The organism is Winogradskyella bathintestinalis, assembly GCF_030407435.1.
Taxonomy (GTDB): Bacteria; Bacteroidota; Bacteroidia; order Flavobacteriales; family Flavobacteriaceae; genus Winogradskyella; species Winogradskyella bathintestinalis.
Genome location: NZ_JASDDK010000001.1, coordinates 1,038,086 through 1,095,756, shown reverse-complemented (window position 1 = coordinate 1,095,756; position 57,671 = coordinate 1,038,086). Strand labels below are relative to the sequence as shown.

The window sequence follows — 57,671 nt, the reverse complement described above, 5'->3', positions numbered from 1 at the left end:
GAGCTGGAGGCACCACCATTAACCCCGAAGAGTCGGGATCGATTCATCTGAATTGGGTTTTTTGGTTTTAATAATGCCCCTATGCATAGTTTATACATCTTATACTCAGAATCCATTGACAAATATTATGTAGGAGAATCGAAAAATGCCGACATTAGACGCAACCTCCATAATAACCATCATTTCAAAAAAGGATTTACCACAGCTGCATCAGACTGGGTGATTGTTCTCAATTTTGAATGTACCTCTAAAGTGGACGCATTGTATCTTGAAAATTTTATTAAAAGAATGAAAAGCACCAAATTTATCAAAAAGATAATTGCAGATCGAGAAATATTAACCGACATCCTCGGCAACCGCAATTAAGTCCATGGTTCCTCCGACGCTTCGGAGCTGGAGGCACCACCATCAACCCCGAAGAGTCGGGACGATTCATCTGAATTGGGTTTTTTGGTTTTAATAATGTCCCTATGCATAGTTTATACATCTTATACTCCGAATCCATTGACAAATATTATGTAGGAGAATCGAAAAATGCCGACATTAGACGCAACCTCCATAATAACCATCATTTCAAAAATGATTTACCAAAGCTGCATCAGACTGGGTGACTGTTCTCAATTTTGAATGTACCTCTAAAGTGGACGCATTGTATCTTGAAAATTTTATTAAGAATGAAAAGCACCAAATTTATCAAAAAGATAATCGCAGATCGAGAAATATTAACCGACATCCTCAGCAACCGCAATTAAGTCCATGGTTCCTCCGACGCTTCGGAGCTGGAGGCACCACCATCAACCCCGAAGAGTCGGGACGATTCATCTGAATTGGGTTTTTTGGTTTTAATAATGTCCCTATGCAGAGTTTATACATCTTATACTCAGAATCCATTGACAAATATTATGTAGGAGAATCGAAAAATGCCGACATTAGACGCAACCTCCATAATAACCATCATTTCATAAAAGGATTAATCGAAAGAACCATTCTGTTATAGCATGTATCAAATGTTTTACAATAGTCCACACTTTACCGTGTGCAGCTATTCAGCCTATTATCAGAACTTCATTCGACATGTAAAAAATTACGAATTCCAATTCAAAAAAAACGTTTTAGTTTTCGTAATTTGCAGGCTGTTCTTTTTAGCACCCTCAAAACTCATTTTTCTATAATAATTTTAAAATGAGTTAAACGGTTATACATGATATAGTAATAAGATAACTGTAATTATGCTCAATATATTAGAACTATTCAAAATATAAATTTTTCCGATGTCAGATCAAAAACGTTTATTTTTAGTTGATGCCTACGCCCTTATTTTCCGTGGGTATTATGCCTTTATAAAAAACCCAAGAATCAATTCTAAGGGTGAAGACACTTCAGCCATTATGGGATTTATGAATTCACTCTTAGATGTTATTAAACGAGAACGCCCAGATCATTTAGCAGTTTGCTTTGATAAAGGCGGAAGTGCAGATCGTGTAGAAATGTTCGAGGCCTATAAAGCCAACAGAGACGAAACACCAGAAGGCATAAAAACAGCAATTCCGCATATTTGTAGCATTTTAGAAGCCATGCACATTCCTATTATGGTCAAAGAAGGATACGAAGCCGATGATGTTATTGGCACACTTTCACGACAGGCTGAAAAGGAAGGTTACAAAACCTATATGGTTACTCCAGACAAGGATTTTGCCCAACTGGTAACCGAAAACATTTTTATGTATAAACCTGTATTTGGCGGCGGTTATGAAACTTGGGGTATACCAGAAGTCCTAAAGAAATTTGAAGTTACAGATCCTTTACAAGTCATTGACTTTTTAGGTATGATGGGAGATGCCAGTGATAACATTCCTGGTTTGCCTGGCGTAGGTGAAAAAACCGCCAAAAAGTTCTTAGCAGCTTATGGTAGTATGGAAAATTTGTTTGCAAATACCCATGAGCTAAAGGGCAAAATGAAAGAAAAAGTAGAGGCTAATAAGGAATTAGGATTATTATCCAAACAATTGGCCACCATTATGCTCGATGTTCCAGTGGAATTTAATGCTGAAGATTTTGAAATGTCTGAACCAGATATTCCAAAAGTAACTGAAATATTCCAAGAGTTAGAATTCAGACGACTAACTGATAATTTCATGAAGACTTTTGCTGCTCAAAATGAAGTGGTATCAACGTCAACGAGTCAACAGAATTCGACATCAGCCTCCTCGTCAAGTTCAAGTTCAACTTCGAATTCAGGTACTTCTGCAGGGGCTGGTCAGTTTTCACTTTTTGGCGCTTCAACTAATGCAACCGGTGCTGAAATAAGTTCAGTATCGTCGAGAAAATCAGCCGAAACAACTTCACATTTTTATCAAAGTGTAGCTTCGGGTATGGCAACCAAATTGTTTGTAAAAAATCTAATGTCTCAGACCTCTGTGTGTTTTGACACAGAAACAACCGGATTAAATCCCTTAACCGCAGAACTAGTTGGTATTGCCTTTTCATGGGAAGTTGGGAAAGGATTTTACGTCCCATTTCCAGAAGACAAAACCGAAGCACAAGAACTTATTGAAACCTTCAGACTGTTTTTCGAAAACGAAAACATCGAAAAAATTGGTCAGAATTTAAAGTATGATATTAAAGTTTTGGCCAAATATAATATTGACGTCAAAGGCAAATTGTTCGACACCATGTTAGCGCATTATTTAATAAATCCAGATATGCGTCATAATATGGAGGTTTTAGCCGAGACCTATCTCAACTACACACCGATTTCCATTACAGAATTGATTGGTAAAAAAGGAAAGAACCAATTATCCATGCGCGATGTGCCGTTAGAGAAACAAACCGAATATGCTGTTGAAGATGCCGATATTACACTTCAGCTAAAAGAACATTTCACCACAGAATTAGGCGAAGCCAATACGCAGAAGTTGTTTGATGATATTGAAATTCCGTTATTACGTGTGTTAGCCGCTATGGAATTAGAAGGTGTTAATCTCGATACTGATTTCTTAAACTCACTTTCTGAGGCACTTAATAATGACATTGCAGACCTTGAACAAAAAATTTATACGACCGCAGATGAAGAATTTAATATTGCATCTCCAAAACAATTAGGTATCATATTATTCGAAAAACTAAAATTAGTCGATAAGCCTAAAAAAACTAAAACGGGACAATACAAAACTGGTGAAGATATTTTATCTTATTTAGCCAAAGACCACGACATTGTTCAACATGTTTTAGACTATAGAGGGCTTTCTAAATTAAAAAGCACCTACGTGGATGCCTTACCGATACAAGTGGAGCCATCAACAGGACGCGTACATACCGATTATATGCAAACCGTTGCCGCTACAGGGCGTTTAAGTAGTAATAATCCGAACTTACAGAATATCCCAATTCGTACTGAACGCGGTCGCCAAGTGCGAAAAGCATTCATTCCAAGAAATGAAGATTACACCTTACTAGCAGCCGATTACTCGCAAATAGAATTACGAATCATTGCCGCTTTAAGTGAAGAAGAAACCATGATTGAAGCCTTTAAGAACGGTGAAGATATTCACGCGTCAACCGCTTCAAAAGTATTTGGTGTGCCATTAGAAGACGTCACAAGAGCACAACGTAGCAATGCCAAAACCGTTAATTTCGGGATTATTTATGGTGTTTCTGCCTTTGGATTGAGCAACCAAACCGATTTATCGCGTGGTGAAGCCAAAGAACTCATTGATACCTATTACGAAACCTATCCAAAATTAAAAGCCTACATGAGCAAGCAAGTCGATTTTGCAAGAGATCATGGGTATGTCTCAACCGTTTTGGGTCGTCGTCGTTATTTAAAAGATATCAACTCGCGTAACGCTGTAGTCCGTGGCGCAGCAGAACGTAATGCCGTAAACGCACCAATACAAGGAAGCGCAGCCGATATCATTAAAATCGCCATGATTAATATTTTCAACAAACTAGAAGCAGGCAACTACAAATCTAAAATGCTTTTACAAGTACATGATGAATTGGTATTTGATATCTACAAACCAGAACTCGAAGAACTAACGACCTTAATTAAGACTGAAATGGAAAGTGCTTTTAAACTGGAAGTGCCTTTAGATGTTGAAGTGGATACGGGTTTGAATTGGTTGGAGGCGCATTAAATTATAAAACGTATTTTAAAAATTATGGCAAATAAATATTTAAGTTATATCTCAGATGAGCATCTTTTATCTTGTATTGAAAATCTACATAAATCGTATTTAAAAGCTAAAGCAAATGTTAGCAAGAAGAAATTCTATTCAAATAAAATTGACACAATAAAACTCACTTTTGATGCTAGTTTTAATGAGCTTGATGAAGTGACGCTAATAAAAACAGAAATAAACAGGCAGATTGATAAATCAATTAATAATTCAATCGGTACTTTTCATGAACAAATTTTGGGAGGAATTAAAGGCTATAAAGTTGGCAATTTTAGTGGATTTGATATAAAAGCTACTGATAATACTTTATTTGCTGATATAAAAAATAAACACAACACAATGAATAGTAGTTCTGCTGAAAGTTTATTTCAAAAATTAGCTAATTATGCTGATACGTATAAAAAAGCTGAATGCTATTGGGTTCAAATTTTAGCTAAAAATAGTTTTAACGAAAAGTGGTTTGGGGAAATTAATGGGAAAGAGTATAGTCACAGTAGAGTAAATAAAATTTCTGGAGATCAATTTTACAAATTACTTTCTGGCAGAGATAATGCGCTTTTTGAATTGTATAATATTTTACCAAAAGCTATTTCAGATTACCTTAAAAATTTTAAAACTGAAAAATCTCAAAATAATTCTGCATTAGAAGAAATTCAAACAAGCTCAAAAGAATCTAAAAGAAGTATTTTAGATGAAATTACTTTTGAGAATTACAGCTATTACTTAGGGTTTGACAAACTAGAGTAATAATCATTCAAAAATTTAACAATAGAATATCCTATTTCCTTTCCTAAGTTACAAGGTACAGCATTCCCAATTTGCTTATACTGTTGAGATACTGAACCCATAAATTTCCATTCATCAGGAAACGTCTGAATTCTAGCATATTCACGTACGGTAAAAGGTCGTGTTTCATCTGGGTGACACCTTTCTGTCTGTTTTTGAGCAGGACTACAAGTTAATGTTAAACTTGGTTCATCCCAACCGATACGTCTAGCCATTCCTGTTTTACCTCCACCCAAATAAAAGCTTTTACCCATATATTCTTTCTGTATATCTATAGGCAAATCTCTCCAATATCCTTTTGGTGGTATTAAATCTAGAACTTCTTTTTTATGTTGTGGATATTTTGAACCTTCAGATTTAGGAACATTAGAATCATATAATACTCCTTTCTTTAAGGCATCAGATAAATTGTAAATAGCCTGATAAGGCTTTGGATATTCATATTTTATATCAATATCCTTTCTAATACCTACTAAAATTAGGCGTTCTCGCTTTTGTGGCACTTTATAATTAATAGCTTTTAAGACTTGTACAGGAACAACATTATAACCGATTTCGTCTAGAATTGATAACATTCCTTTTAATGTTTCTCCTTTTTCATGTGAGCGCAAACCTTTTACATTTTCTCCAATACAAATTGGAGGATTCACTTCTTTAACTGTTCGCGCGAATTCATAAAACAAAGTACCCCTTGCATCTTCTAATCCTAATCTTTTTCCTGCATAGCTAAAAGCTTGACAAGGAAAACCACCAGTTACAATGTCAACCTCTCCTTTATACTTTTCAAAATTAAAAGTTTTGATATCACCTTCTAAAACATTCCAATTTGGACGATTTTCTCTTAAAGTTTGGCAAGCCCATTTATCTATTTCATTTAAAGCTGCACATTTTATACCTGCTTTCTCAAGCCCAATAGCTAATCCACCTGCACCAGCAAATAATTCAAGAACTTTATATTCTTTTAACGGTTTTTCAAAATTATCTACTTCTTCTATAATGTTATCAAATAAAGGTTTCAATAAATTATTTATATCTTCTTTTTTATAAATTCTATATTCACTTATAGGTTCTCTCAATGCAGGAAATTTACCTTCCTTATCCCATCTTCGTAAAGTTTCTTTACTTTTACCTAGAATTTCCGCAGCTTCTGAAAGCGAATAACAATCTTTTATAACCATATTATACAACATTACACAATGGTTACAAATTTAATAAAGTAAATTTAAATAATCAATTAAGAATTGAGTAATTTTATTGATAAAATAATTAGTCATTTATTAAACAGAGCTTCGCAATAGGAAATCATTGCTTCAAAACTTACGAAATTGCAAAAGGTGTCGAATTCGACACAATAAAACGAACCACTTTCAGAATATATAAAAGGTAAAAAATTAATTCCAGATGAAACTTAGATTATAGTTGGGTTTTATAACAACCAATTACAGTATGATTGGATTTCTAAAAAAGGAATGTACAATTTTAGAATGGGTTCAGTTAACGGATCTTTGGTTTTAGATAAAGAAACTGTGTCTGCTAAGTATTTATTATTACATACCCATGGAGAAAAATCATCTGGTGATTTATGGAAAATCGTAAGTAAAGGACCAAGGGTATTTTCCAGACTAAATTTAGAAAAAATAAAAAAAAAAGGATACCCAAAAGCAACAGAAGAATCTGATTACAAAAAACATTATCTGATAATCGAAATAGAAAAAGTTGATTTATCTGAAATCGGAAATAATAATTGGGACTTTAGAAAACTAAAAAATTATAATTCCGGAAATGCTTCTACAAAACCTTTTACTACTACTCTAACTCAGTTAATGGATTTTATTATTAAATAATATTACTTATGAATCTCTATCTTTACACCCCTAAAGTCCCCTCAAGGGGACATTTGATAAAGGAAAATAGAATATTCACAGGGTTTACCGTTTGGGTATTGGTAAAATAAATTTAATTTTTTACACTTGTCTTTTTTGGCTTAGAATGTCCCCTTGAGGATTATTGAAATGAAAATATATGTTCATTGAAGATACCGAGCGTAGCTCTTAGGGGTGTCTTCAAACCTACTCAGTTAATTCCTTTACCTTCTCCTCAATAACCAACAACACACTAAACATATTCTTTTTAACATCATCGTTAGAAAACCTCAAAAAAGTAACACTATAAGCCTCTAATTCACTTTGTCATTTAGCATCATACAAAAAAACTGTGGTCGTGGCTATCTCCATCAATTTCAATCACCAATCCTATTTCATGACAATAAAAATCTACAATATAATTTAACATAGGAACCTGTCTATGAAACTGAACACCATAAGCACGCTGTTTTATATGTTGTCACAACAAGACTTCTGGCAACGTGCAATGTTTTCTTAGCTGTCTAGCCAGTTCTCTTAATTCTGGGTTGTATGGAATTATTTTGTTTTTCATTTTATTAATTTATCACTTATCTATTTACACCCCTAAAGTCCCCTCAAGAGGACATTTGATAAAGGAAAATAGAATATTCATAGGATATCAGATTGGGTAATGGTAAAATCAATTTTAATTTTTTATCACTTATGCTCGTTGGTTTGGAATGTCCCCATGAGGATATTGAAATGAAAATATATGTTCATTGAAGATGCCGAGCGTAGCGCTTAGGGGTGTTTTTCGTTAGAACTTATTCTGTCAATTCTTTTACCTTCTCTTCAATAACCAACAACACACTACATCACAGTAATTTACAAAATTATCAAACAAAAAAGCCCTGATTATATAATAATCAAGGCTACTAAATAAAGACGTTGTTTTATTTTACTTCTTCAAAAGCTTTTCTGTATGCGTTTTACCATCATTGGTAACCACGTTTAACATATAAACTCCAGTAACTAGATTACTTACATCTAGTGCATCAACAGAAGTACTTTCTATTAATTGCTGTCCATTTAAATTATAAACAGATAACTGTGCAATCTGTTCGTTCTGAATGCCTTTAATTTGTAATTCATCAGCAACCGGATTTGGATAAATATGCAACGCTGATGCATTCGCAAAATCATTAACACCTAAGGTACCGTTTTCATAACTAAAATTATCGTAAAAGGCATCACCGCCATAATTGTTATGCAACATATTAAAGCCAACAATATCTACTGATGTAAAATTGCTTCGGGTGTGGGCTAATACATCATTTAAATAGTATTTAAGTTCTGTTGCTGTTACTTCAATTTTAATGTTTAACCAGGTGTTTGGCGTCCACGTGGCATCTTCAATATAAGCAGCCGTATAACCAATGTCATCTATGGTATAAATCAATCCTTGATATTCCATAGCAATACCTGCCACAGGAACAAAATTATCATCGGCATCAATACCAAAAAGTGTCATTTCAAAATCGGCACCGTTAATTTCTGTAACCAAAACATCGTACGAAAATGTAAAATCTTCAAATGGTTTTGGACTATCAAAGTTTTTTGCAGCACCAAAGATTGGGGCAAATTGAGCACCAAAACTTGACTCATAAGAATTTTTAAAGGAATAAGTGCCATCAGTAGCTTCCTCATCTGAAATAACCTGATTTTGTATAAAACCGTCATCACCCTCTGTTACTTCCCAGCCATTTTGGTTGTTTAGCGTTCCTAAAGTATAAGATTCACTGGTTTCAAAGGAAATTGTTTCCTGACTAAAAACGCCTCCTGTAAGCAATAACATGAGGCCAATTGCGTAATTTTTTATCATATTTTTTTATTGTTTAGAGCCATAAAATTAATATAATCACAACACAAATACGAAACAATTAACACTTGAAAAACACCGGAATCAGTAGTTAATTGAGTTACTGACACCTATAATAATTATATATTTTAAAAAATTATAATTATTATCATATTCATGAAAATGATCGAACATTCCTAACGACGCTTCTTCTTTTTGCGCTTCTTTCGCTTACTAAATCTTACCTTGTCTTCACTATTACGTTGGTTAAAAGGTACGGCATCATTAAACGTGTTTTTAGCATCACCTTTGGGCTTATTTTTACGCCATTTTTCGGTCTTTGCAGGAAGTAATACATCTAATAAATCTTGACGCCCAAGTTTGTTAAGTGTGTTTTTAATCCACGCTTTATTTTCGTCTTTATACCAGAAGAAAAAACGGTGCTGTTCGTCCTTTTCTTTTTTGGTTATGGGTGTGTTTACTTTTTTAAGTGTATAGGGATGATACCCACTATAATAAATAACCGTCGCCACAGTCATAGGCGTTGGAGTAAACCCTTGTACCTGCTCTAACTGGAAACCCATATCTTTGGTCTCTGCAGCAAGATTGGCCATATCCTCAACTTCACAAGCGGGATGATTCGATATAAAATAAGGAATCAACTGTAGTTTCAATCCTTTCTTAATATTTATCTTATCAAAACGTTCCTTAAACTTATGGAAGTATTTAAATGACGGCTTTCGCATCAATTTTAAAACAGGATCACTAGTATGTTCTGGCGCTACTTTAAGCCGACCAGAAACATGTTTAGTCATCACTTCTTCTGTATAATCATCTAATTCTTTTGGATCCGCATTCTTGTTAAATTCTGGCACTAACATATCATGTCTTATCCCCGAACCTATAAATGATTTCTTTACCTTTGGATGCTTATCAACGGCTTGATACAATTCCGTTAACGGTTTATGCGACGTATCTAAATTACTACAGATTACAGGTGAAATACAACTTGGTGCTACACACTTGTCGCAGATCGATTGTACTTTCCCTTTCATTTGATACATGTTGGCGCTTGGCCCACCAATATCGGACAAATAGCCTTTAAAATCTGGCATATTTGCCACGGTATCCACTTCTTTTAAAATCGATTCTTGACTACGAGAGGCGATAAATTTGCCTTGATGTGCCGAAATAGTACAAAAGCTACAACCACCAAAACACCCGCGATGTATGTTGATGGAAAATTTGATCATCTCAAACGCCGGAATAGGTCCTCGCTTATCATATTTAGGGTGTGGTAATCGTGTATAAGGCAAATCGAATGAAGCATCAATTTCTGCCTCAGTCATGGTTGGGTAAGGCGGATTAATCATTAACGTCTTATCTCCTACCTTCTGAAAAATACGCCTTGCCGCTAATTTATTAGACTCTTGCTCAATGATCTTAAAATTAGAGGCATATTGTTTTTTGTCCTTTAAACAGGTTTCATGCGATGAAATTTCTATATCTTCCCAATTGCTGTTTTTCGGAATTTTATCCTCTTTATTTAAAAGTACCGCTGTTTGGTTAACGGTGTTGATACTATTAAAAGGGACGCCTTTTTCGAGTAAACGAATCAATTCGCGCAAAGGTTGTTCTCCCATACCATAAACCAACATATCAGCTTTAGACGATTCTAAAATAGTTGGCATTAGCTTATCGCTCCAATAATCGTAATGGGTTACACGACGTAGAGACGCTTCAATACCTCCAATTAAAACGGGCGTGTCGGGCCATTTTTCTTTTAAGATATTCGAATATACTGTTGTCGCATAATCTGGTCGAAATCCTATGTCTCCATTTGGCGTATAAGCATCTTTATCTCGCTTCTTTTTATTCGCATTATAGTTGCTAATCATAGGATCCATACAACCACCTGTAACGCCAAAAAATAATCTTGGTTTTCCTAATTTTATAAAATCCTGAAGGTTATCATTTACATTGGGCTGTGGCACGATAGCCACACGCAAACCAAAACTTTCTAACATACGTCCAATAACAGCAGGTCCAAATGTTGGATGATCTACATAGGCATCTCCGCTAAACAGAATAACATCTAAGTATTCCCATCCGCGGATCTTCACCTCTTTGTTTGTGGTAGGTAACCAATCCGAAAGTTGCAATTCTTTTTTCACAGTGCAAAAGTAATTAAAATAGTAGCTCGAACATCACACTTTAACGTAGACGATAATAAATGATGTAATTTAAAGTGTTGTTTTTCAAAAGAGTCTACAAATCTAAAGCCTTTAAACTCTCCACTCTATTGCGCGCCAAGAAGTCGTCAATCGTTTCAAAATGTTCAATGACTCGTTTCTCTTTAAACTCGAATACCTTATTTGATAATCCTTGAAGAAAATCCCGATCATGAGACACTAGTATTAAAGTGCCGTCGAAATTCTTGAGCGCCTCTTTTAATACGTCTTTCGATTTTAAATCTAAGTGATTAGTAGGCTCATCGAGAATCAATAAATTAACAGGTTCCAGCAAAAGTTTTACCATCGCTAACCTTGTTTTTTCACCACCAGACAACACACTAACTTTTTTATCGATATCGTCGCCTCGAAACATAAAACCCCCTAAAATATTTTTAATTTGAGTTCTCACATCTCCTTTAGCCACTTCATCTACCGTTTGAAAAACCGTTAAGTTTTCATCTAACAAAGCGGCTTGGTTTTGGGCGAAATAACCCACTTTTACATTATGGCCTAAAGCACAAGTTCCTTCCACATCGATTTCTCCCAAAATGGCTTTTATCATAGTGGACTTTCCTTCTCCATTCCGACCGACAAAACAGACTTTTTCACCTCTTGAGATAGACATATTAGCATTTTTGAACACCACATGGTCGTCATAAGATTTAGACACATCTTTGACAGTTACAGGGTAATCTCCTGAACGTTGCGTTGTCGGAAACCGTAATCGCAAAGCCGACGTATCGACGTCATCAATTTCGATAATTTCTAATTTCTCGAGCATACGCTCACGCGATGACACTTGATTGGTTTTAGAATAGGTGCCCTTAAAACGGTCAATAAATGCTTGGTTATCGGCAATGAATTTCTGCTGTTCTTGATATGCCTTTATTTGGTGTGTGCGTCGGTCTTCACGCAATTGTAAGTAATGTGAATAATTGGCTTTATAATCATAAATTCGACCCATGGTCACTTCAATCGTACGATTAGTTATATTGTCAATAAACGCTCTATCGTGTGAAATAACCAAAACAGCATTCGCTTTATTCACTAAAAAATCCTCCAACCAAATCACGGATTCAATATCAATATGATTGGTAGGTTCATCCAACAAAATTAAGTCTGGTTTCTGTAATAAAATTTTTGCCAATTCAATACGCATGCTCCACCCACCAGAAAACGCGTTGGTTGGTCTGCTAAAATCGTCTTGTTTAAATCCCAAACCTTTAAGCGCTTTTTCCACTTCGGCATCATAGTTAACATCTTCTAAAGCATAATATTTCTCACCCAAATCGGAAACGCGCTCAATGATTTTCATATAGGCATCGGACTCATAATCGGTTCTAGTTTCCAACTGCTTGTTGAGCGTCTCCATTTCGTCGCGCATATCAAACACATGCGCAAAAGCTTTGGATGCTTCTTCAAAAACGGTAGCATTATCCTTAGTCAGCAAGTGTTGTGGTAAATAGGCAATAACCGTATCCTTAGGCGAACGCACATGACCCCGTGTAGCATTTTGAACACCTGCGATAATTTTCATCATGGTGGATTTTCCAGCTCCATTTTTACCCATCAAGGCAATTTTATCATTCTCATTAATTGTGAAAGACACATCACTAAAAAGTGTTTGCCCACTAAATTCTACCGCTAAATTATCTACTGAAATCATGGTTTGGATTTAAAAAGATTGCAAAATTACTAAATGGTTAAACATTATCTAAAAATGCAGGGCAAAATAATATATTCTTTCATTTCGGTTAATTCTAATTTTAAATACGTTAATGACTGCGCGTGTTTTCAGTTACTTTTATATTCAACGTAAAAACAATTATTATGAGTACTAATAGCGACAAAAACGATAAGCAAGAAAAAAATGAAACTAGTATCTCTGAAAGTGCCATCAATAAAAAAGAAGTTGATGGAAGAGATATTAATCATCAAGTAAAAGACCGACGCGAAAAACACCAACCAAGAGATAACGCGTAATACATAACTTTAAAAAGAAAACTATGATAATCACAAAACTTTTAGGATTAACGACCTTTATAACCAAAAGCAAAAAAGCAAAGATTGCCGTTTTAGGCATAGAAATCGCCGTTTTGGCTTATGCTCTATATCAGCAAAAATCGGAAGAAAAAAATAAACGGCTCAAATCTTAGAACTTGCACTTTTTGAAGTAATTTTGTGGTCGAATTTGAGACTATGAGTATTATTTCAACAGACATATCTAAAGCTGTAGCATTATTAACTGCAGAAGATATTGTGGCTATTCCGACTGAAACGGTTTATGGTTTAGCCGGAAATATTTACAGCGAAAAAGCTATAAAGGCGATTTTTGAAACCAAAAATCGCCCTTTTTTTAATCCACTCATTGTTCATATTCCTTCTATAAACACACTTCCTAATATTGTCGCATACATTCCTAAAAAAGCACAATTATTAGCAGAAGCCTTTTGGCCTGGCCCCATTACGTTAGTATTAAAAAAGAAAGCTAACATTCCAGATTTAATAACAGGAGGAAAAGATACGGTCGCCGTTCGAATTCCTAACCATACAACTACTCTAGAATTATTAAACCAGTTGGAATTTCCGTTGGCTGCACCAAGTGCCAATCCATTTAGTAGTATTAGTCCAACTACAGCACAACATGTAGAAACTTATTTTAAAGACAACATAAAAATGGTTTTAGACGGTGGAGCTTGCACAAGTGGTATTGAATCTACGATTATAGGATTTGAAAATGACGAACCTATTATTTATAGATTAGGTTCAACTGCTTTAGAAGATATCGAAGCCGTCGTGGGTCGTATAGAAATTAAGAACAAAAAGGAAATAAGTCCTGATGCACCTGGTATGCTGGAAAGACATTACGCACCAAAAACAAAAACCATCTTAACGACCAATATAAAAGAGGCTATTGAAAAATATGCTAACAAACGGATTGGCGTTTTAAATTTTAAATCTCAAATCGAATCTAATTCAATTAAGTTACAAATTGTTCTATCTAAAAAAGGAGATATGGCTGAAGCAGCTTCAAAGTTGTATGAATCACTACATCAATTAGATCAACATCATTTAGATGTCATTATAGCCGAACGTTTTCCTGATTATGGACTGGGTAAGTCCATCAATGATAGATTACAACGCGCCACAGCATAGGCTGAAAATCTAATTCCGTTACCTTATAGTCGTATACGATTATACAATTTATGTTATCTTTTATCTAAAATTAGTGACATTATACAAAATATCTTAGTTGCCACAGAATTAAAAAAACAAAGAACAATTACTTATCGACAAACCTGTCAACTCGCCGAGAGATTCAATTCTAAAATATGGTAAATACATATAGCTGCACCAAAATCAGACGTTGCAGGACTAGATGTTGACCTGGAGTATATAAGAAAATTTCTCGCCTCAGAGCTGAGAAATGAACATGAGCAACTTCAAGATTATGCCGATAACTTAAAAGTTAGAAATATACTGTGATGAGCTACAGGTATAGGGATCTGCTAAAGAAATGATATTAAAAGAATCAGAAAAGCTTAATATTAATCTCATTATTTTGGAATATACCACAATGTCTTCTATAAAGTCAAATATAGAAGTGTTACTAACAAATTGATTAACGTATCGAAAATACTAGTTTTAATAGTACCTTTTAATTGAAGATAAATCTTAACGTAGATCGAAAAAGTCAATTCGAAATTTTAGAAAAACTTAATAATTTATTCTAACGAATTCAATGCAACCTGATTATATGGAATTTAAGGATAAAAATATTATCATCAAGGTTTGGTAAATCAATTGTTTATCGTAAATTTGCAAACTCTTTTTTGAAGAGGAATGTTTAATCTTTTTGCGCTGTGAAGCGTAAATATAAATCAAATTAGTGTGGATACATTAAGCTACAAAACAGTTTCAGCTAACAAAGCTACCGTTAATAAGGGGTGGGTTTTAGTAGATGCTGAAGGACAAACTTTAGGTCGCTTAGCTTCAAGAGTAGCAATACTTTTAAGAGGTAAGCACAAACCTAATTTTACGCCACACGTTGATTGCGGTGACAACGTTATTGTTGTTAATGCTGAAAAAATCAACTTAACTGGTAACAAATGGACGGAAAAAAGTTACATCCGTCACACAGGTTATCCAGGTGGACAAAGAAGTTTGACGGCTACTGAATTATTTGGGAAAGACCCAAGTAGATTAGTAGAGAAGTCAGTAAAAGGAATGTTACCTAAAAACAAATTAGGAGCAACTCTTTTTAGAAATTTAACTGTTGTTACTGGTACTGAGCATGCTCATGCAGCTCAAAAACCAAAGACAATGAAATTAAACGAAATTAACTAATGGAAGTAATTCACAAAATTGGCCGTAGAAAGACGGCTGTTGCTCGTGTGTACCTTGCTGAAGGAAATGGCAAAATCACGGTGAACAAAAAAGACTTGGCGGATTATTTTAGTACGGCAACATTGCAGTACAAAGTAAACCAACCTTTAGCCTTGACTAACAATGATGGCAACTTTGATATTACTGTTAACGTATATGGAGGTGGTATCACCGGCCAGGCAGAAGCAATACGTTTAGGATTAAGTCGTGCTATGTGCGAACTAGATCCTGAAAACAGACTAGTATTAAAGCCAGAAGGTCTATTAACGAGAGACCCAAGAATGGTAGAGCGTAAGAAATTCGGTCAGAAGAAAGCGCGTAAGAAATTCCAATTCTCGAAACGTTAATATCCAAACAGCACTTAGTTCAGAGCTTGTTTTTTCAAGCTCTGGATTATTTTATTTTATTGAAATTACAATTGTTTTGAAGTGATTTGGGGCGATTAAAAATATTCCAAAATAAATTTGGAATAAAGTTTAGCATCTAAATGATTAAGGCGCGCTAAAGCAACCACTTAGTCATTGCTAATTTAACAGAACGTAAACTATTACAAAAATGGAAAAAGTAGAAGTAAAAGAATTACTTGAAGCAGGTGTACACTTCGGTCACCTAACGCGTAAGTGGAACCCAAACATGGCTCCATACATCTATATGGAACGTAACGGTATCCATATTATCAACCTTTACAAAACAGCAGCAAAAATTGAAGAAACTTCTGAAGCGTTAGCTAAAATAGCAGCATCAGGAAAGAAAATTTTATTCGTTGCTACAAAAAAACAAGCTAAAGACATCGTTGCTGATAAAGCAGGTGCCGTAAATCAACCTTATATTACTGAGCGTTGGCCAGGTGGAATGTTAACTAACTTTGTTACTATTAGAAAAGCTGTAAAGAAAATGGCTTCTATTGACAGAATGAAGAAAGATGGAACATTCAACTCTTTATCTAAAAAAGAACGTTTACAAGTTAACCGTTTACGTGCAAAATTAGAAAAGAATTTAGGTTCTATTTCTGACATGACACGTTTACCAGGTGCTTTATTCGTAGTTGATATTATGCGTGAGCACATTGCTATCAAAGAAGCTCAAAAATTAAATATCCCAATCTTCGCTATGGTAGATACCAATTCTGACCCTCGTGAAGTTGATTATTTAATTCCTGCTAATGATGATGCTTCAAAATCTGTAGATAAAATCTTATCTATCGTAACTTCTGCTATCGCAGATGGATTAAACGAAAGAAAAGCAGAACGTGCAGATAAAGATTCAAAATCTAAAAAAGGAGAAGCAAAAGCTAAACCTGCAAAAAAAGCTGAAAAAGCAGACGTTGCTGATCAAGAAGAAGAATAAACAACATTTATACAATATTGAAAGTCATTTAGTTGTTTTTCTTGTCCTGAACATTGTTGAAAGGATTATCGAAAATTAATTGAATGACTTTTTTAAATTTAAAAACTATGGAAAATACTGTAAAAGTTACAGCAGCAGAAGTAAACAAGCTAAGACAAGCAACTGGTGCTGGTATGATGGATTGTAAAAAAGCTTTAGTTGAAGCTGGTGGTGATTTTGATAAAGCCATTGAAGTTTTACGTAAGAAAGGACAAAAAGTTGCAGAAAAAAGAGCTGACAGAGATTCTTCAGAGGGAGCTGCTGTGGCTAAAATTAATGCAGACAACACCGCTGGTGTTGCTATTGTATTAGGTTGTGAAACTGATTTTGTTGGTAAAAATGAAAAATTCGTAGCATTAGCAAATGATTTAGCTGATATTGCTCTTAACCACGATACTAAAGAAGCTTTTTTAGCTGCTGATTTTGATGGTATGTCGGTTTCTGAGAAACTCGTTGAACAAACTGGAGTTATTGGTGAAAAATTAGACATTACGGCTTTTGAGAAATTAGAAGCTCCTTACGTCGGACAATATGTTCACATTAATAAAATTGCTGCTTTAGTAGGTCTATCTGATAAAGTTGATAACGTTGAAACCTTAGTAAAAGATGTTGCAATGCAAGTTGCTTCAATGGGTGCAACAACTTTATCTTACAAGGATTTTGATTCAGAATTTATCGCATCAGAAACTGAGGCACGTATCGCTGTTATTGAAAAAGACAATATTGAATTAGGACGTTTAGGTAAAACTTTAAAGAACGTACCAAGTTATATCTCTATGGCGCAGTTAACTCCCGAAGTTATCGCTGAAGCTGAAGAAGCTGCAAAAGCAGAATTAAAAGCTGAAGGTAAGCCAGAGCAGATTTGGGACAGAATTTTACCAGGTAAAATGGAACGTTTCATTTCTGATAACACTACCTTAGATCAAGAAAAATGTTTATTAGATCAAAAGTTTATTAAAGACGAAAAGCAAACGGTTGCTGAGTATGTTAAAACTTATGGTGACGTTGCAGTTACTGGTTTTAAACGTGCTACTGTCGGATAACCTATAAACTCTAAATATTTTTAGCGTTAAAATAATGCTTCTCAGAAATGAGAGGCATTTTTTTTGCATTTTTTTCACTTTTACAGAAGCTAATAATTACGTAGCTTTGCTCAACTTTTAATCTTTCTAGAGGAACGAGGCGCAATGACGTATTAATTTTCGAATTATATAACGTATCGAATTACCTTAAACCTCATATAGAAATAGAAACTATTTAATGAAATATAAAAGAATACTACTAAAATTATCTGGCGAAGCTTTAATGGGCAATCGTCAATATGGTATTGATCCAGAGCGTTTATTTGAATATGCTAAGGATATTAAAGAAATAATTGATTTAGGTGTAGAAGTCGCTATCGTTATCGGAGGTGGAAATATTTTTAGAGGTGTTGCCGGGGCTATGAATGGTATGGATCGTGTACAAGGAGATCACATGGGAATGTTAGCTACCGTAATCAACGGCTTAGCATTGCAAAATGCACTCGAGGATGCCGATGTAAAAACACGTTTGCAAACGGCCATAAAAATAAATGAAGTAGCAGAACCATTCATTAGAAGAAAAGCAATGAGTCATCTGAGAAAAGGACGGGTTGTAATTTTTGGTGGTGGCACCGGAAATCCGTATTTTACTACAGATTCAGCGGCCGTTTTGAGAGCTATTGAAATTGAAGCGGATGTCATTTTAAAGGGTACCCGTGTAGACGGTATTTATACCGCAGATCCGGAATTAGACACCACTGCGGTTAAATTTGATAATATATCTTTTAAAGATGTTCTTAGTAAAGGATTAAAAGTAATGGATACCACTGCATTTACTTTAAGCCAAGAAAACAACCTACCTATTATTGTTTTTGATATGAACAAAAAAGGAAACTTGCTTAAAGTTGTTTCTGGAGAAAATATAGGCACAAAAGTCAACTAAAAGGTTTTACCTTAAATTTTGATAATCGTAAATTAAAATTTTAACATTATGAATGAAGACATTAAATTTATAATCGACACAGCAAAAGAATCTATGGATGCGGCCTTAAAGCATTTAGAAAAGCAACTCGTTAATATTAGAGCTGGTAAAGCTAGTCCTGCCATGTTAGGCAGCGTTATGGTTGATTATTATGGTTCACAAACCCCATTGAGCCAAGTGGCTAATGTCAATACACCAGATGGTAGAACTATTACTGTCCAGCCTTGGGAAAAATCTATGCTTCAAGAAATTGAACGTGGAATCATGTTAGCCAATTTAGGCTTTAATCCGATGAATAACGGAGATACCATTATAATTAATGTACCCCCGTTAACTGAAGAACGTCGAAAAAATTTAGCGAAACAGGCTAAAGCTGAAACGGAAGATGCCAAAGTTGGTATTAGAAACGCCCGTAAAGAAGCAAATAATGATATAAAGAATGCCGATGTATCTGAAGATCTTCAGCAAAATGCGGAAATTGACATCCAATCTTTAACGGATACTTACGTAAAAAAAATAGATACAATTTTAGACGTTAAAGAAAAAGAGATTATGACCGTTTAATCAAATCTCAAAGTGCTAAACATCCCTCTCAATTTGGGATGTTTTTATTTAATCAATAGTTTTAATTAATAAATATGCCAAAGCTTCTATTTGTTGTCTTTCTTTTAGCGTATGCAACAAATTGTTATGCTCAAATTACAATGGCTGAAATAGATTCAATTAAAACAGCACAAGATTCCATAAAAAAAAGTGCATATCTTAAAAATATTGGTAACGGATACTTACCGTTAAATTATTTCGATCTAGACTTACGATACCTCATAAAATTTAACCAATATGAAGGTTTTAGAACAGGTCTTGGAGGAGTAACTAATGATCGGTTCTCAGAATGGTTTCGAATTAATTCTTATGTGGTTTATGGATTTAAAGATCATCGTTTTAAATATAAGATCGGAGGCGGACTTAGGTTAAAGGAATCTACCAACACATGGTTGAATTTTGCCTATAAAGATGATTTACAAGAAACAGGGAGTTCATCCTTTTTAACAGATAAACGTTTCTTCACTTTTTTTGAACCACGATTATTAAATATTGACTTGTTCCATAAATATATTCAAAAGTCGGTGTCTTTAGAGCACACATTTAGCAATCACTTACTATCGGAGACGGCGTTTTCAGTTAATAAAATAGATCCTACTTATAATTACACGTATGCTTTAGATGGCGAAAACTATAATACGTTCGATTTAAGTATGGCTCAAGTTAGTCTGCAATGGAGTCCGTTTAGTGCTTTTGATATTGTAGAGGATAATGTTGTGACGATAAAGGACGGCTATCCGAAATTTACGGTTCAACTCACTCAAAGTTTCAAATCCATTTTTGGAAGCGACTTTAATTTTTCGAAAGTAGATTTTAGAACTATTCAAAAATTCAATCACAAAAATAATGCTACTACAAAACTTACATTAGTAGCAGGTATTGCTGGTGGTGATGCCCCATTAACTCATTTGTATCATGCTTATCCTAATAATATCACCAAGGAAACCATTCTTCAACGTTTTTCTGTAGCGGGATTAAATAGTTTTGAAACCATGTATTTTAATGAGTTTTTTAGCGATAAGTTTTCAACCTTACAAATAAAACATGTCTTACCCCCTTTTAAAATTTCAGAGCGTTTTAAGCCGCAATTAGTTTTAATATCACGTTACGCTATAGGAGATATGAATAGTAAACGGAGGCACCAAGGTGTTGCATTTGAAACCTTGAGACACGTCTATTCAGAATCTGGTTTTGAAATTAACAAATTACTTTTTGGTTTTGGATTAAGTTTTGCCTATCGATATGGTGGTTATCACTTACCAAATTTTGAAGATAATATTGCTTTTAAGTTTACCTTTAATATTTCATTATAATCCTGTTAATTACCCAACAAATTATCAGCTTTTTTCTACCTTTGCGACCAATTAAATTGGTGTATGTCTAAACTTTCTACTACCGGATTTTGGGAGGCTGTTGCGAGACTTATTCTTCGTAATAAAATCTTTATACTAATTGCTATTGTGTTAACCACTGTGTTTTTCAGTATGCAATGGAAACACATGCGCTTTACTTTTACTGAAGCCAATCTACTACCCGACGATCACGAGGTTAATCTCATCTATAATGATTTTTTAGAAGTTTTTGGTGAAGAAGGTAATTTGATAGTTTTAGGTGTAAAAGATTCTAGTTTATTTACAGTTCAAAACCTCAATGCTTGGCATAAACTCGCCAGTTCATTTAAACCCTACAATGAAGTAGAATCCGTTTTATCTGTAAAGGATCTTCAAAAGCTAGTAAAAAACACGGAGAAAGAACAATTTGATTTAGAACCCTTTATCAAGGATTCCATCCATAGTATAGAAGAAATACAGCAGCTTCAAGACCAATTATTTAAACAATATCCATTTTACGATAATTTCTTATTCAATACGGAAACGAAAACGATTCGGACCGCTATATATATGAGGAAAGATATCGTTAATACCTCTGCTAGAAAAGATTTTATCATTGACGAATTTTTACCAAAGGTGGATCGTTTCGAAGCTGAAACAGGACTCGATGTCAGAATTTCAGGAATGCCCTACATTCGTACCTTAAACTCTAAGAGTATTGTTGATGAAATTCCTATTTTTATTGGAGCAGCTCTTTTCGTAACCTCATTAATCTTTTTTCTATTTTTTAGATCTTTTAGAGCCACATTCATATCACTTATTGTGGTATGTTTTGGAGTGATGTGGACCTTTGGGATCATAGGTTTACTAGGTTATGAAATTACGGTTTTAACAGCTTTAATCCCACCGTTAATTATCGTTATCGGTATTCCGAATTGTATTTTCCTTATAAATAAATATCAACACGAAGTAAAATCTCATGGCAATAAGGTAAGGTCTTTACAACGTGTTATTACCAAAGTTGGCAATGCCACTTTGATGACCAATATAACTACAGCCTCTGGTTTTGCGACATTTATTCTTACTGAAAGTAAATTACTTAAAGAATTTGGTATCGTAGCTTCATTGAGCATTGTAGCCATTTTTATTTTGTGTTTACTTATCATTCCTATTCTTTATACGTTTTTACCTTATCCTAAAGAACGTCACTTAGAACATCTAAATAAACGCTGGATCGGTGCTTTTGTGAATTGGATGGAGAATATGGTTAGACATAGAAAAATAACCATTTATATTACTGCGCTAATTTTAATTATTGGCAGCATTATTGGAATTTATCAGATTAAAATTTCTGGAAGTTTGATTGAGGACATGCCTCAAGATACCGAGTTTTTTAGCGATATACGGTTTTTTGAATCTGAATTTGACGGTATAATGCCTTTGGAAATTATGATAGATTCCAAACGCAAAAAAGGAGTGATGAAATTAGCAACTTTAAAGCGTATGGAACAATTGGAAGAACTAATTGATGACATTCCAGAATTATCGCGTCCAATTTCAGTAGTAAGTTTGGTTAAGTACAGTAAACAAGCTTACTATAACGGCAACCCTAAATATTACCAATTGCCAACGAGCCAAGAAAATAGTTTTATTTTGTCTTATGCTAAAAATTCAACTTCAGATGTTGATTTATTAAGCAATTTTGTAGACAGTACAGGCCAATATGCACGTATCACTACTTTTATGAAGGATATTGGAACGGCTAAAATGGAACGTATTCAAGAGGATCTTCAAACTAAAATAAATAAGGTATTCCCCAATGAGCGCTATGAAGTGATTATGACAGGTAAAGCTTTAGTTTTTCAAAAAGGAACGAAGTATTTAGTGAAAAATCTAGCCATTTCACTTACGCTTGCTATTGTTCTTATTGCTTTATTTATGGCTTACCTATTCCGCTCATTTAAGATGATTATTGTATCGTTAATACCCAATCTATTACCGCTTTTAGTCACGGCGGGTTTAATGGGCTACGTGGGAGTACCAATAAAGCCATCGACCATATTGGTATTCAGTATTGCTTTTGGTATATCTGTAGATGATACCATACACTTTTTGGCAAAATATAGACAAGAATTGCAAGCTAACCATTGGAAAATTAGAAAATCCGTTTACGCCGCGTTACGAGAAACTGGAGTCAGTATGATTTATACTTCCATTGTATTATTCTTTGGCTTTTCGGTATTTACCATTTCAAGTTTTGGCGGAACAGTTGCATTGGGCGCTTTAGTATCTATCACCTTATTATTCGCTATGCTTTCTAATTTACTGTTATTACCTTCACTATTATTATCTTTAGAGCGAAACATTGCAAATAAAGAAGTGTTGAGAGAGCCTTCAATAAATATCATTCCTTCTGAAGACGAAAATCACTTAGAACAAAACGATAAAAACTTATAATAGCATTCAAAATAATTTAAAAATGACTTCAAAAACTGTAGCCCAATTATTATCACAAGCTGAAACTCCGCAAGATGTTACCATAAAAGGTTGGGTAAGAACTTTTAGAGCTAACCGATTTATTGCCTTAAATGATGGTTCTACTATAAATAATATTCAATGTGTTGTCGATTTTGAAAATTTTGACGAAGCACTCTTAAAACGAATAACCACAGGTGCAGCTATTCATGTTACTGGAGAATTAGTTGAAAGTCAAGGAAAAGGACAATCGGTTGAAATTGTGGTAAAGACTTTAGAAATTTTAGGAGATTCAGATCCTGAAACGTATCCTATTCAACCTAAGAAGCACTCTTTTGAATTTTTAAGAGAAAATGCACATTTACGCACCAGAACAAATACATTCAGTGCAGTAATGCGATTAAGATCGTCTTTATCATTTGCGATACATAAATATTTTAATGAAAACGGTTTCAATTACATGCACACCCCAATAGTAACAGGTAGTGATGCTGAAGGTGCAGGCGAAATGTTTAAAGTTTCAAATTTAGACGCTAAAAATCCACCATTAAATGAAGATGGTTCAATAAATTATAAAGAAGATTTTTTTGGAAAGGAAACTAACTTAACGGTTTCTGGTCAGTTAGAAGCCGAAACCTATGCCATGTCTTTAGGCAAGGTTTATACTTTTGGACCAACATTTAGAGCAGAAAATTCTAATACATCACGTCACTTAGCAGAATTCTGGATGATTGAACCCGAAGTGGCTTTTATGGACTTGGCGGGTAATATGGATTTAGCGGAGGACTTTATGAAATCCGTTTTGAGTGATATTCTTAAAAACAATAAAGAAGATTTAGAGTTTTTAGAAAAGCGTTTGTTAGACGAAGAAAAAACAAAACCACAAGCCGAACGTAGTGCTATGAGTTTAATTGAAAAAATTAAGTTTGTGGTCGATAACAATTTTAAGCGTGTAAGCTACACTGAGGCTATTGATATACTAAGAAATTCAAAGCCTAATAAAAAGAAGAAATTCAACTATATAATTAATGAATGGGGAGCAGATTTACAGTCTGAGCACGAACGATATTTAGTTGAAAAACATTTTAAATGTCCGGTAATATTGTTTGATTATCCCGCTGATATTAAAGCGTTTTACATGCGTTTAAACGAACCAGACGATCAAGGAAGAGAAACGGTTAGGGCCATGGACATTTTATTTCCTGGTATTGGTGAAATGGTAGGAGGTTCGCAACGTGAAGAACGTTTGGACGTTTTAAAAGAAAAGATGAAAGCTTTAGATATTGACGAAAAAGAATTATGGTGGTATCTAGATTTGCGTAAATACGGAACAGCCGTACACTCTGGCTTTGGATTAGGATTTGAGCGTCTGGTAATGTTCGCTACAGGCATGGGCAATATTAGAGATGTTATTCCTTATCCTAGAACTCCACAGAACGCAGAATTTTAATTGCTAAATGATATACCTGACAGGTTTTAGAAAGCTGTCAGGTTTTTTTATTACATTTATAATCAACAGAAATTTATGTCCTTAAAGCAATTTTTACAATTTAAGCTCTCTCAAAAGCTTTCTCCGCAGCAGATTCAACTCATGAAGTTGATTCAGTTGCCTACACAAGCATTTGAACAACGTTTAAAACAAGAGTTAGAAGAAAATCCTGCTTTGGATACTGGGAAAGAATCAGAAGCTTCTGAAGACAATTTTGATGAATTTGATAATTCCGATGAGGATTATAATGATAATGATACTATTGAAGCCGATGACATTAATATTGACGAATACTTAAGCGACGACGAAATACCAGATTATCGCACACGTGCTAGTAATTATAGTGCCGATGATGAACAAAAAACCGTACCCTATGCTGCGGGCACATCGTTTACACAGCATTTAATTAATCAATTAAATACATTTCGTTTAAACGAACAAGAAGAAGAAATTGCTTATTTCTTGGTGGGCAGTGTAGATGAAAGTGGCTATATACGTCGTTCGTTATCCGACATTACAGATGATTTGGCTTTTACCCAAAATGTTTATACATCTGTAGAAGAGGTTGAAAAAGTGTTGCAAATTGTGCATCAATTAGACCCGGCTGGCGTTGGTGCTCGAAATCTTCAAGAATGTTTGAGCATACAATTGCATCGAAAAGAGCAGCATCCCGATGTGGAACTGGCTACGACTATAATAGATAATGGTTTTGAGCAATTTACAAAAAAGCATTATAAAAAGTTAATGCAGAAATTTGATATTAACGAAAATCAATTAAAAGAGGCTATTGAAGAAATAGAACGACTCAACCCAAAACCTGGCGGTTCTTATGCAGGTAACAATAAAATTGTAGAACATATTGTTCCGGACTTTGCTATAAAGATTATTGATGGAGAATTAGAGTTAACCCTAAATGGCAGAAATGCGCCAGAATTGCACGTATCGCGTGAATATAATAATATGCTTAAAGGTTACAAAGAGACGAAAGAAAAATCTAAAGCTCAAAAAGATGCCGTAATGTTCATTAAGCAAAAACTAGATGCAGCGAAATGGTTTATTGAGGCAGTAAGGCAGCGTCAACAGACTTTATTTGTAACTATGAGTTCTATTATGCATTATCAAAAAGAATACTTCTTAACTGGTGATGAGCGTAATTTACGACCTATGATCTTAAAGGATATTGCAGATGAAATCGAAATGGACGTTTCTACCATTTCTCGTGTAGCGAATAGTAAATATGTTGATACTCCTTATGGAACAAAATTGATTAAAGAATTCTTTTCTGAATCCATGACTAATGATCAAGGTGAAGAAGTTTCAACAAGAGAGATTAAAAAAATTCTTGAAACAGTTATCGAAGAAGAAAGTAAAAAGAAACCAATGACAGACGAAGCCCTGTCTAAAATACTAAAAGAAAAAGGTTATCCCATTGCGAGACGAACTGTTGCAAAATACAGGGAACAGCTAGATATACCTGTAGCACGATTAAGAAAGGAATTATAAAACGCCTTAATGAAAAACCATATTTTAAAAGGCATATCATTTGTGTTTCATCCCTTAATAATGCCATTAATGGGTGTGTTATTTTACTTTTCTAAAACACCTCGTTTTATTCCGTTGCCGGTGATGAAGGCCAAGATATTTTCTATAGTTATTCTTACTATAATTCTACCTATTTTACTTTTCTTTTTACTTAAAACAATAAATAAAGTCGATTCGATTTATTTAAAAAGTACTAAAGAGCGATTGATTCCACTTTTTATAAATAGTGTAATTATTTTATTAATTCTCATTAGGGTTATCACCCCAAGTGAAATGATAGAATTATATTATTTCTTTTTAGGTATACTTTGCTCTACTCTCACCTGTTTTATATTAGCAGGTTTTAAAATTAAAGCAAGCATTCATATGATTGCTGCATCGGGATTTTTTATGTTTGCTGTGGCTATAGGTCTACATTACCATATAAATATTAATGGTACAATTGCGCTTATGATGATCATTATTGGAGCTATTGCAACTTCTCGTCTACATCTAAAAGCTCATACTAATCAAGAATTACTCATTGGTATAATTACAGGTGTGGGACCGCAACTTTTACTATTGAATTATTGGTTATAGGATATAAAACATTAAACCAATTTTAACTGGTTTCATATTAATGGTTTCACCTTTAAGTTTATAATTGGATTCAAAGATAGGATTCAAACCATAGAAGACATGAAAATTCCATCTACCGTAACCAACACTCAGTGTTAAACCATATTGAAGTTTATTAAAACTATCGCTATTATACAGTTTTTCATCTTGTATGTTGCTATTAAATTTTGTAACACTGTAAAGCAAATAACCCATTTTAAAGCCAGAATAAATACGCCAAAAATCATAATTGCTGGTAGTAGATGTTCTCCACCTAAACTCTATTGGTACCTCTATTACATAGGTATTGAATTTATTTTTAGAAACGTTATAATCGTCTTCATCAATAATACTAAATCGCGCTGTATTATTAATTTCTTCTATAAAAAGATTTTTCTGATGATATGAGTTTACAGATAATCCTAATCCTAAACCAATAGCGACATTACGTCTTGTATTAATAGGCATATCTCTTATAAACCCCAAGTGAAATCCAGAAGAGAAACCACTTTGAGAAACATTATTAGGCTTTTCATTAAGTAAATTGTAGGTGATAGACGCATAAAATTGATCTTCTCTATAGTTCTCGTAGAAATCAGATTTTTCGACATCTGTTTGCGCTATGCTCAAAAAACCGATGAGTTGTAATAAAAGAAAAACATATCTTTTCATAATGATAAAACTACAAAAAGTTTAAATTACTTCACATAAAAAAAACGCCTTGATTTCTCAAGACGTTTCTATTTAAAATTAAGAATATTAACTTTTATTCATCTGTTTTTGTATTTGCAATATACATTACTTTTAATGCATTCGCTTTACGAAGTTCTTGCTTAACGTCTGATACTAAACCAGCATTGGTATTTTTATCGACTTTAAGACCTACGACAACTTTACTTTGAAGCTCTTCATTCATTTCACCAATACCTTGATAAACCGAAGATTGAACCTCTTCAACCGTTATAAAAGCATCGTTATATTGAATTCTAGGCTCCTTACCAAATTGTTTGTACTGTTCACTAGGCTTACCAGCATAGATAAAAATAGTTCTATCTTTCTTTAGCTTTTCAACTTGATCTGCACTTGGTAATTGATTTTCAATCATTAAAGAACTGTCTCGCATTACAGTTGCGACCATAAAAAAGAAAAGCAACATAAATACAATATCTGGAAGTGATGCCGTCGAAATTGCTGGCAATTCACCTTTATCCTTTTTTCTAAACTTAGACATATTTATTTGTTTTAATTTTTATCAGGTTCTGCTTCAGACAATTTCATAGGATACAATTTCTTAATGGTCTCAATACGATCATTAAGCACTTCATCCTTACTAAATTGGTTCTTTTCTTTCTCTTCTAACATTGCAGTAAACACATTGTCTGCATCTGGATAGTACTTCTTATAAAGGCGTTCAGCTTCACGCTCCCTAAGGAAATTGTACGCTGCTACCAATTCATTTTGTACTTCCATATACTTCTCATAGGTGGTTTCTCTATCATGTTTCATAGAGATAATTGCTTTATCAGGATGATCGGACGACGAGTCATCTCTAGCTCCTTTGCAATAATCACAAGACTCACCTGCTGGGTTAGTACCTCCACCATTATCTAAAAAATCAATGGCTGCTTCTCTTAAATCATCTAACGCCATTTCTTCGTCTTCAACGAGTAATTGGTTATTACGATTTATTAGAACAGTAAAAAGATTCTTTTGCTTAATTATTGGTGGTTCATATTCTGTATCATCAATAGGAGGCAAACTTCTTAATAGTCCTTTGTCTTTTTCAATAGTGGTTGTTACTAAGAAAAAGATAAGTAATAAGAAGGCAATGTCAGCCATTGATCCTGCATTAACTTCGGGTGCTGCTCTTTTTGCCATATTATTTATTTACTGATTATTTTTTTAACTCCTGAGAATATCATGGTTATTGCAGCCACTGCTAATAGCACGTAAAACGCTATTAAGCCTGCCCCTACCATGTGAGATTCACCAGTTGTTGCCAACTCGTCTCCATTTTTATAAGCCATGGTATCGCCACCAGAGACTACATAAGCTATAATCAATACTGCTGCAAACGCACCAACACCTATTAGAGTACTTTTAAGAGACGCTGTATTTGTAAAGAGGTTTTGTATAACAAAAATCAATACAAATAGCACAACCATTCCTAATATAATATAGGCCGTCCAAGCCATAGGCTCAAATAAACCTGCTTTTTCACCCGTTTCCATTGCTTCGTCACCGGCTGCAAGTATTCTCACTAGAGAAACTATACCGATTAAAGCTAAAACTGCGGCTATTATTTTTAATATTTTGTGCATCATTGTTTTTTATTTTTTGTGTCTTACTAATAAATCCATCAATGTGATAGACGCATCTTCCATATCATTTACAATACTATCAATCTTAGCAATGATATAATTGTAAAATATTTGAAGTATAATCGCTACGATAAGACCAAATACCGTTGTTAATAGTGCTACTTTAATACCACCTGCTACTAAAGAAGGTTGCATATCACCAGCAGCTTCAATTTTATCGAAAGCTTGAATCATACCAATTACCGTACCCATGAAACCAAGCATTGGCGCCAAAGCGATAAATAATGAAATCCAAGAGACATTCTTTTCTAATTGTCCCATCTGTACACCACCATAAGCAACTACAGCTTTTTCGGCAGCATCGATATCCTCGTTAGCTCTATCTAATCCTTGATAGAATATAGAAGCAACAGGTCCTTTTGTATTTCTACAAACTTCCTTTGCAGCTTCGATACCACCAGAATTTAGTGCATCTTCAACGTTTTGGGTTAATTTTCTAGTGTTTGTTGTTGAAAGGTTTAAAAAGATAATTCTCTCAATAGCAATCGCTAATCCAAGAATTAAACATAGTAGTACAATACCCATAAAGCCTGGACCACCTTCAATAAAACGCTTTTTTAATTCTTGGTGAAAACTCAAATCTTCTTCTGCTACTGCAGTTTCGTCTTGAGTTACACTTGTTACAGTTGCTGTTGTTGTAGCGAATGTTGTTGCATTGGCGTTAACAGTTCCGATAGCCATTAAACATGTTATGGCAAGGATAGAAAATAATCTCTTCATTGTTCTGATTTCTTAATTTTATTAGTTAAAGTGTTAAAGATAAAAAAAATTATGTAACAATCGCATAAAATATAAGCAGAGAGGAAGGGATTCGAACCCTCGATACCCTTTTGGAGTATACACACTTTCCAGGCGTGCGCCTTCGACCACTCGGCCACCTCTCTGTAAATTTAATTAAAAATTACATTGTGCCAAATAACGAAAAAATCTTCAAACACTAAAATTTAAACCGTTATTTTTAGGACATTTCTCCCCTTAAGGAAGTTTCAAAATAAAATTTAAAATCGTTATGAGCGACTTTCTCTCCTAATAGATACATCATTTTAGCTATTGCGGCTTCGGTGGTAATGTCTCTACCTGAGATGATTCCAATAGATTTTAATTGCGAACTGGTTTCATATTGCCCCATATTTACACTTCCTCCTACACATTGTGTAACATTTACAATATGTAAGCCTTTTTTAATCGCGTTTTTCAGCAAATCTAAAAACCACGTCTCTGTAGTGGCATTTCCAGAACCATAAGTTTCTATGATTAGGCCTTTAATTAATTTACTTGTAAGAATTGCTTCGCAAATAGGTCTTGAAATTCCCGGGAATAATTTTAAGACTCCAATATCAGAGTCCATTGCTGTGCGGATAATCAATTCTGAATTTGGCTTTGGTTTCCATAAATGTTCTGAATTCACATTTAGGTGCACTCCAGATTCCGCTAAATGCGGATAGTTATAAGACTCAAATGCTTCAAAATGTTCGGCATTTAATTTTGTGGTTCTATTTCCTCTATATAATTTGTATTCAAAATATAATCCAACCTCTCTAATTACTGGCCATCCATTAATCTGTAAAGATGCCATTTGTATTGACGTAATTAAGTTTTCTTTAGCGTCAGTCCTTAAGTCTCCTATAGGCAATTGTGAGCCTGTTAGAATCACAGGCTTTGCAAGATTTTCTAACATGAAACTAAGAGCTGAAGCGGTATAACTCATGGTATCGCTACCATGAAGGACTACAAAACCATCAAATTTAGAATAATTATCACCTATTATTGTAGCAATATCTCCCCAGTATTTCGGATTCATGTTTGAGGAATCGATAGGGTCTTTAAAAGAAACCGTATCTATAGTACAGTCTAATAAGCGCAATTCGGGGATTCTATCTAAAAGACTTGAAAAATCGAAAGCTTTTAAGGCACCAGTATCTGCATTTTTTATCATACCAATAGTCCCACCTGTATATATTAATAGTATGTGCGGTTGTTTTGTCATTTAAATTCCGAATATAGCTTTTGAATTTTCTGTAGTAATAGTAGCGATTTCTTTTTCGCTTTTGCCATAAAGTTCTACTAATTTTTCTAATACTTTATTGACATAAGCACTCTCATTCCTTTTACCTCTATAAGGTTTTGGAGCTAAGTAAGGTGAATCAGTTTCTAAAACGATATGTTTTAATTCTATTTGACTTATATATTGATCAATTTTACCATTTTTAAAAGTGACCACTCCTCCTATACCTAATTTCATATTATAAGAAATAGCCTTTTTTGCTTGTTCTAATGTACCTGTAAAACAATGGAAGATCCCGAATAAATCACTGCCTTGTTCTTGATCTAGAACCTGAAAAATTTCATCGAAAGCTTCTCTGCAATGAATGACAATTGGCAATTGATATTTTTTGGCTAACTTAATTTGATACTTAAAGGCTTCAATTTGAATGTCTAAAGTAGATTTGTCCCAATATAAATCGATACCAATTTCGCCTATAGCATAGAATTTTCGTTTTTGCAATAAATCTTCAACATGGTTTAACTCTTCTTTATAATTATCTTTTACAGAAGTTGGATGCAAACCCATCATTAAAAACACGTGCTCAGGAAAATCTTTTTCTAGCTGAAGCATCGCCTCAGTATGAGTAGAATCAATAGCCGGAATAAAAAAACGTTTTACATTGGCATCAATAGCACGTTGCATCATTTCTGCTCTATCATTATCAAAAGCATTACTATATAAATGGGTGTGTGTGTCAGTAATTATCATTTTGCAAAAGTAAGGGTTTAAAGACTTATACCAATACCTTCTTAAATTTAGATACTTTAAGCCTGTCTTTTCTATTTAGGTATCAATTTTATTCTAATTACTATTATTAAGAATTAAGTATTTTTATTCTGTTTATAGTAAAATAAGTAACGAACACTACCAATTCTTATCTTTGTACAAATTAATAACAAATGGAAACACTTAAGGAATTTTTAATTGCAAAAGGCTATTCTAAGGTTAAATTGAAATTTACAAAAACCAATCATTTTGAAATCAAAGCATCAATTAATGGAATAAAAGGCCGCTTTATATTAGACACTGGTGCTTCTAATAGTTGTGTAGGTTTTGAAGCTATTGAACGTTTTAAACTCAAAGTAAAAGATTCTGAAATTAAAGCTGTTGGAGCTGGGGCTTCAGATATGTTAACACAAATTTCTAAATCTAATGCTATTAAAGTCGGTAAATGGAAGAAAAATCGGGTACCATTGATACTGTTTAATCTTTCGCATGTTAACAACGGTTTAATAAACCATAATGCAGACCCCGTGGATGGTATTATCGGTGCTGACGTTTTAAAAAAAGGCAAGGCAATTATTGATTATGAGAAAAAATACCTGTATTTAAAATTGTAATAAATTTCGTATATTAAAGAATCTTATTACCTTTAAAGTCCATTGAATTAATAGCAAAATGAAACCCACAATCATTATAGCTGATGACCATCCACTTGTACTTAAAGGTCTGCAAGATTTCTTAATCGAAAAGGACTTTAATATTTTAGCTAGTGCTAAAAACGGGAAAGAAGCTTTAAGTTTAATTAAAGCACATACTCCAGACATTGCTATATTGGATATAAAAATGCCATTCTTATCTGGGCTAGAAATTGCTGCGAAATGCAGAGCTGAGCAAATTACAACCAAAATTATAGTTATAACCTTTGAAAAAGACGAGAACATATATAATGAAGCTAAATCATTAGGTGTGTATGGTTATATATTAAAAGAATTTGCATTAGAAGAAATTGAAGTTTGCATCGCGTCTGTTCAAACAAATAAAGCCTATTTCAGTCCGGATTTATTAAAGTTTATAGAATTACAAGAACGACCGAAATATTTTGATGATTTAACATTGCATGAAAAAAATATTGTAAAATTAATTTCTAATAATAAAACAGGTGTAGAAATAGCAGACGTACTCTCCATATCGACAAGAACGGTAGAAAAACATAAAAGCAACATTATCAGAAAACTAAAATTAGAAAGCAAACAAAATAGCCTACTTATATGGGCTAAAGAAAATTCCACCTTTATTAATTCATAATTGTAAAAAGCAAAAAATACGTAAAGTTACGTATAGGATGGTTTTGTTTTTATTACGAAATTTACAGCAGTGATTTAATTGTTACGATTGAATCATTGTTATTAATTAAGGGTTAATAACGAGCTATTAATTAGTTCTTAGGGGATTATTAAAACCTCGGGCAATCGTCCGAGGTTTTTTTTATGCATTAAAACGTCTATGCAATTAACCTTTAAATGTTGGTATTCCTATAACAAGCTCATAAATAAAAGTTGCAGACACCAATAAATCAGCAAATTAAACAGATAGGATAAGGGATAAAACCGCTAAAATTCGAATTTTACGTAAAGTTACGTATAGTATGGCTACATATTTATTACGAAATTTACATCAGCTATTAATCAATGCCTTAAAATCAATTCTTTAAAGCTCTGAATTGACATAAAATTCAGGGCTTTTTATTAAAACGTCAATACTATGGAAGCAATGAAAAAAGAATCCACTAAAAAAGACAAAGTATTTATAATACTATTAATCGTAAGTTCTGTAATTGTAATATCTGCAAATATTGCTGTTAACTTTTTAAACTAATTTCAATGAATTATTTATATATTAGAACCTAGAACTCATGAACTTCTTCTAATAAAAACCATAATTCTAATGTGAATTACTTTGCTATATAACCTATAACCTATCCTAATATAGCTCTGTTGCTTACCTAAGCAACACCCAAATCTACCTTCAACATATTATTTTAAACATTTATAATCTCAACGATTATGCATAAATTAAATATTTAAGGCGCCTGTCTACGATATGCTAGATAAAAAAAAGCGCAATTTCAACGAAATTGCGCTTTTTATTTAACCTTTATAAAGACTTACATTTCTAAAGCCTTTTTAACATTATTATCCATTAATAATTCTTCCGGACTTTCTAAAGCTTCTTTTATAGCTACTAAGAATCCAACAGATTCTTTACCATCAATAATTCTGTGATCGTAAGACAAAGCAACATACATCATTGGATGAATCTCCACCTTTCCATCTACAGCTATTGGTCGCTCAATTATATTGTGCATTCCTAAAATTCCACTTTGAGGAGGGTTAATGATTGGTGTTGATAACATACTACCAAAAACTCCACCATTAGTAATGGTAAATGTACCACCTGTCATTTCATCGACCGTAATTTCTCCGTCTCTAGCCCTAAGTGCTAAGCGCTTTACTTCAGATTCTATACCTCTAAACGATAAGTTCTCAGCGTTTCGAATCACTGGAACCATCAATCCTTTTGGGCCAGATACCGCAATACTAATGTCTACGAAATCATAGGTTAGCATTTCTTTACCATCTATCATAGAATTAACAGCAGGATACATTTTTAAAGCTCTCACCACTGCAAGAGAAAAGAAACTCATAAACCCAAGACTTACACCATGCTTAGCTTTAAAATCTTCTTTATATTGCTTACGTAATTCAAAGATAGGAGTCATATTAACCTCATTAAAAGTGGTTAACATGGCTGTTGTATTTTTAGCTTCCACCAAACGCTCTGCCACTTTACGACGAAGCATAGACATTTTGCTGCGCGAACTTCCTCGATTACCACCCGTTGGCGTACCCATAGAAGGAACGGCTTTTACAGCATCATCCTTTGTGACTCTACCGTCTTTACCTGTGCCTTTAATTGTCGCTGCATCCATATCTTTTTCAGCAAGTATCTTTTTCGCCGCAGGACTGGCTGTCCCTGAAGCATAAGTTTTTTCTGCCGGATTTGGAGCTTTCTCCCCTGTATCAGGAGTTTGATCTTGTTCCTTTTTCAAGTTTTGGGCAACGTTTTCATCATTACCACCTTCGTCTCCTCCCTCATAGGTTGAAGGAGCATCTTCTTCACCATCGGGTTTCGATGCACTTGTGTCAATTAAGCAGACGACTGCGCCTACCTCAACAGCATCACCTTCTTCTGCCTTTAATGTAATTGTCCCACTGGCTTCTGCTGGCAGTTCTAATGTAGCCTTGTCGCTATCAACTTCTGCAATGGCTTGGTCTTTTTCTACATAGTCACCATCTTGCACTAACCATTCTGCAATTTCTACTTCAGTAATTGATTCGCCTGGTGAAGGCACTTTCATTTCTAGAATCATGCTATATTATTTTATTTAAGCTCTAACTTGACTTGTTTAATACTTTATCTTTGGTTGTTCTTGGTTTTATCAAAAACATAATCTATAACTTGTTGATGTCGAATTTTAGAACGTACAGAACTACCCGCTGCCGGTGCACCATAAGGTCTTCTGCTTGCCACTCTAAATTGTTTGGCTTCATCTAAATTTAACAGCAAATAACTATAAGCACCCATATTTCTTGGTTCTTCTTGAGCCCAAACAATATCGTCTGCATTGTTATATTTCTTTAGTATGTTTCGTATATCGTCAGCAGGCAAAGGGAATAATTGTTCTATCCTAACTAATGCAACATCATCTCTACCAAGTTTTTCTTGCTCTTCCAATAAATCATAATAAAACTTACCTGTTAGAAAAACTAAAGTTTTCACTTTATTTACCTCAGCATTGGCATCATCAATCAGCATTTGGAAACCACCGTTAGCGAATTCATCTACGGTTGATACTACTTTAGGATGACGTAACAGGCTCTTAGGTGTAAATACAATTAACGGTTTTCTATAATCGGCTTTCATTTGTCGTCGTAACAAATGGAACATATTTGCTGGTGTTGTACAATCGGCAACAAACATATTATCTTTTGCACAAAGTTGTAAATAGCGCTCCATACGTGCCGACGAATGTTCTGCACCTTGACCTTCATATCCATGAGGCAATAACATTACCAATCCGTTCTGCAATTTCCATTTATCTTCGGCTGCAGATATATATTGGTCTAACATAATTTGAGCTCCATTACTAAAATCTCCAAATTGTGCTTCCCATATAGTCAATGTAATTGGACTTGCCATGGCATAGCCATAATCGAAGCCGACCACACCATATTCAGATAATAAAGAATTATATATAAAAAATCGTCCTTGCTTATCACTTATGGAATTATGAAGTATAATTTCTTCCTCACTATCTTCAACCTTTACAACTGCATGACGATGTGAAAAGGTTCCTCGTTCTACATCTTGCCCAGAAATTCTAACATCATTTCCTTCTAATAAAATACTTCCATAAGCCAAATGTTCGGCCATTGCCCAATCTAATCGATCCTCATTATACATGGTTTCTCTCGATTCTATTAAGCGCTGAATTTTTCTTATGAATTTCTTGTCTTTTGGTAAACTAGAAATAGCCTCTGTGATTTTTTTGAGTCCTTCTTTCGGGTAGGTTGTATCTACAGGAAGCATCATTTTATCTTCTTCTGCCGTTTTAAAATCTACCCATTCATTTTGCATGAATGGCGTGATTTCTGTCTTCTCAATTTTACGAGAATCTTCTAGTTTTTCTTCAAGCTTATCTTTGTATTCCTTTTCAATTTTAGATACAAAATCTTTATCAATTACCCCTTCAGATAACAATCGTTCTGCATAAATGTCTCTTGGATTACTATGTTTTGCAATAGCTTTATATAATAAGGGTTGTGTAAATTTTGGCTCATCCCCTTCGTTATGACCATATTTTCTATAGCCTAACATATCAATAAAAACATCGCGTTTAAATTTCATTCTAAAATGTAAAGCAAACAACGTAGCATGTACCACAGCTTCAACATCATCTGCATTAACATGCAAAACTGGTGAGAGCGTCACTTTACCAACATCTGTACAGTAAGTACTAGAACGAGCATCTAAGTAATTAGTTGTAAAACCTATTTGGTTATTTACCACAATATGAATGGTTCCACCGGTTTTATAACCATCTAATTTTGCCATCTGAATTAGCTCATAAACTAATCCTTGGCCTGCAATTGCCGCATCGCCATGAACAATTATTGGCAGTACTTGCGATGGATTATCCGGGTATTTATCATCTTGCTTAGCCCTAGTGATACCCTCTACTACAGCACCAACCGTCTCTAAATGTGATGGGTTTGGCGCAATATTTATATTTATTTTTTTACCGTTATCTGTTACCCGATCGCTCGTCCAACCTAAATGGTATTTTACATCACCATCAAAAATTTCTTGCTCATAATCCTTACCGTCAAACTCACTAAAAATATCTTTCGCGGATTTCCCAAAAATGTTGGTCAATGTGCTAAGTCGGCCACGGTGTGCCATGCCCATAACAAATTCTTTCACATCGTATTCAGACGCATTTTCTATTAATGCATCTAACGCAGGAATTAATGCTTCACCTCCCTCGAGAGAAAAACGTTTTTGCCCAACGTATTTGGTATGCAAAAAGTTTTCAAATGAAACCGCTTCATTTAATTTTCTCAGTATTTTTTTCTTTTCGTCTTTAGAAAAATTAGGGTGATTATCATTGACATTCAATTTATTTTGAATCCATTGAATTTCCGCAGGTTTTCTAATATACATATACTCTACTCCAATAGACTCACAGTAAACTTTTTCTAAATGATCTATTATCTTTTGTAGCGTAGCGGAAGATCCTAATCCAAGAACTTCGCCTGCCGAAAAAACCGTTTGCAAATCACTTTTAGAAAGTCCAAAGTTTTCAATTTCTAAGGTTGGCGCATATTTACGTCTTGCTCTTACAGGATTTGTCTTTGTAAATAAATGACCTCGACTTCTATAACCATCTATAAGTTTTAAAACCTGAAATTCTTTCTGGAGCTGCTCTGGTATTTGTGTAGAAACTCCATCTACAATTTCGCCATCTAAGCCGTAATTTTCTGATCCAAAATCGTATCCCTGAAAAAAAGCACGCCAACTAGGCTCTACAGAATCTGGGTTTTTAAGGTATTGGTCGTATAAATCAGCAAAGTATGCTGTATGTGCCGCGTTGAGAAAAGAATATTTATCCATTAGTTTTTATGAGACGGTTTCGTTTCAACAAAATTTATTCAAAAATACAACTTTTGCTAAATATAGCTGCGGTTTTATTATATTTATAACAATTAGAAAAACAACTGTTCTTATTATGACGCCTATTTACCCATTTGAGATTAAAAAATATATCCTATCACACATTTTTATATGCTGTTTTACAGCTTTGTCATTTTCTCAAATTTCAACAAATAATAAGACGTTTTGGGAACATGTACAATTTGGTGGTGGTGTAGGTTTAAATTTTGGTGATGGTTTTTTTAGCGGCTCTTTAGCACCAAATGCCGTGTATAGATTCAATCCTTACGTTGCAACTGGGGTTGGTCTTAATTTCTCGTATAGTTCTCAAAAAGATATTTTTAAATCGACCGTGTTAGGCGGAAGTATTATTGGATTACTCAATCCGTATCGAGAACTTCAAATTTCTGCAGAGTTTGAGCAATTAAATGTAAATCGAGATTTTGATGAAAGATACGTAAGTAACATTGATGACAATTATTGGTATCCAGCCTTATTCTTTGGTGCCGGTTATACCAGTAGAAATGTAACCATTGGTATTAGATACGATATATTATACGATAATGATAAGAGTATTTATTCTGAGGCGTGGATGCCGTTTGTGAGGTTTTATTTTTAAGAATATTTTGCCTTATACCATACTTTTTGCCATATACGTTGTAGAATAAAAAAGGTAACATTTTCAGACATAGCTAACGCATCTTCTCCATCTACCTCTTTAATTTTAGCCTCAGACACGTCTACTATATAAAGCAAATTTAGATAGGTTGAAAATTTAGTATTTATAAGATGAAGAATATTTTCCTGAAGTATTAATTTTAAGCTTGTTGGTAACGTTTCTACATCAAATTCTAAATCGATATTAGCATACAACAAATCCTTGTTGAGTTGAGTGATTAACTTTTTATAAAGTTCTAAGCCTTCGGCTTCCGTAATTAAATCTTCAAAATTTGTAGGCAACTGCATAGCAAATCAAACACGTCTATTCATTAATTGCTGGCCAAATATTCTTAAGGATTGCTTTTTGTCTTCGGTAATATTTAAGTTATCCAACACTTTAAATGCTTTATTGGTGTAAGTTTTTACGGCATCTTGTGTCGCTTCAGCGGCTCCAGAGTTTGTAAATAGATGTTTAACTTTTTCAACCTTTTCTTCGTTATTTACATCTGAATTAGACATAAGTGTCTTCAGATTTAAAGTATCATCAGCCCCCAATTCTATAGTTTTCAAATACAAATAGGTCTTTTTGTTCTCAATAATATCACCACCAACCTGTTTTCCAAAAGTTTCTGGATTTCCAAAAGCATCTAAATAATCGTCTTGTAACTGAAATGCGATGCCTAAAAGGCGGCCAAACTCGTAAATTGAGTTTTGATCTTCATGTGAAGATTTGGCGACAATTGCTCCCATTTTCATAGCAGCACCAACCAAAACAGCTGTTTTATACTCTATCATTTTCAGGTATTCTGCAATGGTAACATCATCTCTTGTTTCAAAATCGATATCATATTGCTGGCCTTCGCATACCTCTAACGCCGTTTTACTAAATAATTTGGCTAAGGCCTGAAAGATTTCAGGCTCATAATTTTCAAAAAGTTGATAAGCCATAATTAACATGGCATCACCTGAGAGAATTCCTGTATTTAAATTCCACTTTTCATGAACCGTGGTTTTTCCTCTACGCAATGGTGCCGCATCCATTATATCATCGTGTACCAAAGAAAAATTATGAAAAACCTCGATGGATAATGCCGCATCCATGGCATCTTCAGCCTCTCCGCCAAAAGCCTCTGCCGTCATTAACGTTAAAATCGGCCGCAGCCGCTTTCCACCCAGTTGCAGAATATAATTAATAGGACTGTATAAGTTTTTGGGCTCTTTATTAAGCGTAAAAGATTTTAAATAGTTTAAAAAAACCTCTTGATATTGTTCTATATGTTGCATGAGACAAAAATAATTTAATTGTTTTAATAAAAACCTGAATGCTGAAAAGGAAGGTGTTAAAAAAACATTAAAACTTCGGAAACTTTTTTGGTTTCTAAAGTTTCCCGTTGTAGATTTGCCACTTCAAATGTAAAGATATTCCGATTTTTCGGAGCACTAGAGATGAGAGAAAAGATTATTAATAAATCTTCAGATTTGTTCTTAACCTATGGGTTTAAGAGTGTAACTATGGACGATATCGCCAATAAAATGGGGATTTCGAAGAAAACTATTTATCAGCATTTTCAAAATAAAACGAAACTTGTTGAAGCCACGACATTACATATTTTTGAACATATATCCCACGGAATAGACGGTATTTGCGAATTGGGCAAGAACCCGATTGAGGAAATTTATGAAATTAAAAAATTTGTAATGCAAAACCTCAAAGACGAAAAATCTTCACCGCAGTATCAGTTACAAAAATATTATCCTAAAATATTTGCAAGCTTAAAGCGTAAACAATTTAACAAAATGCTTGGTTGTGTTACCCAAAATTTAGAGCGAGGTGTTGCCCAAGGTATATACAGAGATTCCATACATATCGATTTTATATCTCGTCTTTATTTTAATGGAATGGTTTCTCTAAAGGATCAGGATATATTTCCAATAGATGATTTTTCCATACATATTTTAATGGATAATTATATTGAATACCATTTAAGAGGTATCTGCACACCTAAAGGACTTAATAAATTAACAGAATTATTAAAAATCAACTAATACTAATAATGAGAAAATCACTCATACTCATCGCAAGTTTATTTCTATTTTCACTTGGACATGCTCAAGAAATTCCATTCCGATTTTCACTTCAAGATGCTATTAACTATGCTTTAGAAAATAATAGAAAGGCGATAAATGCTTTTCGAGATATTGAAGCCGCCGAGCGTCAAAAATGGGAAACTACCGCATCTGGTCTACCGCAGATTAGTGCTGGTATCGATTATCAAAACGCCATAAAGCAACAAGTAACACCAGTTGATTTTGATATGGACGGTGTTGACGAAGATTTCGTACTCGGTGACCCTCAGAATATTATGGCTACAGCCACCTTGAATCAAAAAATATTTGATGGTTCTTATTTGGTAGGCTTACAATCGGCTAAAGTATTTTTAGAAATATCAAAAAATGCTAAAGTTAAAACAGATTTAGAAGTTAGAAAATCTGTAATTAATGCCTACGGGAATGTTTTATTAGCAGAAGAAAGTATTGAAATCTTAAACCGTAATATTGAAGTTTTAGAAAAAAATCTCTTTGAAACTCAAAAAATATATGAAAACGGATTAGAGGAAGAGGAAAGCGTAGAGCAATTACAAATCACGTTATCTGGCGTAGAGAGTAATCTTAATAATACCGAGCGTCTTAAAACCTTAGCTTATCAGATGCTAAATATAACTTTAGGTTTAGATGTATATTATCCGCTAATCTTAACTGATACTTTAGAGACATTAACAAAAGAAAACATATCACTTTCTCTCTTACAAGCTGAAAGTAATCCAGAAAACACTATCGACTACCTCATCGCTAAAAATGATATGGTTTCTAAAGAGTTATTAGTTAAACTTGAAAAAAGTAACGCTTTACCAACGCTAAATGCATTTATCAATGGTGGTTACGCGGGCTATAGTGAAAAGTTCACTTTTGCAAGTAGTTCACAGCGATGGATTGGTACTTCAATATTTGGAGTTAGTTTAGATATTCCAATTTTTAGTTCTGGTATGCGGAGTGCTTCAACACAACGTGCCAAAATCAATTTAGAAAAAGCTGAAACCGATTTAACAGAAACTGAACAGCGGATTAAGCTTGAAATTGCTTCAGCAAAAAGCGATTACCAGTTTGCAATCGAAGATTATCAAAACAAAAAAGAAAATTTAGCCTTGGCCGAACGTATCGAAAACAAAAATCAAACTAAATTTTTTGAAGGTATCGGCTCTAGTTTTGAATTAAGACAAGCGCAAACCCAACTATATACTGCCCAGCAAGAACTTTTACAAACGATGCTAGATGTTGTAAATACTAAAGCAGATTTAGAAACTGTATTAAATACACCAATCAATAATTAAACATATAAACCAATGAAACATATATCTAAATTAATACTCATCTTTATTGTTCTAGCCTCTTGTTCTGGAGATAAGAAAAACTCCGTTGAGGGAGTCTTAGAACGTGGCGATCTTAAATCTTTAAGAGAAAAAAGATCTGAACTTGTTAATAATCAGCAAGCAATTACGGATCAAATTAAACTTTTAGACGACAAAATAAAGTCGAAAGACACTACTAAAAATGTTCCTTTAATTACTACAGTTAAAGTTAAAACAGAGGTTTTTAATCACGTTTTAGAGCTTCAAGGTAATGTTACTACTAAAAATTTGCTCACCATAACACCAGAGTACAATGGGATATTAACCCAAGTTTATGTAACCGAAGGCCAAAAAGTAAGTAAAGGCCAATTATTGGCAAAAATAGATGATGGTGGATTGAGTCAGCAAGTTGCTCAATTGCAAATTGAAACCGATTTAGCGAAAACGACTTACGAAAGGCAAAAACGTTTATGGGATCAAAATATTGGTAGTGAAATTCAATTTTTACAGGCAAAATCGACTTACGAAGCTCAAAAAGAAGCTGTAAATCAGCTCAACCAACAAATTGCTAAAACTACCGTTAAAGCCCCTTTTTCTGGAACAATCGACGATGTAATAACCGAACAAGGTAGCGTTGTTGCTGCAGGACAGACCCAATTATTGCGAATCGTAAACTTAAGCGACATGTATGTTGAAGTTGAAGTACCAGAACGATATGTGTCAGATGTTACAAAAGGTAAAAATGTTGAAGTTAATCTTCCTGTTCTAGGGAAAACGATAGATACGAAAGTAAGACAAGCAAGTGATTTTATAAATCCAGCCAACCGAACATTTAAAGCAGAAATAGAAATACCTAATAAAGATAATTCTATTAAACCAAACCTTACTGCGCGACTTAAAATTAATGATTACACCAATGAAAACGCAATGTTGATTCCACAAAGTGTGATTTCAGAAAATGCTGAAGGCGACCAGTATGTTTACGTAGTTAATGATAAAGGTTCGGATGGCATCGGAAAAGCCAAGCGTGTTATTATTGAAACAGGAAAGACGCAAGGCGATGTTATTGAAGTACTAACGGGCTTAGAGGCAGGTGCCGAAATCATTAAAGAAGGAGCTAGAAGTGTACGTGACGGACAACCAGTAGAAGTGATTACATATGATGACGAAAACAACAACATTTAAAGTCGAATCACTTAAGAGTAACTACTAAAATCTAACGTCTAAAAAATATAGACTAATGACTAAAAAGAAAAATAAAAATACTGATAAAGAATTTGGTTTATCATCGTGGGCAATTAATAATAAAACCACGATGTATGTGCTAATCGCTGTCTTTTTCTACCTAGGAGTTTCAGCATTTTTCAGCATGCCAAGAGAGAACTTTCCAGAAGTAAACGAAACCAAAGTTTATATCAGTACCGTTTATCCTGGTAATACCGCAGAGGATATTGAAAAATTGATAACCGATCAGCTCGAGGACCAATTAAAAACCGTCAGTAATGTGGTTGAGATCACGTCAACATCTCAAGAAGATTACTCCATGGTTATTGTAGAATTTGATGAGAATATTACGGTAGAACAAGCCAAGCAAAAGGTAAAAGACGAAGTAGATAGTGAAACCGCGGGTGAAGATTGGCCAACCTTTAATGGTGCTAAGGTAGAACCTGATGTTTTTGAGTTAAGTCTTTCGGAAGAAATGCCAATACTTAACATTAATATTTCGGGTGATTATCCTGTTCAAAAGCTTAAAGAGTTTGCTGAATTTTTACAAGATGAAATTGAGGATCTTTCTGAAATTAAAAAAGCCGATATAAGAGGTGCGCAAGAACGAGAGGTGGAAGTTGCTGTAGATATTTATAAAATGATGGCTGCAAAGGTTACCTTCAGCGATATTATCAATTCCATAAATGGTGGAAATATGACGATGTCCGCCGGAAATTTAAAAGCTAGTGGTCAGCGCCGAACTATTCGGATTTTAGGAGAAATTGATGAACCTTCAGAACTTGAGAATTTTGTTGTAAAATCTGAAAATGGTAATGCTATTTATTTAAAAGATGTAGCTACCGTTTCATTTCAAGAAGAAGACCAAACCACCTACGCTAGAAAATCTGGAGAGACCGTAGTAATGCTCGATGTTAAGAAACGTGCTGGTAAAAACATGGTAGCTGCTGCAGAGCAAATTCAAGTTATAGTTCAAGATGCTATTGATAACGAGTTTCCGCAAGATTTAGAAGTTTCTATAACCAACGACCAGTCTTCTGTAACTATTGGCCAAGTAGATGATCTGGTAAATAACATCATTTTTGGTGTCATTTTAGTGGTTACTGTTCTAATGTTTTTCCTTGGATTTAAAAATGCTTTATTTGTTGGGTTTGCTATACCAATGTCCATGTTTATGTCATTGATGATTTTAGAAATCATAGGTTATAGTTTAAATACCATGGTACTTTTTGGACTTATTATGGGTCTAGGAATGTTAGTCGATAATGGTATTGTGGTGGTAGAAAACGTTTATCGATTGATGGAAAAAGAAGGCATGTCTAGGATTGAAGCGGCTAAAAAAGGTATTGGGGAAATTGCATTTCCTATAATCATTTCTACAGCTACAACCGTTGCCGCCTTTGTACCATTAGCATTATGGCCTGGAATTATGGGTCAGTTTATGAAAATTCTACCAATAACGCTAGCTACAGTTTTAGGTTCTTCCTTATTTGTTGCCATTTTCTTTAACTCGGTTTTAGTATCGCAATTCATGAAAATTGAAGATAAAGAAATGCCGTTAAAGCAGATTATTAGAACAACGAGTATCGTTGGTGCTATAGGTGTTCTTATTATAATTTTTGGAGGAGCATATAGAGGACTTGGAGGTGTTATGGTTTTTACAGCTATAATGCTATGGGCTTACCGCTATTTTATTAGAAAATGGGCTAATAGCTTCCAAAATAATTCACTTGTTAAATTAGAAAATTGGTATGAGCGTATGCTGAGTGGAGCATTATCAAAGAAACGCCCCTATCTATTAACTGGTGGAACATTCTTATTACTTATTATTGCTTTTATTGCTTTTGGAATTTCGGTTGGTATGCAACGTACCAAAATAGAATTCTTTCCAGATAACAAGCCTAACCAAATTATTGTTTATATCGAATATCCTGAAGGGACAGCTATAGAAAAAACCAATGCAATCACCAAAGAAATCGAAGATCGTGTTTATAGCGTTATCAATCAGGATCAATACATACATGACGGTAAAAATGTATTAGTAGAAAGTGCTGTTTCTCAAGTTGGAGAAGGCGCTGGAAATCCTCAAACTGATAGTGGATCGGCAGCCGAAATGCCTCATAAAGCTAAAATTACAGCATCAATGCGCGAATATAAATTTCGTGAAGGAGAGGATAGTGAAGCTCTACGTCAAAAAGTGCAAGAGGCTTTAGTTGGCATATATCCTGGTGTATTAATTTCTGTAGAAAAAGATGCTAATGGACCTCCTGCGGGTGCTCCTGTAAATATTGAACTTGCAGGTCGTGATTATAACGAGCTAATTGCCACAGCTGAGCGTATGCGAGAGTTTATAAACTCTAGAAACATCCCTGGAATTGATGAGCTTAAAATCGATGTTAATAAAGACAAGCCTACAATGCAGGTGCAAGTTGATAGAGAGAAAGCTGGCGAATTGGGCATTAGTGCATCTCAAGTAGGCCAACAACTACGTAATTCAATATTTGGATCGAAAGCAGGTATTTACAAAGAAGATGGCGATGATTATGATATTTACGTGCGATTTAATGAAGAAAATAGATACAACACGAGTGCGCTTTTTAATCAGAATATAACATTCAGGGATAATACAGGAACTTTAAAAGAAATTCCATTATCTACTGTTGCCAAACAAAAAAACAATTCAGGTTTTAGTGCTATTAAACATAGAGACACTAAGCGAGTTGTTACAGTTTACTCAGCTTTAGCACCGGGTTACACAGATGCAGGAGCTATAGTTTCGCAAATTCAGAGTGAAATGAAATCATTTGAGAATTTGTCGTCTGATATTAATATTGATTATACAGGTCAGATAGAAGAACAAAACAAACAAATGACCTTCTTAATGGGAGCATTTGGTTCTGGACTATTACTTATTTTCTTTATACTTATTTTTCAGTTTAATTCAATTTCAAAACCAACGATTATAATGTTGGCCATTTTATTGAGTTTAATTGGCGTATTTGGTGGTTTAGTAATTACAGGTAGCGCTTTTGTTATTATGATGACGATGGTTGGGATAATTTCACTGGCTGGAATTGTTGTAAACAATGGTGTGGTTCTTTTAGATTATGCACAATTGTTAGTTGATAGAAAGAAAAACGATTTAGGTCTGGAAGATGATGAGTACTTGGAGAATGATGATCTTCTTGATAGTGTCATTAAAGCTGGAAAGGCGAGATTGAGACCTGTTTTATTAACTGCAATTACAACGATTTTGGGACTGATTCCATTGGCGATAGGACTAAACATCAACTTTTTTACACTATTTTCAGAATTTAATCCTAACATTTATATGGGTGGAGATAATGTAGTGTTTTGGGGACCTTTGGCTTGGACTGTAATTTACGGATTACTGATCGCCACCTTCCTAACATTAATCGTTGTTCCTATTTTATTCTATTTAAGTATAAAATTAAAAATGTGGATGCGAACAAAATTCAGTTCAGACCCCTTGAGAGCTAGTGTAAATCAAGACATAGATTAATTAATATTTAAGTTTTAGATATTAAATTATAAAAAAAGCCTCAACACATTGTTGAGGCTTTCTCTTATAATAAAGACAATGTATTATTCATTTTCATTCGCAGGAATCGGCACGGCCTCTGGCACCGTATCTCCAGCTCTATCATTAGGCAATTCACTCAATCTATTAAACCTTCTCATATCTACCCAACGATGACCTTCTCCAAATAAGGAATACCTTCTTTGAAATAAAATTTCATCTTCCAATGCTTCTGGAGTTAACGCCCCACTATAATCATCTAAATTAGCAGCATTTCTAATGGTATTGATTGCCATTTCTGCTTCTGCAGGATTTATAGACATGTTAGCTTCAGCATAAAGAAGTATTAATTCTTCATTTCTCATAATAGGTATCCTATCAACATTAGACTCATATATAAAAACATCATATTCACCTACTAATCCAGATGCTTCTGCAGGGTTATCCCTTAGCACCACTTTATTAAGTCTAGAATCCATAGGAAGCGCATCATCTACAAAACTAGAGTGCGCCACCCTGACATTAGATACCTGATTTAAAGCTAAATATAATGGGTTTGGAATATCGGCACCAGATAGTGAAAATACATGATAAACTCCTTTATCTAAACTTTCGTTCATATTCATAAAAGAATCATTTAATAAGCTTATTACATTAGGGTAATTTCCTCTATAAGCCTCAACTCTTGCATTCAGACCTTTGTTAAATTCTAAAAAACTCATCAAAGTAGCAGGATATCCAGTGGATAACTCAAAAGGGTAGCTAGACCCACCATTACTGAGATCAGTAGCAGCCTCTCTCAATAATTCATCGATTGCTGTTAATGCTTCTTGGTAAGTAACAAATGGCCCTAAATTGTCTGGATCCGATACATCTAATCTAATTCCATTAGTATATTGATTGTTAGCTACCATTAACAATTCATGTGCCTTAAGTGTATTTAACACACCTCTTGTCGCTAAAATCTCTTCATTAGAAAAATCTGAAGTTGTATTCTCTAATCCTGTAAGTGTTAAATTTATATCCTTGATTGCTGCATATCTTGAACCCCACGGAGCTGTAGTATAAAAGGTATTATTATCTAAATTTCCAATGACTACATCGCCTTCAAATCTTGGATCTGAACTTGTAAAATAATAATACTCTCTACCGAAAATACTTTGAACATCAATTTGGGTATTTAGTCTTTCCCTCATGTCTGACAATATCCCAGAAATCGCTTGGGGTAATTCTCCTCTAGACAAATCATCTGAAATAGAATTTGTACTTGCTCCATTTAAACTTTCACCACCACTAAGTTCACAAGACGTAAAGACCGCGATACTTATGGCTAAAATTATAATATAAAATTTTTTTAACATTTTCATTTTTCTAGGTTTTTAATATTAAAATTGAGCTGATATATGGAACATATACCTTTTAGAAGATGGAAACGGTGTCACTTCTACGCCAGTAGATAGACCATTTCCTCCGAAGTTTGACACTTCAGGATCGTAGCTATTATAATCAAAAATATTAATTAGATTATTGCCTGAGAATCCAACTTTTATACTAGAGACTACACCATTAAATACGTTATCTATAGTTTTACTTGGAATATTATAATACAATCCAATCTCTCGTAATCTTAAATAAGATGCATCTTCTACGAAAGGTCTTGCATTACCTGCATTTATACCATTTTCAATTCTATACGTTCCATTTCGTATTAGACCCTCTGGGTCAACATCAAATCCATCATAATCTGCACTTGTACCACCGAAATCTGATAGCAATTTTGATAAATTAATATTATCACCACCTTTTTTCCAGTGCCATAAGAATGATAACGTAAAGTCTTTATAAATTAATTTGTTATCAAAAGACATTTGAAAATCTGGCTCTGCGTCACCCAAAACAGATACTGGTGTTCCTGGTCCTGTGGTACCTACAATTTGCGTTACACTTTTCCCTTCTTCAATTTGAAACTGACCTAAACTGTTACCGAAACCACCTAAATTAAAAGTAGGCACATTCAATTCTGTCATTTCAGAGGTATTTTTATACCAACTAATTCCTGTATTCCATATAAAATTTTCTTTCTCAAAAACTGTGGTATTAAGTCCTAATTCTATACCTCTGTTTTCTAAAGTTCCTGCGTTTACCCATTCGGTACTAAAACCAGTTGATGGCTCTATATTAGCTTGCAATAATAAATCATCAACCGTCTTTTTATAATATGTAAACTCAAATGATATTCTATTATTAAACAAACCTGCATCAAATCCAAGTTCTAACTCCCCTTGTCTTTCAGGTGTAATAGCAGAATTACCTCTTGTAAGTGGCACCGTTATACCTACATTTCCATCTATGGAAGAACTACCATAAACGGTATATAATGAACCAAATGCAGCAAAAGTACCAGCTTCACCGTAAGCTATTCGTGGTTTAAATCTATTTAATATGCTATCCTCGCCCCAAAAATCAAAATTTTGTAAATTAACAGCTAATGATGCTTTAGGATAAAAGAATAATTCATTAATATCCCCATTATTAGTAGACTTATCTCCTCTAATACCTAAGGTACCAATTAGTTTGTCGTGATAATTTATGGACTCTTGGACATAAAAACCAAAATCCTCTTGCTCTAATCTAAATTGATTGATAGTTTGATTTGCAGCTTGATCCACATTAGTTTCTGACGCAATCAAATCTGAAGCAATAACTCGAACTACGCTTTGCGAAAATTGTTCGTTGGTAACACCTGCCTGTGTAGTAAAATTTAAATTGTTATCTGTTCGATAATTATGCACTAAAAATGCAGAGTAGTTGGCATTGGTATTTGTTGTTGTTGAAACCGCAGACACACCATTTAATCCACCTTGATCTGGTCGCATAAATTGCAATTCTTTAGGGAAAATTACTGTTCCTGTTAGTGTATAATGATCTGCACCCGCTTTAGCTACAAATTTTAAATCAGAATTTTCACCTCTATAAATATTGACATCTAAAGTCCCCCCCGTTATAAACCTTTGTGTAGATTCATTATTAGTCATTAAATCTCTGGTCTGTAAAGGATTTGATGAATTATTAGGATGATCTGGATAATTCCCGTTATCATCCGGAAATAAAAAATCCCAAGGCCGCGTATTAGTTAAAGCGACTCCTAATGTGGTAGAGGTATTATCATTATTAAAAAACCCTCTATCTGCAGATGAATCAATATAATTTGTAGTAATTGCTAATTTGATATGATCTCCAAACTGATGATCGGCATTTAACCTTAAAGATGTTTTATCGTAGCCCGTTCTTTTAACTATTCCGTCTTCTTGATTTCTAGACAACCCGACATAAAATGTTGTTTTCTCAGACCCACCAGACATACTAACACTGGTATTACTTATAAATCCATCTTCCCCGTATAATTCTTTTTCATAATCACGTAAAGTTCCGTTATTAGCTGCTGCTGTATATAAATCCCCTTCACCAAATTCACTTTCAGCTAAAGCGGCTGTCCAATTTCGTTGACCTTGTAAATTTATAATTCTGTTAAAACCTATAGATTGAGAAAAGTTTAACTTCGTTTTACCTGCTCTACCTTTTTTAGTTGTAATAATAATTACACCTGCGGCACCACGAGACCCATATATTGCAGATGCAGAGGCTCCTTTTAATATTTCTATGTTTTCAATATCATCAGGGTTAATATCAGCGATTCTATTTGTTGCATTGTCTTGTGAGGAAGCGTTTCCACCAGTAGCAGCACCAGATATTGTATTTAACCCTCCCGAGGCAATACTACTATTATCAATATAAACCCCATCAATAATATATAATGGCTGGGAATTACCATTAATCGACGTTATACCTCTAAGTTTAACGGATAATCCACCACCTGGCGCACCAGAATTAGAAGTAACTAATGCCCCTGTAAATTTACCCGCTAACGCACCATCTAGAGTTTGGGCAGGCGTAGTCCCCGCCAGTTCTTCAGCAGATAAGCTAGCGACGCTGTTAGCCGCATTCGTACGTTTAACGGTGGATGCTAAACCAGAAATAACCACTTCATCTAAGCCAGTAGCTGATTCCTGTAAAGTAACAGATACCACTTCAACTTCTGTTAATACAACCTCAGCAGTCTCAAACCCTAAAGAAGAAATTACTAGGGTTACGGGAAAATTTTCTACATTAATATTAAAGTTTCCATCAAAATCCGTTACGGTTCCAGTAGACGTTCCTTTAATAATAACATTTGCACCAAGCAAAGGTTGGTTGGTCACTCCATCAATTACTTTTCCCGTTACTTGCTGACCAAAGGACAACAACGGGATAAAAATAATTGAAAACAAAATCACTTTAAGAGATAAAGTTTCGTTCATAATTTATAATATTTAAAAATTAGTCTGGATAAATATCGTAATAAATTAACAATATATTACGATATAGTTAATTTATTACTTAAATTATTAACAATATTGTAATTTTTATTGATGAATTTTACAAATATGCCACAACATAAAGAGCAATGAATTTGTATTAAATAATTAATAATAACTTATATTAAACCTTATAACTTATTAAATTTGCATGCGCTTATTAAATTGGCATCCGCATCCGCTGTAAATGATACGATGTGGCAAATTAAAATTTCATTATGTACAGAAGTCACAATTGTGGTGAATTAAGAACATCACAAAGCAATACAGAAGTTACACTTTCCGGATGGGTTCAAGGTGTTCGCGATAAAGGATTTATGATTTACGTAGATTTACGTGATCGTTACGGTATCACACAGTTATATTTTGATGAAGAACGTACAGAGAAAGCCTTAATGGAAAAGGCCTCAAAGCTTGGACGGGAATTCGTTATTCAAGTGAAAGGAACTGTGATTGATCGTGCTTCTAAAAACCCAAATATTCCAACTGGTGAAATTGAAGTACTAGTATCAGAATTAAATATTTTGAATAATTCATTAGTACCCCCTTTTACCATTGAGGACAAGACGGATGGCGGTGATGACTTACGAATGAAATATCGTTATCTAGATATTCGAAGAAATCCGGTAAAAGAGAGTTTAATCTTTAGAGCTAAAGTGACGCAAGCTGTTAGAAATTATTTATCTAATGAAGATTTTATAGAAGTTGAAACACCATACTTAATAAAGTCTACACCAGAAGGTGCAAGAGATTTTGTAGTGCCATCTCGAATGAATGAAGGTGAATTTTATGCACTTCCTCAATCGCCACAAACCTTCAAACAATTGCTTATGGTTGGCGGCATGGATAAATATTTTCAGATTGTAAAATGTTTTAGAGATGAAGATTTACGTGCTGACAGACAACCAGAATTCACACAAATAGATTGTGAAATGGCTTTTGTAGAGCAAGAAGATATTTTAAATACGTTTGAAGGCTTAACACGTCATTTATTGAAAGAAGTAAACGGTGTTGAAATTGAAAAATTTCCACGTCTGCTGTATGATGACGCCATGCGTTTATACGGAAACGACAAACCAGATATTAGATTTGGAATGGAGTTCGGAGAACTAAATGAAGTTACACAACATAAAGATTTTGGTGTCTTTAATAGTGCAGAATTAGTTGTTGGTATTGCAGTTCCAGGTGGAAATAGTTATACCAGAAAAGAAATTGACAAATTAATTGACTGGGTAAAGCGTCCACAGGTAGGAGCACTAGGCATGATCTATTCGCGATGCAATGAAGATGGTAGTTTTAAATCCTCAGTCGATAAATTTTTCGACCAAGATGATTTAGCGAAATGGGCAGAAGTCACAGGAGCCAAAACGGGCGATTTAGTTGTAGTATTATCTGGCGAAACCAATAAAGTTAGAGCACAATTAAGTGCGTTACGTATGGAATTAGCAGAGCGCTTAGGCCTAAGAGACCCAAAAGAATTCGCCCCACTTTGGGTTATTGATTTCCCATTATTAGAACTCGATGAAGAAACTGGGCATTACCATGCTATGCACCACCCGTTTACGTCCCCAAAACCTGGACAAATTGAATTATTAGACACGAGACCAGGTGATGTAAAAGCTAACGCTTACGACTTGGTATTGAATGGAAATGAAATTGGAGGTGGTTCAATTAGAATACATGATAAAGCCACACAAGCTACTATGCTAAAACATTTAGGTTTTTCGGAAGAAGACGCTAAAGCGCAGTTTGGTTTTTTAATGGATGCTTTTGAATATGGTGCGCCACCACATGGAGGTATAGCTTTTGGTTTAGACAGATTGGTTGCCATATTAGGTGGTCAAGAAACGATTAGAGATTTTATAGCTTTTCCAAAAAATAATTCTGGTCGCGATGTTATGATTGACGCACCTGCCCCTATTAACGATGAACAGTTACAGGAATTACATTTAAAATTAGATTTATAATATTATTCAAATTTCAATTGTTTTTAATTTAAAGAAATTAATCCTGCTATTCGCAGGATTTTTTAGTAGATTTATTTTATGCCAATTAAGTTAAAGATATACAAGCGATTATTGCTTTGGAGATATAAATATATCTCTGAAAAAAACTTTATATTTCTGCTCAGTATAATTATTGGTTTATTGGCTGGTATAGTTTCAGTGACAATTAAGAACGTCACTTTCGCCATAGAAGCATTTTTAGCAAAAGGCATATATTTCTCAAATAACCAATTGTATTTTATTCTTCCTGTTATCGGTTTACTCCTAGTTTACTTATTTGTAAAATATGTTTCTAAAAAACCGAGTAGTCATGCTATACCTTCCATACTGTATTCCTTATCTAAACGCGGAGGAATTATAGATAAAAAGAATATTTATTTGCCATTAATAACTGCGCCATTAACCGTTGGTTTTGGAGGTTCTGTGGGATTATTAGGTCCGGCTATTGCATCGGCATCTGCCATCAGTTCTAACTTAGGCCAGTTGCTTCATATCGACAGAAAGACGCGCAGTCTCCTAATAGCCTGTGCTGCTGCAGGAGCAATCGCCTCTATTTTTAAATCGCCTATTGCCGCCATTATCTTTGCTATTGAAGTTTTTAGTTTAGATCTTACTTTTGCGTCGTTGCTCCCGCTTTTAATAGCCTCTGTATCGTCTGTGATAACCTCCTATTTTTTCTTGGGAGATAGTGTGCTCTTTAACTTTACAGTTTCAGAAAAATTTATGATAAAGGACACTTTGTTTTATGTATTATTAGGTATAGGAACTGGAATCGCTTCTATATATTTTTCAAAAATATATTTTGCCATCACCGGCTTTTTCAATCGTTTTAAATCCGCACGACAAAAATTTATAATTGGTGGATTAGCCATTGGTGTGATGTTATTTTTTATTCCACCACTCTATGGTGAAGGTTTTAGTTTTATAAATGACTTAATGCTCGGTAATGACATTAAAGCTTTGGGAAACACTCCATTTGATGAGCATTTAGATAATATTTGGATTGTCATTGCGCTCCTTTTCGGAATTACGCTTTTTAAGGCCATAGCAATGACCACCACTTTTGCAGCAGGGGGAACTGGTGGAATTATAATTCCCACCCTTGTAATGGGAAGTGCTTTGGGAAATGTAGTTGCAAAAGTCATTAACAACTGCGGATTAAATTTCTCGGTGTCTGAAGCAAATTTTACTTTAATCGGTATGGCTGGTCTTATTGCAGGAGTGCTACATGCACCTTTAACTGCAATCTTCTTAATTGCTGAAATTACTGGAGGATATGAACTATTTGTACCCTTAATGATTACAGCATCCATGTCTTTTATAATTAATAAAAATGGATTAGATCACACAATTTATACTAAAGAATTATTAGAAAAAGGTGCGCTATTGACTCAAAATAAAGATCAAAGTGTCTTAACCTTGATGAAATTAGACGCGGTTATAGAACACGATTTTATTACTCTACATCCTGAAATGAGCTTAGGCGAAATGCTGAATGAAGGGGTTTCAAAATCGAGCCGGAATCTCTTTCCTGTAACAGATTCGAAAGGCATGCTTGTTGGCATCATTCTCTTAGACGATATTCGTTCGGTGATGTTCGATCAATCTCTATATAGATCGACAACGGTGCAAACTTTTATGCATCAAGCGCCCGATTATATTTTTTACGAGAAAGACAATATGCAAGATGTAATGAAAAAGTTTCAAGATTCCAAAGCATGGAATTTACCTGTAATTAAGGACAATAAATATTACGGTTTTGTTTCTAAATCTAAATTATTAACGGCATATCGTACTGAATTGATTAATTTTACCTCCTAAATTCAATTAAACGAAAGCGTTCAATGCTGCCAGAAAATTTTGCATTATAGCGAAAGCGACTTTATATCGTACCCAAATTCACAAAACAAATCCTATGAAATATATACGCCTTATTACACTTTTAGCTTTCATAGCTTCAATAACGAGTATTTTTTGCGGACTTATTTTATCGGTTGACTTTTCTCAAAAACTTATTGGCTTTGGCGTTATTGGTTTATTTATTATAGTCTTTCCGTTGTTTTCTTACTACAGATGGAAGGGTAAAAACTTAAAAGATTATATGTTAACTAAAGAAAATCTAGATAAAATGCGTGAAAATCAAAAGAAATCTAGATAATAATTTGTACAATTTTACATCACTATAAAATCACAAAATCCTATTGTATATAGGGCCTCACAAGATTTTTCTAACTTCACATTTAATCAATTGATTTTCAATACGAAACCATCTAAAACAAAATAAAACAATTTATTAACATTCCGCTTTATTTTTCTATTATCTTTGCGTTTTAATTTTTATAATATTATTACAATGACTGGAACAGTTAAATTTTTTAATGATTCAAAAGGATTTGGATTCATTACCAACGAAGAAACAGGAAAAGACATCTTCGTACACGTATCAAACCTTAATGGCGTAGAATTACGTGAAGGTGACAACGTAGAGTACGACGAAGAAGAAGGAAGAAAAGGAATGGTAGCTGCAAACGTGCAGGTATTATAAGTATATATCTTACAAGTTTCAACGCTCAACCAATGGTTGAGCGTTTTTTTTTGCCTTATTTTCAAGTTTTTATAAAGCTCACAAGCTACTTAAAAACGATAGGTAAATCCGTTCTGTTAATCTTAACAATATAATATGGCTGTGACATAACCGTTGTTGTCATTCCCGAAGGCGGGCTATGCGACACTGAGATTAATCTATATTCTGAATTGGATGAAATATCCAGTTTTATGTGATGTCCTCCACTACTCTTTACATCAGCAAATACAGCAATAACCGTATATTTAGAAAAATCAATGTTGGTCTAGGTAAAACTACTAGACACATTATTTACAGAATTCATTTGATTTATTAATGCCTTCCAATCATCATTACTAGTGATTACCAAGTTTTGTTTTTGAATGCCTTCTTCACCTGAACCGTAAAGGTTTCCTTCGGCAATTAAAACAGATTCAGTATTTATGAGAGTCCCTTTATTCTGGACGGTTTTAACGCTTTTACAACTCTGGATGAATATTACAGAAAGAATAATTAATGTATTTAATTTCATAATTAAAATAGTCTTTAATTAAAAAAGATCTTAGTTTAAGTTACGTTTTTCTATAAAAAAACGTTTTAGTAAAGCCGAAGCTTCTTCTGCTAAAACTCCGCTTACCACCTCCGTTTTAGGATGCAATTTTGTGCCCATAATTTTATAACCTCTTTGTGTATCTGAAGCTCCATAAACTATTTTCGAAATCTGGCTCCAATACAACGCTCCTGCACACATTTGGCAAGGTTCTAAGGTGACATACAGGGTGCACTTATTCAGGTATTTACCACCTAAAAAATCAGCAGCAGAGGTAATAGCTTGCATTTCTGCATGTGCAGTAACATCATTTAACAACTCTGTGAGATTGTGTGTTCTTGCAATAATTCTATTTTCTACTACAATAATTGCTCCCACAGGAATTTCCCCTTTATCAAAAGCAATCTCAGCTTCTTGAAGGGCTTTTTTCATAAAATAAATATCGTCGAACGGGTTTATCATAGTAGCTAAATTACAATTTCATTATGAATTTTAAATAACGGCAGGAATTTTGATTCTACAAAACAAAATTAATAATTATGAAAACCAACTACTCTTTCTCTATTCCAAAACCTTGTCACGAAGATTGGTCTAAAATGTCTCCGAATGAGAAAGGGAGATTTTGCCAATTGTGCCCTAAGACCGTTGTTGATTTTACCCAAATGCCAAAAGAGGTCATTGAAAATTATTTAATTCGGCAGGGAAATAAAAAAGTTTGTGGTCGTTTTAAGGTTTCGCAATTAGAGCAGATTCAGATTGAAATTCCACATCAAGTATTTCAGCAACAAACAAGTTTTAACAAGTTATTTCTTTTGGTACTGTTGGTTACCATGGGATCGACATTATTAAATTGTTCTGACCAAAATGGAAACACTAAAAAAATCGATACTGTAGAAGTCCTTTCTACGCTTCAAGCCAAGACTATTAAAAATCCTGAAATTACAGCCTCAAAAATTGTGATTGATACAACGAAAACCATTACAATCCCTAAACCACTAGATGTAATAAAGCGAGTTGAGGCTCCAACACCTACTCTAACAGGTCTTATCGTTGAAGTAATGGGAGATATTGCACCTGTTAAACGTATTGCAGATGACGAAGACAGAGTATTTGAATATATCTTGGTAGAACATGTTCCAGAATTTATAGGCACCGCAAATACATTATC

General features: G+C 34.1%; 51 protein-coding genes and 1 tRNA gene (1 of these 52 cut by a window edge). 30 read left to right on the top strand and 22 right to left on the bottom strand.

The genetic code is table 11. The features are described from left to right. Nucleotides 1-81: 81 nt before the first annotated feature. The 3 genes from QMA06_RS04560 (at nucleotide 82) to QMA06_RS04550 (ending at nucleotide 4,925) form a co-directional block, all read left to right on the top strand. Nucleotides 82-366, top strand: coding sequence for a GIY-YIG nuclease family protein (locus QMA06_RS04560; protein ID WP_290205667.1), 285 nt, complete (start codon nucleotides 82-84; stop codon nucleotides 364-366). 905 nt (nucleotides 367-1,271) lie between these two features. Continuing rightward, a complete protein-coding gene (polA, locus tag QMA06_RS04555) occupies nucleotides 1,272-4,136 on the top strand; it encodes a DNA polymerase I (protein WP_290205666.1) in 2,865 nt (954 codons plus the stop codon). A gap of 24 nt (nucleotides 4,137-4,160) precedes the next feature. Continuing rightward, the gene (locus tag QMA06_RS04550; RefSeq protein WP_290205665.1) at nucleotides 4,161-4,925 is read left to right on the top strand and encodes an Eco47II family restriction endonuclease; all 765 of its coding nucleotides are present in this window, start codon (nucleotides 4,161-4,163) and stop codon (nucleotides 4,923-4,925) included. Here QMA06_RS04550 and dcm read toward each other — a convergent pair. Further along, the gene (gene dcm / locus QMA06_RS04545) at nucleotides 4,898-6,142 is read right to left on the bottom strand and encodes a DNA (cytosine-5-)-methyltransferase (RefSeq protein WP_290205664.1); all 1,245 of its coding nucleotides are present in this window, start codon (nucleotides 6,140-6,142) and stop codon (nucleotides 4,898-4,900) included. The two genes, QMA06_RS04550 and dcm, sit on opposite strands and share 28 nt — an antisense overlap. A gap of 291 nt (nucleotides 6,143-6,433) precedes the next feature. Between dcm and QMA06_RS04540 the strand changes: the two genes are divergently transcribed. Further along, entirely contained in the window at nucleotides 6,434-6,808 is a 375-nt protein-coding gene (locus QMA06_RS04540) for a hypothetical protein (protein WP_290205663.1), read from the top strand. Nucleotides 6,809-7,163: 355 nt separating this feature from the next. Here QMA06_RS04540 and QMA06_RS16455 read toward each other — a convergent pair whose 3' ends face one another. The 4 genes from QMA06_RS16455 to QMA06_RS04520 all read right to left on the bottom strand — a co-directional run bounded on the left by QMA06_RS16455 (nucleotide 7,164) and on the right by QMA06_RS04520 (nucleotide 12,566). Continuing rightward, nucleotides 7,164-7,256 (bottom strand): DUF559 domain-containing protein, encoded by a 93-nt coding sequence (locus QMA06_RS16455; RefSeq protein WP_318036589.1) that lies wholly within the window; start codon nucleotides 7,254-7,256, stop codon nucleotides 7,164-7,166. Nucleotides 7,257-7,766: 510 nt separating this feature from the next. Next, nucleotides 7,767-8,690, bottom strand: a complete 924-nt coding sequence (locus QMA06_RS04530; protein WP_290205662.1) for a T9SS type A sorting domain-containing protein — start codon at nucleotides 8,688-8,690, stop codon at nucleotides 7,767-7,769. 173 nt (nucleotides 8,691-8,863) lie between these two features. Continuing rightward, the gene (locus tag QMA06_RS04525) at nucleotides 8,864-10,840 is read right to left on the bottom strand and encodes a YgiQ family radical SAM protein (protein WP_290205661.1); all 1,977 of its coding nucleotides are present in this window, start codon (nucleotides 10,838-10,840) and stop codon (nucleotides 8,864-8,866) included. A gap of 94 nt (nucleotides 10,841-10,934) precedes the next feature. Further along, the gene (locus QMA06_RS04520; RefSeq protein WP_290205660.1) at nucleotides 10,935-12,566 is read right to left on the bottom strand and encodes an ABC-F family ATP-binding cassette domain-containing protein; all 1,632 of its coding nucleotides are present in this window, start codon (nucleotides 12,564-12,566) and stop codon (nucleotides 10,935-10,937) included. Nucleotides 12,567-12,730: 164 nt separating this feature from the next. Here QMA06_RS04520 and QMA06_RS04515 point away from each other — a divergent pair, with 164 nt between their 5' ends. The 14 genes from QMA06_RS04515 (at nucleotide 12,731) to QMA06_RS04450 (ending at nucleotide 26,695) form a co-directional block, all read left to right on the top strand. Continuing rightward, nucleotides 12,731-12,883 (top strand): hypothetical protein, encoded by a 153-nt coding sequence (locus QMA06_RS04515; RefSeq protein WP_290205659.1) that lies wholly within the window; start codon nucleotides 12,731-12,733, stop codon nucleotides 12,881-12,883. 23 nt (nucleotides 12,884-12,906) lie between these two features. Beyond that, complete coding sequence (locus QMA06_RS04510) at nucleotides 12,907-13,056, top strand: hypothetical protein (RefSeq protein WP_290205658.1); 150 nt, start codon at nucleotides 12,907-12,909, stop codon at nucleotides 13,054-13,056. Nucleotides 13,057-13,099: 43 nt separating this feature from the next. Further along, nucleotides 13,100-14,056: an L-threonylcarbamoyladenylate synthase gene (locus QMA06_RS04505; RefSeq protein ID WP_290205657.1), complete on the top strand. Its 957-nt coding sequence runs from the start codon at nucleotides 13,100-13,102 to the stop codon at nucleotides 14,054-14,056. Between the two features lie 735 nt (nucleotides 14,057-14,791). Then, nucleotides 14,792-15,247 carry a 50S ribosomal protein L13 gene (gene rplM / locus QMA06_RS04500; protein WP_290205656.1) on the top strand — a complete coding sequence of 152 codons (456 nt, stop codon included), beginning with the start codon at nucleotides 14,792-14,794 and terminating at the stop codon, nucleotides 15,245-15,247. Then, nucleotides 15,247-15,633, top strand: a complete 387-nt coding sequence (rpsI, locus tag QMA06_RS04495; RefSeq protein WP_290205655.1) for a 30S ribosomal protein S9 — start codon at nucleotides 15,247-15,249, stop codon at nucleotides 15,631-15,633. The genes rplM and rpsI overlap by 1 nt, the downstream gene beginning before the upstream one ends. 208 nt (nucleotides 15,634-15,841) lie before the next feature. Next, complete coding sequence (rpsB, locus tag QMA06_RS04490; RefSeq protein WP_290205654.1) at nucleotides 15,842-16,633, top strand: 30S ribosomal protein S2; 792 nt, start codon at nucleotides 15,842-15,844, stop codon at nucleotides 16,631-16,633. Between the two features lie 107 nt (nucleotides 16,634-16,740). Further along, nucleotides 16,741-17,715, top strand: a complete 975-nt coding sequence (gene tsf / locus QMA06_RS04485) for a translation elongation factor Ts (protein ID WP_290205653.1) — start codon at nucleotides 16,741-16,743, stop codon at nucleotides 17,713-17,715. A 217-nt stretch (nucleotides 17,716-17,932) separates the two neighbouring features. Beyond that, nucleotides 17,933-18,637: a UMP kinase gene (gene pyrH / locus QMA06_RS04480; protein WP_290205652.1), complete on the top strand. Its 705-nt coding sequence runs from the start codon at nucleotides 17,933-17,935 to the stop codon at nucleotides 18,635-18,637. Between the two features lie 48 nt (nucleotides 18,638-18,685). Then, on the top strand, nucleotides 18,686-19,240 hold the full coding sequence (gene frr, locus QMA06_RS04475; protein ID WP_290205651.1) for a ribosome recycling factor: 555 nt from the start codon (nucleotides 18,686-18,688) through the stop codon (nucleotides 19,238-19,240). A gap of 74 nt (nucleotides 19,241-19,314) precedes the next feature. Further along, a complete protein-coding gene (locus QMA06_RS04470) occupies nucleotides 19,315-20,592 on the top strand; it encodes a DUF5686 family protein (RefSeq protein ID WP_290205650.1) in 1,278 nt (425 codons plus the stop codon). A gap of 63 nt (nucleotides 20,593-20,655) precedes the next feature. Beyond that, a complete protein-coding gene (locus tag QMA06_RS04465) occupies nucleotides 20,656-23,067 on the top strand; it encodes an efflux RND transporter permease subunit (protein WP_290205649.1) in 2,412 nt (803 codons plus the stop codon). A gap of 22 nt (nucleotides 23,068-23,089) precedes the next feature. Beyond that, nucleotides 23,090-24,535, top strand: a complete 1,446-nt coding sequence (asnS, locus tag QMA06_RS04460; RefSeq protein WP_290205648.1) for an asparagine--tRNA ligase — start codon at nucleotides 23,090-23,092, stop codon at nucleotides 24,533-24,535. A 75-nt stretch (nucleotides 24,536-24,610) separates the two neighbouring features. Next, on the top strand, nucleotides 24,611-26,077 hold the full coding sequence (rpoN, locus tag QMA06_RS04455) for an RNA polymerase factor sigma-54 (protein WP_290205647.1): 1,467 nt from the start codon (nucleotides 24,611-24,613) through the stop codon (nucleotides 26,075-26,077). 9 nt (nucleotides 26,078-26,086) lie between these two features. Further along, nucleotides 26,087-26,695, top strand: coding sequence for a hypothetical protein (locus QMA06_RS04450; RefSeq protein ID WP_290205646.1), 609 nt, complete (start codon nucleotides 26,087-26,089; stop codon nucleotides 26,693-26,695). Here QMA06_RS04450 and QMA06_RS04445 read toward each other — a convergent pair. The 8 genes from QMA06_RS04445 to QMA06_RS04410 all read right to left on the bottom strand — a co-directional run bounded on the left by QMA06_RS04445 (nucleotide 26,690) and on the right by QMA06_RS04410 (nucleotide 31,849). After that, nucleotides 26,690-27,385, bottom strand: coding sequence for a porin family protein (locus QMA06_RS04445; RefSeq protein WP_290205645.1), 696 nt, complete (start codon nucleotides 27,383-27,385; stop codon nucleotides 26,690-26,692). The genes QMA06_RS04450 and QMA06_RS04445 overlap by 6 nt on opposite strands. Before the next feature lie 94 nt (nucleotides 27,386-27,479). Continuing rightward, nucleotides 27,480-27,944 carry an ExbD/TolR family protein gene (locus QMA06_RS04440; RefSeq protein ID WP_290205644.1) on the bottom strand — a complete coding sequence of 155 codons (465 nt, stop codon included), beginning with the start codon at nucleotides 27,942-27,944 and terminating at the stop codon, nucleotides 27,480-27,482. Between the two features lie 11 nt (nucleotides 27,945-27,955). Next, on the bottom strand, nucleotides 27,956-28,591 hold the full coding sequence (locus tag QMA06_RS04435) for an ExbD/TolR family protein (RefSeq protein ID WP_290205643.1): 636 nt from the start codon (nucleotides 28,589-28,591) through the stop codon (nucleotides 27,956-27,958). Nucleotides 28,592-28,596: 5 nt separating this feature from the next. After that, nucleotides 28,597-29,037: a hypothetical protein gene (locus QMA06_RS04430; RefSeq protein WP_290205642.1), complete on the bottom strand. Its 441-nt coding sequence runs from the start codon at nucleotides 29,035-29,037 to the stop codon at nucleotides 28,597-28,599. Between the two features lie 6 nt (nucleotides 29,038-29,043). After that, nucleotides 29,044-29,814 (bottom strand): MotA/TolQ/ExbB proton channel family protein, encoded by a 771-nt coding sequence (locus QMA06_RS04425; RefSeq protein ID WP_290205641.1) that lies wholly within the window; start codon nucleotides 29,812-29,814, stop codon nucleotides 29,044-29,046. A gap of 76 nt (nucleotides 29,815-29,890) precedes the next feature. Further along, nucleotides 29,891-29,978, bottom strand: a tRNA-Ser gene (locus tag QMA06_RS04420). Between the two features lie 74 nt (nucleotides 29,979-30,052). Beyond that, the gene (locus QMA06_RS04415; protein WP_290205640.1) at nucleotides 30,053-31,081 is read right to left on the bottom strand and encodes an asparaginase; all 1,029 of its coding nucleotides are present in this window, start codon (nucleotides 31,079-31,081) and stop codon (nucleotides 30,053-30,055) included. Then, complete coding sequence (locus QMA06_RS04410; RefSeq protein ID WP_290205639.1) at nucleotides 31,082-31,849, bottom strand: TatD family hydrolase; 768 nt, start codon at nucleotides 31,847-31,849, stop codon at nucleotides 31,082-31,084. 191 nt (nucleotides 31,850-32,040) lie between these two features. Between QMA06_RS04410 and QMA06_RS04405 the strand changes: the two genes are divergently transcribed. Beyond that, on the top strand, nucleotides 32,041-32,481 hold the full coding sequence (locus QMA06_RS04405) for a retropepsin-like aspartic protease (protein ID WP_290205638.1): 441 nt from the start codon (nucleotides 32,041-32,043) through the stop codon (nucleotides 32,479-32,481). A 58-nt stretch (nucleotides 32,482-32,539) separates the two neighbouring features. Further along, nucleotides 32,540-33,169 carry a response regulator gene (locus QMA06_RS04400; RefSeq protein ID WP_290205637.1) on the top strand — a complete coding sequence of 210 codons (630 nt, stop codon included), beginning with the start codon at nucleotides 32,540-32,542 and terminating at the stop codon, nucleotides 33,167-33,169. A gap of 859 nt (nucleotides 33,170-34,028) precedes the next feature. Here the strand turns inward: QMA06_RS04400 and odhB are convergent. Continuing rightward, complete coding sequence (gene odhB, locus QMA06_RS04395; RefSeq protein WP_290205636.1) at nucleotides 34,029-35,294, bottom strand: 2-oxoglutarate dehydrogenase complex dihydrolipoyllysine-residue succinyltransferase; 1,266 nt, start codon at nucleotides 35,292-35,294, stop codon at nucleotides 34,029-34,031. Nucleotides 35,295-35,338: 44 nt separating this feature from the next. After that, on the bottom strand, nucleotides 35,339-38,098 hold the full coding sequence (locus QMA06_RS04390) for a 2-oxoglutarate dehydrogenase E1 component (protein ID WP_290205635.1): 2,760 nt from the start codon (nucleotides 38,096-38,098) through the stop codon (nucleotides 35,339-35,341). Nucleotides 38,099-38,213: 115 nt separating this feature from the next. Here QMA06_RS04390 and QMA06_RS04385 point away from each other — a divergent pair, with 115 nt between their 5' ends. Then, a complete protein-coding gene (locus QMA06_RS04385) occupies nucleotides 38,214-38,756 on the top strand; it encodes an alpha-ketoglutarate decarboxylase (protein ID WP_290205634.1) in 543 nt (180 codons plus the stop codon). Here QMA06_RS04385 and QMA06_RS04380 read toward each other — a convergent pair. Next, a complete protein-coding gene (locus tag QMA06_RS04380) occupies nucleotides 38,753-39,103 on the bottom strand; it encodes a hypothetical protein (RefSeq protein ID WP_290205633.1) in 351 nt (116 codons plus the stop codon). The genes QMA06_RS04385 and QMA06_RS04380 overlap by 4 nt on opposite strands. Nucleotides 39,104-39,109: 6 nt before the next feature. Next, nucleotides 39,110-40,081 (bottom strand): polyprenyl synthetase family protein, encoded by a 972-nt coding sequence (locus tag QMA06_RS04375; protein WP_290205632.1) that lies wholly within the window; start codon nucleotides 40,079-40,081, stop codon nucleotides 39,110-39,112. A 162-nt stretch (nucleotides 40,082-40,243) separates the two neighbouring features. Here QMA06_RS04375 and QMA06_RS04370 point away from each other — a divergent pair, with 162 nt between their 5' ends. The 4 genes from QMA06_RS04370 to QMA06_RS04355 are packed head-to-tail and all read left to right on the top strand — an operon-like array spanning nucleotide 40,244 to nucleotide 46,951. Then, a complete protein-coding gene (locus tag QMA06_RS04370; protein WP_290205631.1) occupies nucleotides 40,244-40,843 on the top strand; it encodes a TetR/AcrR family transcriptional regulator in 600 nt (199 codons plus the stop codon). Nucleotides 40,844-40,851: 8 nt separating this feature from the next. Then, nucleotides 40,852-42,186 (top strand): TolC family protein, encoded by a 1,335-nt coding sequence (locus QMA06_RS04365; RefSeq protein ID WP_290205630.1) that lies wholly within the window; start codon nucleotides 40,852-40,854, stop codon nucleotides 42,184-42,186. Nucleotides 42,187-42,198: 12 nt separating this feature from the next. Continuing rightward, nucleotides 42,199-43,389, top strand: coding sequence for an efflux RND transporter periplasmic adaptor subunit (locus QMA06_RS04360; protein WP_290205629.1), 1,191 nt, complete (start codon nucleotides 42,199-42,201; stop codon nucleotides 43,387-43,389). A 55-nt stretch (nucleotides 43,390-43,444) separates the two neighbouring features. Further along, a complete protein-coding gene (locus tag QMA06_RS04355) occupies nucleotides 43,445-46,951 on the top strand; it encodes an efflux RND transporter permease subunit (protein WP_290205628.1) in 3,507 nt (1,168 codons plus the stop codon). Nucleotides 46,952-47,034: 83 nt separating this feature from the next. Here QMA06_RS04355 and QMA06_RS04350 read toward each other — a convergent pair whose 3' ends face one another. Together QMA06_RS04350 and QMA06_RS04345 are read right to left on the bottom strand one after the other, a co-directional pair. Continuing rightward, on the bottom strand, nucleotides 47,035-48,336 hold the full coding sequence (locus QMA06_RS04350) for a RagB/SusD family nutrient uptake outer membrane protein (RefSeq protein ID WP_290205627.1): 1,302 nt from the start codon (nucleotides 48,334-48,336) through the stop codon (nucleotides 47,035-47,037). Nucleotides 48,337-48,354: 18 nt separating this feature from the next. After that, nucleotides 48,355-51,327 carry a SusC/RagA family TonB-linked outer membrane protein gene (locus tag QMA06_RS04345; protein WP_290205626.1) on the bottom strand — a complete coding sequence of 991 codons (2,973 nt, stop codon included), beginning with the start codon at nucleotides 51,325-51,327 and terminating at the stop codon, nucleotides 48,355-48,357. Nucleotides 51,328-51,602: 275 nt separating this feature from the next. On the opposite strand from QMA06_RS04345, the gene aspS reads away from it, so the two are divergent. The 4 genes from aspS to QMA06_RS04325 all read left to right on the top strand — a co-directional run bounded on the left by aspS (nucleotide 51,603) and on the right by QMA06_RS04325 (nucleotide 55,935). Further along, on the top strand, nucleotides 51,603-53,351 hold the full coding sequence (aspS, locus tag QMA06_RS04340) for an aspartate--tRNA ligase (RefSeq protein ID WP_290205625.1): 1,749 nt from the start codon (nucleotides 51,603-51,605) through the stop codon (nucleotides 53,349-53,351). 78 nt (nucleotides 53,352-53,429) lie between these two features. Then, nucleotides 53,430-55,211, top strand: a complete 1,782-nt coding sequence (locus QMA06_RS04335) for a chloride channel protein (RefSeq protein WP_290205624.1) — start codon at nucleotides 53,430-53,432, stop codon at nucleotides 55,209-55,211. Nucleotides 55,212-55,305: 94 nt separating this feature from the next. Further along, nucleotides 55,306-55,548 (top strand): hypothetical protein, encoded by a 243-nt coding sequence (locus QMA06_RS04330; protein ID WP_290205623.1) that lies wholly within the window; start codon nucleotides 55,306-55,308, stop codon nucleotides 55,546-55,548. Between the two features lie 195 nt (nucleotides 55,549-55,743). Beyond that, nucleotides 55,744-55,935 carry a cold-shock protein gene (locus tag QMA06_RS04325; protein WP_173279522.1) on the top strand — a complete coding sequence of 64 codons (192 nt, stop codon included), beginning with the start codon at nucleotides 55,744-55,746 and terminating at the stop codon, nucleotides 55,933-55,935. 85 nt (nucleotides 55,936-56,020) lie between these two features. Here QMA06_RS04325 and QMA06_RS16490 read toward each other — a convergent pair whose 3' ends face one another. From QMA06_RS16490 to QMA06_RS04315, 3 genes are read right to left on the bottom strand one after another with little or no spacing between them, the layout of a single operon-like run. Next, nucleotides 56,021-56,209 carry a hypothetical protein gene (locus QMA06_RS16490; RefSeq protein ID WP_326521664.1) on the bottom strand — a complete coding sequence of 63 codons (189 nt, stop codon included), beginning with the start codon at nucleotides 56,207-56,209 and terminating at the stop codon, nucleotides 56,021-56,023. Nucleotides 56,210-56,239: 30 nt separating this feature from the next. Then, nucleotides 56,240-56,485: a hypothetical protein gene (locus QMA06_RS04320; RefSeq protein ID WP_290205622.1), complete on the bottom strand. Its 246-nt coding sequence runs from the start codon at nucleotides 56,483-56,485 to the stop codon at nucleotides 56,240-56,242. Nucleotides 56,486-56,515: 30 nt separating this feature from the next. Continuing rightward, nucleotides 56,516-56,965, bottom strand: coding sequence for a nucleoside deaminase (locus QMA06_RS04315; protein WP_290205621.1), 450 nt, complete (start codon nucleotides 56,963-56,965; stop codon nucleotides 56,516-56,518). A gap of 77 nt (nucleotides 56,966-57,042) precedes the next feature. On the opposite strand from QMA06_RS04315, the gene QMA06_RS04310 reads away from it, so the two are divergent. Next, on the top strand, nucleotides 57,043-57,671 hold the 5' portion of the coding sequence (locus QMA06_RS04310; protein WP_290205620.1) for an energy transducer TonB. 295 nt of this gene lie beyond the right edge of the window; 629 of the gene's 924 nt are visible here — the first part of the coding sequence; it begins with the start codon at nucleotides 57,043-57,045; its stop codon lies off the right edge, out of view.

Excerpts from the sequence above, each read along its gene's own strand:
- QMA06_RS04560 (WP_290205667.1), top strand. The coding sequence starts at position 82 with ATGCATAGTTTATACATCTTATACTCAGAATCCATTGACAAATATTAT.
- polA (WP_290205666.1), top strand. The coding sequence starts at position 1,272 with ATGTCAGATCAAAAACGTTTATTTTTAGTTGATGCCTACGCCCTTATT.
- QMA06_RS04550 (WP_290205665.1), top strand. The coding sequence starts at position 4,161 with ATGGCAAATAAATATTTAAGTTATATCTCAGATGAGCATCTTTTATCT.
- dcm (WP_290205664.1), bottom strand. The coding sequence starts at position 6,142 with ATGGTTATAAAAGATTGTTATTCGCTTTCAGAAGCTGCGGAAATTCTA.
- QMA06_RS04540 (WP_290205663.1), top strand. The coding sequence starts at position 6,434 with ATGTACAATTTTAGAATGGGTTCAGTTAACGGATCTTTGGTTTTAGAT.
- QMA06_RS16455 (WP_318036589.1), bottom strand. The coding sequence starts at position 7,256 with ATGTTAAATTATATTGTAGATTTTTATTGTCATGAAATAGGATTGGTG.
- QMA06_RS04530 (WP_290205662.1), bottom strand. The coding sequence starts at position 8,690 with ATGATAAAAAATTACGCAATTGGCCTCATGTTATTGCTTACAGGAGGC.
- QMA06_RS04520 (WP_290205660.1), bottom strand. The coding sequence starts at position 12,566 with ATGATTTCAGTAGATAATTTAGCGGTAGAATTTAGTGGGCAAACACTT.
- QMA06_RS04515 (WP_290205659.1), top strand. The coding sequence starts at position 12,731 with ATGAGTACTAATAGCGACAAAAACGATAAGCAAGAAAAAAATGAAACT.
- QMA06_RS04510 (WP_290205658.1), top strand. The coding sequence starts at position 12,907 with ATGATAATCACAAAACTTTTAGGATTAACGACCTTTATAACCAAAAGC.
- QMA06_RS04505 (WP_290205657.1), top strand. The coding sequence starts at position 13,100 with ATGAGTATTATTTCAACAGACATATCTAAAGCTGTAGCATTATTAACT.
- rpsI (WP_290205655.1), top strand. The coding sequence starts at position 15,247 with ATGGAAGTAATTCACAAAATTGGCCGTAGAAAGACGGCTGTTGCTCGT.
- rpsB (WP_290205654.1), top strand. The coding sequence starts at position 15,842 with ATGGAAAAAGTAGAAGTAAAAGAATTACTTGAAGCAGGTGTACACTTC.
- tsf (WP_290205653.1), top strand. The coding sequence starts at position 16,741 with ATGGAAAATACTGTAAAAGTTACAGCAGCAGAAGTAAACAAGCTAAGA.
- pyrH (WP_290205652.1), top strand. The coding sequence starts at position 17,933 with ATGAAATATAAAAGAATACTACTAAAATTATCTGGCGAAGCTTTAATG.
- frr (WP_290205651.1), top strand. The coding sequence starts at position 18,686 with ATGAATGAAGACATTAAATTTATAATCGACACAGCAAAAGAATCTATG.
- QMA06_RS04470 (WP_290205650.1), top strand. The coding sequence starts at position 19,315 with ATGCCAAAGCTTCTATTTGTTGTCTTTCTTTTAGCGTATGCAACAAAT.
- QMA06_RS04465 (WP_290205649.1), top strand. The coding sequence starts at position 20,656 with ATGTCTAAACTTTCTACTACCGGATTTTGGGAGGCTGTTGCGAGACTT.
- asnS (WP_290205648.1), top strand. The coding sequence starts at position 23,090 with ATGACTTCAAAAACTGTAGCCCAATTATTATCACAAGCTGAAACTCCG.
- rpoN (WP_290205647.1), top strand. The coding sequence starts at position 24,611 with ATGTCCTTAAAGCAATTTTTACAATTTAAGCTCTCTCAAAAGCTTTCT.
- QMA06_RS04450 (WP_290205646.1), top strand. The coding sequence starts at position 26,087 with ATGAAAAACCATATTTTAAAAGGCATATCATTTGTGTTTCATCCCTTA.
- QMA06_RS04445 (WP_290205645.1), bottom strand. The coding sequence starts at position 27,385 with ATGAAAAGATATGTTTTTCTTTTATTACAACTCATCGGTTTTTTGAGC.
- QMA06_RS04440 (WP_290205644.1), bottom strand. The coding sequence starts at position 27,944 with ATGTCTAAGTTTAGAAAAAAGGATAAAGGTGAATTGCCAGCAATTTCG.
- QMA06_RS04435 (WP_290205643.1), bottom strand. The coding sequence starts at position 28,591 with ATGGCAAAAAGAGCAGCACCCGAAGTTAATGCAGGATCAATGGCTGAC.
- QMA06_RS04430 (WP_290205642.1), bottom strand. The coding sequence starts at position 29,037 with ATGATGCACAAAATATTAAAAATAATAGCCGCAGTTTTAGCTTTAATC.
- QMA06_RS04425 (WP_290205641.1), bottom strand. The coding sequence starts at position 29,814 with ATGAAGAGATTATTTTCTATCCTTGCCATAACATGTTTAATGGCTATC.
- QMA06_RS04415 (WP_290205640.1), bottom strand. The coding sequence starts at position 31,081 with ATGACAAAACAACCGCACATACTATTAATATATACAGGTGGGACTATT.
- QMA06_RS04410 (WP_290205639.1), bottom strand. The coding sequence starts at position 31,849 with ATGATAATTACTGACACACACACCCATTTATATAGTAATGCTTTTGAT.
- QMA06_RS04405 (WP_290205638.1), top strand. The coding sequence starts at position 32,041 with ATGGAAACACTTAAGGAATTTTTAATTGCAAAAGGCTATTCTAAGGTT.
- QMA06_RS04400 (WP_290205637.1), top strand. The coding sequence starts at position 32,540 with ATGAAACCCACAATCATTATAGCTGATGACCATCCACTTGTACTTAAA.
- odhB (WP_290205636.1), bottom strand. The coding sequence starts at position 35,294 with ATGATTCTAGAAATGAAAGTGCCTTCACCAGGCGAATCAATTACTGAA.
- QMA06_RS04390 (WP_290205635.1), bottom strand. The coding sequence starts at position 38,098 with ATGGATAAATATTCTTTTCTCAACGCGGCACATACAGCATACTTTGCT.
- QMA06_RS04385 (WP_290205634.1), top strand. The coding sequence starts at position 38,214 with ATGACGCCTATTTACCCATTTGAGATTAAAAAATATATCCTATCACAC.
- QMA06_RS04380 (WP_290205633.1), bottom strand. The coding sequence starts at position 39,103 with ATGCAGTTGCCTACAAATTTTGAAGATTTAATTACGGAAGCCGAAGGC.
- QMA06_RS04375 (WP_290205632.1), bottom strand. The coding sequence starts at position 40,081 with ATGCAACATATAGAACAATATCAAGAGGTTTTTTTAAACTATTTAAAA.
- QMA06_RS04370 (WP_290205631.1), top strand. The coding sequence starts at position 40,244 with ATGAGAGAAAAGATTATTAATAAATCTTCAGATTTGTTCTTAACCTAT.
- QMA06_RS04365 (WP_290205630.1), top strand. The coding sequence starts at position 40,852 with ATGAGAAAATCACTCATACTCATCGCAAGTTTATTTCTATTTTCACTT.
- QMA06_RS04360 (WP_290205629.1), top strand. The coding sequence starts at position 42,199 with ATGAAACATATATCTAAATTAATACTCATCTTTATTGTTCTAGCCTCT.
- QMA06_RS04355 (WP_290205628.1), top strand. The coding sequence starts at position 43,445 with ATGACTAAAAAGAAAAATAAAAATACTGATAAAGAATTTGGTTTATCA.
- QMA06_RS04350 (WP_290205627.1), bottom strand. The coding sequence starts at position 48,336 with ATGAAAATGTTAAAAAAATTTTATATTATAATTTTAGCCATAAGTATC.
- QMA06_RS04345 (WP_290205626.1), bottom strand. The coding sequence starts at position 51,327 with ATGAACGAAACTTTATCTCTTAAAGTGATTTTGTTTTCAATTATTTTT.
- aspS (WP_290205625.1), top strand. The coding sequence starts at position 51,603 with ATGTACAGAAGTCACAATTGTGGTGAATTAAGAACATCACAAAGCAAT.
- QMA06_RS04335 (WP_290205624.1), top strand. The coding sequence starts at position 53,430 with ATGCCAATTAAGTTAAAGATATACAAGCGATTATTGCTTTGGAGATAT.
- QMA06_RS04330 (WP_290205623.1), top strand. The coding sequence starts at position 55,306 with ATGAAATATATACGCCTTATTACACTTTTAGCTTTCATAGCTTCAATA.
- QMA06_RS04325 (WP_173279522.1), top strand. The coding sequence starts at position 55,744 with ATGACTGGAACAGTTAAATTTTTTAATGATTCAAAAGGATTTGGATTC.
- QMA06_RS04320 (WP_290205622.1), bottom strand. The coding sequence starts at position 56,485 with ATGAAATTAAATACATTAATTATTCTTTCTGTAATATTCATCCAGAGT.
- QMA06_RS04315 (WP_290205621.1), bottom strand. The coding sequence starts at position 56,965 with ATGATAAACCCGTTCGACGATATTTATTTTATGAAAAAAGCCCTTCAA.